43 protein-coding genes and 3 tRNA genes (1 of these 46 running past the window's edge) are annotated in these 57671 nt (G+C 70.8%); 34 read left to right on the forward strand and 12 right to left on the reverse strand.

The features are described 5' to 3' along the window. The first annotated feature begins 120 nt into the window (after positions 1–120). From ligA to gatA, 5 genes are all read left to right on the forward strand, one after another. A complete protein-coding gene (gene ligA, locus ADX84_RS05395; RefSeq protein WP_049568608.1) occupies positions 121–2274 on the forward strand; it encodes an NAD-dependent DNA ligase LigA in 2154 nt (717 codons plus the stop codon). A 258-nt stretch (positions 2275–2532) separates the two neighbouring features. Next, entirely contained in the window at positions 2533–4569 is a 2037-nt protein-coding gene (locus ADX84_RS05400) for a bifunctional diguanylate cyclase/phosphodiesterase (RefSeq protein WP_049568457.1), read from the forward strand. A 351-nt stretch (positions 4570–4920) separates the two neighbouring features. Then, complete coding sequence (locus ADX84_RS05405) at positions 4921–6147, forward strand: PQQ-binding-like beta-propeller repeat protein (protein ID WP_234003846.1); 1227 nt, start codon at positions 4921–4923, stop codon at positions 6145–6147. 80 nt (positions 6148–6227) lie between these two features. After that, positions 6228–6527 carry an Asp-tRNA(Asn)/Glu-tRNA(Gln) amidotransferase subunit GatC gene (gatC, locus tag ADX84_RS05410; RefSeq protein WP_017545799.1) on the forward strand — a complete coding sequence of 100 codons (300 nt, stop codon included), beginning with the start codon at positions 6228–6230 and terminating at the stop codon, positions 6525–6527. Continuing rightward, a complete protein-coding gene (gene gatA / locus ADX84_RS05415; protein ID WP_049568461.1) occupies positions 6528–8024 on the forward strand; it encodes an Asp-tRNA(Asn)/Glu-tRNA(Gln) amidotransferase subunit GatA in 1497 nt (498 codons plus the stop codon). 60 nt (positions 8025–8084) lie between these two features. Here the strand turns inward: gatA and ADX84_RS05420 are convergent, their stop codons facing one another. The 5 genes from ADX84_RS05420 to ADX84_RS05440 all read right to left on the reverse strand — a co-directional run bounded on the left by ADX84_RS05420 (position 8085) and on the right by ADX84_RS05440 (position 14909). Next, complete coding sequence (locus ADX84_RS05420) at positions 8085–8909, reverse strand: aminoglycoside 6-adenylyltransferase (protein ID WP_049568464.1); 825 nt, start codon at positions 8907–8909, stop codon at positions 8085–8087. Between the two features lie 166 nt (positions 8910–9075). Then, positions 9076–10248 (reverse strand): thioester domain-containing protein, encoded by a 1173-nt coding sequence (locus ADX84_RS05425; RefSeq protein ID WP_049568467.1) that lies wholly within the window; start codon positions 10246–10248, stop codon positions 9076–9078. Positions 10249–10543: 295 nt separating this feature from the next. After that, positions 10544–11776, reverse strand: a complete 1233-nt coding sequence (locus tag ADX84_RS05430; protein ID WP_234003847.1) for a thioester domain-containing protein — start codon at positions 11774–11776, stop codon at positions 10544–10546. 360 nt (positions 11777–12136) lie between these two features. Then, positions 12137–13336 (reverse strand): thioester domain-containing protein, encoded by a 1200-nt coding sequence (locus ADX84_RS05435; RefSeq protein WP_049568473.1) that lies wholly within the window; start codon positions 13334–13336, stop codon positions 12137–12139. 403 nt (positions 13337–13739) lie between these two features. After that, on the reverse strand, positions 13740–14909 hold the full coding sequence (locus ADX84_RS05440; protein WP_049568478.1) for a thioester domain-containing protein: 1170 nt from the start codon (positions 14907–14909) through the stop codon (positions 13740–13742). 248 nt (positions 14910–15157) lie between these two features. Between ADX84_RS05440 and gatB the strand changes: the two genes are divergently transcribed. From gatB to ADX84_RS05525, 17 genes are all read left to right on the forward strand, one after another. Then, positions 15158–16672, forward strand: coding sequence for an Asp-tRNA(Asn)/Glu-tRNA(Gln) amidotransferase subunit GatB (gene gatB, locus ADX84_RS05445; protein ID WP_049568480.1), 1515 nt, complete (start codon positions 15158–15160; stop codon positions 16670–16672). A gap of 457 nt (positions 16673–17129) precedes the next feature. Then, positions 17130–19835: a bifunctional diguanylate cyclase/phosphodiesterase gene (locus tag ADX84_RS05450; protein ID WP_049568484.1), complete on the forward strand. Its 2706-nt coding sequence runs from the start codon at positions 17130–17132 to the stop codon at positions 19833–19835. 403 nt (positions 19836–20238) lie between these two features. Continuing rightward, positions 20239–22014 carry an acetolactate synthase large subunit gene (locus ADX84_RS05455; protein WP_255352553.1) on the forward strand — a complete coding sequence of 592 codons (1776 nt, stop codon included), beginning with the start codon at positions 20239–20241 and terminating at the stop codon, positions 22012–22014. Positions 22015–22032: 18 nt separating this feature from the next. After that, on the forward strand, positions 22033–22557 hold the full coding sequence (ilvN, locus tag ADX84_RS05460) for an acetolactate synthase small subunit (RefSeq protein ID WP_017547239.1): 525 nt from the start codon (positions 22033–22035) through the stop codon (positions 22555–22557). A 113-nt stretch (positions 22558–22670) separates the two neighbouring features. After that, positions 22671–23666: a ketol-acid reductoisomerase gene (gene ilvC, locus ADX84_RS05465; RefSeq protein WP_199560618.1), complete on the forward strand. Its 996-nt coding sequence runs from the start codon at positions 22671–22673 to the stop codon at positions 23664–23666. A 220-nt stretch (positions 23667–23886) separates the two neighbouring features. After that, a complete protein-coding gene (gene serA / locus ADX84_RS05470) occupies positions 23887–25476 on the forward strand; it encodes a phosphoglycerate dehydrogenase (protein WP_049568494.1) in 1590 nt (529 codons plus the stop codon). A 332-nt stretch (positions 25477–25808) separates the two neighbouring features. Continuing rightward, the gene (locus ADX84_RS05475) at positions 25809–26186 is read left to right on the forward strand and encodes a hypothetical protein (protein ID WP_049568497.1); all 378 of its coding nucleotides are present in this window, start codon (positions 25809–25811) and stop codon (positions 26184–26186) included. Then, on the forward strand, positions 26183–28036 hold the full coding sequence (locus tag ADX84_RS05480; protein WP_082206305.1) for a glycosyltransferase family A protein: 1854 nt from the start codon (positions 26183–26185) through the stop codon (positions 28034–28036). The genes ADX84_RS05475 and ADX84_RS05480 overlap by 4 nt, the downstream gene beginning before the upstream one ends. Beyond that, positions 28033–29874, forward strand: a complete 1842-nt coding sequence (locus ADX84_RS05485) for a hypothetical protein (protein ID WP_053107251.1) — start codon at positions 28033–28035, stop codon at positions 29872–29874. Before ADX84_RS05480 ends, ADX84_RS05485 begins: the two co-directional genes overlap by 4 nt. After that, the gene (locus ADX84_RS27020) at positions 29871–31487 is read left to right on the forward strand and encodes a glycosyltransferase family A protein (RefSeq protein WP_049568499.1); all 1617 of its coding nucleotides are present in this window, start codon (positions 29871–29873) and stop codon (positions 31485–31487) included. The genes ADX84_RS05485 and ADX84_RS27020 overlap by 4 nt, the downstream gene beginning before the upstream one ends. Positions 31488–31503: 16 nt before the next feature. Beyond that, positions 31504–33120 (forward strand): glycosyltransferase family 2 protein, encoded by a 1617-nt coding sequence (locus ADX84_RS05495; RefSeq protein ID WP_049568501.1) that lies wholly within the window; start codon positions 31504–31506, stop codon positions 33118–33120. 639 nt (positions 33121–33759) lie between these two features. Then, positions 33760–34824, forward strand: coding sequence for a 3-isopropylmalate dehydrogenase (locus ADX84_RS05500; RefSeq protein WP_049568503.1), 1065 nt, complete (start codon positions 33760–33762; stop codon positions 34822–34824). Positions 34825–35028: 204 nt separating this feature from the next. After that, on the forward strand, positions 35029–36153 hold the full coding sequence (locus ADX84_RS05505; RefSeq protein ID WP_049568505.1) for a branched-chain amino acid aminotransferase: 1125 nt from the start codon (positions 35029–35031) through the stop codon (positions 36151–36153). Positions 36154–36492: 339 nt separating this feature from the next. Beyond that, entirely contained in the window at positions 36493–38103 is a 1611-nt protein-coding gene (gene cimA, locus ADX84_RS05510; RefSeq protein ID WP_049568507.1) for a citramalate synthase, read from the forward strand. Positions 38104–38495: 392 nt separating this feature from the next. Next, on the forward strand, positions 38496–39443 hold the full coding sequence (locus ADX84_RS05515) for a carbohydrate ABC transporter permease (protein ID WP_049568509.1): 948 nt from the start codon (positions 38496–38498) through the stop codon (positions 39441–39443). Beyond that, the gene (locus ADX84_RS05520; RefSeq protein WP_199776479.1) at positions 39440–40342 is read left to right on the forward strand and encodes a carbohydrate ABC transporter permease; all 903 of its coding nucleotides are present in this window, start codon (positions 39440–39442) and stop codon (positions 40340–40342) included. The genes ADX84_RS05515 and ADX84_RS05520 overlap by 4 nt, the downstream gene beginning before the upstream one ends. Positions 40343–40374: 32 nt before the next feature. Further along, positions 40375–41778, forward strand: a complete 1404-nt coding sequence (locus ADX84_RS05525; protein WP_049568512.1) for an ABC transporter substrate-binding protein — start codon at positions 40375–40377, stop codon at positions 41776–41778. A gap of 69 nt (positions 41779–41847) precedes the next feature. Here the strand turns inward: ADX84_RS05525 and ADX84_RS05530 are convergent, their stop codons facing one another. Beyond that, entirely contained in the window at positions 41848–42324 is a 477-nt protein-coding gene (locus tag ADX84_RS05530) for a Rieske (2Fe-2S) protein (protein ID WP_049568514.1), read from the reverse strand. Between the two features lie 460 nt (positions 42325–42784). Between ADX84_RS05530 and ADX84_RS05535 the strand changes: the two genes are divergently transcribed. Continuing rightward, complete coding sequence (locus tag ADX84_RS05535; protein ID WP_234003848.1) at positions 42785–43735, forward strand: triacylglycerol lipase; 951 nt, start codon at positions 42785–42787, stop codon at positions 43733–43735. Continuing rightward, the gene (locus ADX84_RS26575) at positions 43662–43964 is read left to right on the forward strand and encodes a hypothetical protein (protein WP_234003849.1); all 303 of its coding nucleotides are present in this window, start codon (positions 43662–43664) and stop codon (positions 43962–43964) included. The genes ADX84_RS05535 and ADX84_RS26575 overlap by 74 nt, the downstream gene beginning before the upstream one ends. 65 nt (positions 43965–44029) lie before the next feature. On the opposite strand, the gene ADX84_RS05540 is transcribed toward ADX84_RS26575, so the two are convergent. Next, positions 44030–44824: a DUF3152 domain-containing protein gene (locus ADX84_RS05540; RefSeq protein ID WP_049568516.1), complete on the reverse strand. Its 795-nt coding sequence runs from the start codon at positions 44822–44824 to the stop codon at positions 44030–44032. 412 nt (positions 44825–45236) lie between these two features. Here ADX84_RS05540 and ADX84_RS05545 point away from each other — a divergent pair, with 412 nt between their 5' ends. The 6 genes from ADX84_RS05545 (at position 45237) to ADX84_RS05570 (ending at position 49276) form a co-directional block, all read left to right on the forward strand. After that, positions 45237–46037 carry a fumarylacetoacetate hydrolase family protein gene (locus tag ADX84_RS05545; RefSeq protein WP_049568519.1) on the forward strand — a complete coding sequence of 267 codons (801 nt, stop codon included), beginning with the start codon at positions 45237–45239 and terminating at the stop codon, positions 46035–46037. A gap of 105 nt (positions 46038–46142) precedes the next feature. Next, positions 46143–47207 (forward strand): GDSL-type esterase/lipase family protein, encoded by a 1065-nt coding sequence (locus ADX84_RS05550; RefSeq protein WP_049568522.1) that lies wholly within the window; start codon positions 46143–46145, stop codon positions 47205–47207. Positions 47208–47295: 88 nt separating this feature from the next. Beyond that, a complete protein-coding gene (gene gltX / locus ADX84_RS05555; protein WP_082206306.1) occupies positions 47296–48744 on the forward strand; it encodes a glutamate--tRNA ligase in 1449 nt (482 codons plus the stop codon). 132 nt (positions 48745–48876) lie between these two features. After that, positions 48877–48948: transfer RNA gene (locus ADX84_RS05560), tRNA-Gln, on the forward strand. Between the two features lie 51 nt (positions 48949–48999). Beyond that, a tRNA-Glu gene (locus ADX84_RS05565) sits at positions 49000–49075 on the forward strand. 125 nt (positions 49076–49200) lie between these two features. After that, positions 49201–49276: transfer RNA gene (locus ADX84_RS05570), tRNA-Glu, on the forward strand. Positions 49277–49435: 159 nt separating this feature from the next. Here ADX84_RS05570 and ADX84_RS05575 read toward each other — a convergent pair. The 4 genes from ADX84_RS05575 to ADX84_RS05585 form a co-directional block, all read right to left on the reverse strand. Continuing rightward, positions 49436–50038 carry a TetR/AcrR family transcriptional regulator gene (locus ADX84_RS05575; RefSeq protein ID WP_049568527.1) on the reverse strand — a complete coding sequence of 201 codons (603 nt, stop codon included), beginning with the start codon at positions 50036–50038 and terminating at the stop codon, positions 49436–49438. 173 nt (positions 50039–50211) lie between these two features. Continuing rightward, positions 50212–50340: a hypothetical protein gene (locus ADX84_RS26950; protein ID WP_255352552.1), complete on the reverse strand. Its 129-nt coding sequence runs from the start codon at positions 50338–50340 to the stop codon at positions 50212–50214. 10 nt (positions 50341–50350) lie between these two features. Beyond that, positions 50351–52144: an SDR family oxidoreductase gene (locus ADX84_RS05580; RefSeq protein ID WP_234003850.1), complete on the reverse strand. Its 1794-nt coding sequence runs from the start codon at positions 52142–52144 to the stop codon at positions 50351–50353. Between the two features lie 268 nt (positions 52145–52412). Continuing rightward, positions 52413–53099, reverse strand: coding sequence for an IclR family transcriptional regulator (locus ADX84_RS05585; RefSeq protein ID WP_017545921.1), 687 nt, complete (start codon positions 53097–53099; stop codon positions 52413–52415). A gap of 179 nt (positions 53100–53278) precedes the next feature. Between ADX84_RS05585 and leuC the strand changes: the two genes are divergently transcribed. From leuC to ADX84_RS05600, 3 genes are all read left to right on the forward strand, one after another. Next, positions 53279–54685 (forward strand): 3-isopropylmalate dehydratase large subunit, encoded by a 1407-nt coding sequence (gene leuC, locus ADX84_RS05590; RefSeq protein WP_049568531.1) that lies wholly within the window; start codon positions 53279–53281, stop codon positions 54683–54685. Positions 54686–54713: 28 nt separating this feature from the next. Next, the gene (gene leuD, locus ADX84_RS05595) at positions 54714–55310 is read left to right on the forward strand and encodes a 3-isopropylmalate dehydratase small subunit (RefSeq protein ID WP_049568534.1); all 597 of its coding nucleotides are present in this window, start codon (positions 54714–54716) and stop codon (positions 55308–55310) included. Between the two features lie 349 nt (positions 55311–55659). Then, a complete protein-coding gene (locus ADX84_RS05600) occupies positions 55660–55941 on the forward strand; it encodes an HU family DNA-binding protein (RefSeq protein ID WP_014910144.1) in 282 nt (93 codons plus the stop codon). Positions 55942–55986: 45 nt separating this feature from the next. On the opposite strand, the gene cofC is transcribed toward ADX84_RS05600, so the two are convergent. Further along, positions 55987–56694: a 2-phospho-L-lactate guanylyltransferase gene (gene cofC, locus ADX84_RS05605; RefSeq protein ID WP_049568537.1), complete on the reverse strand. Its 708-nt coding sequence runs from the start codon at positions 56692–56694 to the stop codon at positions 55987–55989. Between the two features lie 238 nt (positions 56695–56932). Between cofC and ADX84_RS05610 the strand changes: the two genes are divergently transcribed. Further along, positions 56933–57671, forward strand: the 5' portion of a protein-coding gene (locus ADX84_RS05610; protein WP_049568541.1) for a 1-acyl-sn-glycerol-3-phosphate acyltransferase. 86 nt of this gene lie beyond the right edge of the window; 739 of the gene's 825 nt are visible here — the first part of the coding sequence; the start codon lies at positions 56933–56935; the stop codon falls past the right edge of the window.

Below are 57671 nucleotides of genomic sequence, written 5' to 3' on the forward strand. Positions count from 1 at the left end.
CTCCGGCGGAAGCTCAGGTGGTGTAGAAGAGACAGGCCCCGTGAGAGCGACAAGAAAGGCAGCAGTGGCGCGCCCGACAACACCACCGTCCCCGACGAGGTACGCGCCCGCCACGCCGAGCTGTGCCGTGAGCTGGACGACCACAGCTACCGGTACTACCTGGGCAACCCGATCGTCTCCGACGCCGAGTACGACCAGCTCATGCTCGAACTGCGCGGCATCGAGGAGCGCCACCCGATCCTCGTCAGCCAGGACTCGCCCACCCAGAAGGTCGGCGCGCCCATCAGCGTCGACTTCGCCGAGGTCGAGCACCTCGTCCGGATGGAGAGCCTGGGCAACGCCTTCGACTCCGAGGAGCTGTCCGCCTGGGCCGACCGCGCCTCCGCCGAGGTACCGGTCGACGCCTACCTGTGCGAACTCAAGATCGACGGCCTGGCGGTGGACCTCGTCTACGAGCGCGGACGCCTGATCCGGGCCGCGACCCGTGGCGACGGCCGGGTCGGCGAGGACATCACGCTCAACGTCCGCACCATCGGCGTGGTCCCCGAACAGCTCGACGAGAGCACCCGCCCCGCCCCCGAGCTGCTGGAGGTGCGCGGCGAGGTCTTCCTCCCGGTGGAGGACTTCGAGAAGCTCAACCAGCGCATCGCCCTCGACGGCAGCCACGCCCCGTTCGCCAACCCCCGCAACGCCGCCGCCGGTTCGCTGCGACAGAAGGATCCGAGGGTCACCGCGACCAGGCCGCTGTCGATGATCGTGCACGGCGTCGGCGCCTACACACCCGCCGAAGGGGGCGAGGGGACGGCCTTCACCAGCCAGTCGCAGGCCTACACCCTCCTCGGCGAGTGGGGGCTGCCGCTCAGCGACCGCTACAAGGTCGTGGGCACCATGGACGAGGTCCGCGAGTACGTCGCGCACTACCAGGAGCACCGGCACGATCCCGCCTACGAGATCGACGGCATCGTGGTCAAGGTGGACGACTTCTCCCTCCAGCGTCGGCTGGGCTCCACCAGTCGCGCGCCCCGGTGGGCGATCGCCTACAAGTACCCGCCGGAGGAGGTCACCACCAAGCTGGTGGACATCAAGGTGGGGGTGGGCCGCACCGGCCGCGTCACCCCGTACGGCGTGATGGAGCCGGTCCTGGTGGCCGGGTCCGAGGTCGAGTTCGCGACCCTGCACAACGCCCAGGAGGTGGCCCGCAAGGGCGTGCGCATCGGCGACACCATCGTCCTGCGCAAGGCGGGCGACGTCATCCCGGAGATCGTCGGCCCGGTGCTCGACCTGCGCGACGGCACCGAACGCGAGTTCGTCATGCCCGAGCGCTGCCCCGAGTGCGGCACCGAGCTCGGTCAGCAGAAGGAGGGCGACGTCGACCTGCGCTGCCCGAACGCCCGCTCCTGCCCGGGACAGCTGCGCGAGCGGGTGGCGTTCATCGCCGGACGACGTGCACTGGACATCGAGGCGCTGGGCTACGTCGCGGCCACCGCTCTCACGCAGCCGCTGGAGCCCGTCGAGCCCGCGCTCAGGGACGAGGGCGACCTGTTCGACCTCACCGTCGATCAGCTGCTGCCGATCCGCACGCACGTCCTGGACCCGGACACCACCGAGCCCAAGACCGATCCCAAGACCGGCGAACCCAAGGTGGTCTCCTTCTTCGCCAACATGAAGGGCGAGCCGAAGAAGACGGTCGAGAAGCTGTTCGAGCAGCTGGAGGAGGCCAAGGACAAGCCGCTGTGGCGGGTTCTGGTCTCCCTGTCCATCCGCCACGTGGGCCCGCGCGCCGCCGAGGACCTGGCCCGCCACTTCCGGTCCATGGACGCGATCCGCGCCGCCTCCGAGGAGGAACTGGCGTCGGTGGACGGGGTCGGCCCGACCATCGCCCGGTCCATCCACGAGTGGTTCGCCGTGGACTGGCACGCGGAGATCGTCCGAAAGTGGGCGGCCGCGGGTGTCCGTATGGAGGACGAGGGCCAGGAGCCGGGCTCCCGGGTCCTGGAGGGCGTCACCGTGGTGGTCACCGGTTCGCTGGAGGGCTTCACGAGGGACGGCGCCAAGGAGGCCGTCGCCGAGCGCGGCGGCCGGGCCACCGCCTCGGTCTCCAAGAAGACCGGTTTCGTGGTGGTGGGGGACGCGCCCGGTTCCAAGTACGACAAGGCCGTGAAGCTCGGAGTCCCGGTGCTCGACGAGGCCGGGTTCCGGGTCCTGCTGGAGGACGGCCCCGAGGCCGCCGGGAGTCTGCGGATCAACCCTGTGGAGGAGGCTCCGGAGGGGTAGGCTCCGCCGCACACCCCTGGTACGCGCCTGGCGCGCCCAGGCGCCGTTCCGGTGCCGTGGACCTGATCGCGAGCGCCCCTTCCGGGGCGCGGGCAGGGACCCGAGACGGGTCCCTGCCCTTTGTGGCTCGCGAATCTCTTCACGGATAGTTCATGTGATGCGACAGTTGGTGACGAAACCCCGTAAGCTGTGCGACAACACCACCGGATACGGACAGAGCCCTATCCGGGATAACGGTCATCAGTCACGAGGACACCGATGAAGGACCCCATCAGTACCCGGGACATCGGTCCCCGGGTCGGGACGCCGCTGTGGCTCTACATGGCGGCAGCCACCGCCGCGGGCGCGGCGCTGCTCGCAGTGTCCAGCGTCGAACTGGGCCTCGACCAGCTGATCAACCTGGCCAGGGAACCGCTGGTCTGGGTGCTGCTGTGCATGGTGATCCTCGGTGAGCTCAGACCCATCGCCATGCCCGGCCAGGCGCCGGGCAGCGGTGCGCCCACCTCACTGCCCTTCACGTTCGCGCTGGTCATCTTCTACGGGCTCCCCGTCGCCGCCCTCATCCAGTGCGTCGCCACCGTCGTCGCCGGGGTGGCCCGGGGCCACGCGCCCCACCGCACCGCCTTCAACGGCGCCCAGTACGTCCTCTCCCTCGGCGTGGCCGACGCCGTGCTGCGCCTGACGCTCCCCGAGATCGTCACCTCCCCCTGGGTGCCAGCCGGGGGTGAACTGGTCGGGGTCGCCCTCGCCGGTGCCGCCTCGTTCCTGGTCAACCGGGTCCTGGTGCTCTGCGCGGTGGCCATGCACGAACGCGTGCCCCTGCGCCAGGTGATGTTCAAGGGCCTGGGCCAGCAGGTGTACGTGAACGCGGTCCTGCTGAGCCTGTCGCCGCTCATCGTCATCGCGATGACCCACTCGGTGCTCTACGTGCCGCTGTTCGCCTTCCCCCTCGGAGCCCTCTACTCGAGCGCCTTGCTGTTGGTGAAGCGCGACCACCAGGCCAACCACGACGAACTCACCGGACTGGCCAACCGCAAGCTCCTCACCGTCCGCGCCCGCCGCGAGGTCGACCAGGCCCACCAGCGCGGCAACCGCGTCGGCCTGCTGCTGCTCGACCTGGACCGGTTCAAGGAGGTCAACGACACCCTCGGCCACCCGACCGGCGACCGCCTCCTCCAGACCCTCGCCCGACGGCTCATCCACAGCGTGCGCCCGAGCGACCTCGTGGCCCGTCTGGGCGGCGACGAGTTCGCCATCCTCCTCCCCCAGGTGCGCGACGCCGCCACCGCCCGTGAGGTGGCCCTGCGGCTCAAGGGCGCCCTGGCCGAACCCGTACGGCTGGACGGCATGGACTTCGACCTCCAGGTCAGCACCGGTATCGCCCTGTACCCGGACGACGCCCCCGACTTCGAGCTCCTCATGCAGCGAGCCGACGTCGCCATGTACGTGGCCAAGGCCGACCGCACCGGCGTGGAGAGCTACGACCCCGGCAAGGACCGCAACTCCACCGCCCGGCTGAGCATGTACAGCGAGCTGCGCCGAGGGCTGGCCGAGGGCGCGCTGGAGATGCACTACCAGCCCAAGGTGGACCTGGCCGACGAACGGCCCGTGGGCCTGGAGGCGCTGGCCCGGTGGCGGCACCCCGTCCGCGGCCTGCTCACCCCGGACGAGTTCATGCCGGTGGTCGAGCACTCCAACCTGTTCCGGGCCTTCACCGGGCAGGTCCTTGACATCACCCTGGCCCGGGCGGCCCTGTGGCGGAACCAGGGCCAGACCCTCCCCGTGGCGATCAACCTGGGCGTGCGCGAACTCCTGGACCCGGACCTGCCCGAGACCGTCGCCGCCGCCCTGCGCGAGCACGGTGTCCCGCCGAACCAGTTGGTCCTGGAGATCAGTGAGCGCACGCTCATCGAGGACCCCGACGCCGCCACGGCGGCCGTCGGACGCCTGCGCGTCCTTGGCGTGGGGCTGACGCTGGACGACTTCGGCACAGGCCACTTCACCCTCGCCCAACTGGCCGGTCTGCCACTGGACGAGGTGAAGATCCACGAGTCCTTCACCGCCCGCCTGGTGGACGGCACGGCCAACGGTCACACGGTGGTGCGCGGGGCGATCGCCCTGGTCCGCGCCCTGGGCATGAGAGCTGTCGCCGAGGGGGTGCAGTCGCGCGAACTGGCCGAGGCCGCGCGGGACACCGGCTGCCAGTCCGCGCAGGGGCACTACTTCGCCCGGCCGATGATCGCCCGCGACGTGATGACCTGGGTGGCCGCCCACGACACCGGCACCCCCGTCTGACGCCCACGTGACCCGGGTGGGCCACGCTCTTCGGCCTTGACCGAAGGTGGCCACGGGTTGGGGCTCCGCTGAAACCGCAGCCCAGAGGGAGGCCTGACCTTTCGGGCCGTCATCTGCCCGCAGAGGCGGGAAGTGACCCGCAGTGGTGCTGATAACGTGCTCACCGCCCCATTCCCGGCGCAGTGACGGAGGCACCTCCATGCCTGGACACGAACTGGGCGTCAACGTTCAGGACGCCGCTTTCGGTGCCACTTGAAACGGAGCCCAAGCCTTCCTGCAAGGATTCGGGGTTCCATCCTGTTCGCCCGCCCCTTCGCGCGATGCTTTGTGACGTTCTCCGGTCTCGTATTGATGGTTCCCATGGTCGGCTGCTCGGTGCTCGGGCCGGAGCACACTGCGCGGGAGCCCGGTGAGCCCCCGGAGTACCGGTCGTCCGTCACTGAGATCGCCTGGACCTGGGAGCCTCCTGGGGATCTTCGTGACGTCCGTCTCCGAGAAATGGACGAGGGCATCGCCGTACTTACTGCGGACGGGGTCCACGCCCTGTCGGGGGAGTCGGGCGAGGAGCTCTGGTCATACAGAGACCGGGGGCAGTCGTTGGTGAGTGAGGTGACGGACAGCGGAGAACATGTCGTTCTGTATGACAAGGACACGTCGCGCACCACGCTGATGGAGATGGCCACCGGACGTGTTGCTCACGAGTTCGAGTCCGATCTGTCCGGTGTCGAATACACACGTGAGCACGAGCCGTTCCATCTGGAATCCGCTCTGCGGGGCATCTCGGGGGAGACCTGGATCGTGCGTTGGGAGGATTCGGTCAGCTCCTACGAACTTTCCACGGGGGAGCCGCTGTGGTCCGTGCCGAACGTGCCGGATTGTTCCGACGCGGGTCAGGTGGACAGCCTGACGGTGCAGACGGACGTGGTGGTCGCGGCCACCACCTGCTTCGAACAACCCGAGGGCGAGGAGAGCGTGGCCTGGACGGTGGGGCAGGATTTCACCTCCGAGCTGGTCGGACTCTCGCCGGACACGGGTGAGGAGCTGTGGCGCGTGGAACACTCCATCGGCCGCATGCCCCACGAATCCCTGGAACGCACCATCAGCTCGCGTCCGGGAGGACTCGTGCACATCGATTTCCACTACCGAGGTATCGGGGACTCTCTCCTCGATATCAAGGACGGAGCGGCGATCCATCTGGACACGGGTGAACTCGTCTGGACCTCCCCGGACGGAACCGGGTTGGGCGTGTGGGACACCGAGACCGGTCAGTATCGGATCGAGGATCTCTCGGGGAACGTCGAACGGGTCCTGGAGCGCCAGGTCGTGCCCATGAAGGAGAACATGGTGGTCGAGGGTCACAGAGTGGGACTGGAGGAAGGTGTCCTCTACCTGGAGGACTGGATGGAGGATGCTTCCGATCCGGAGGGGTTCGCGCGTTTCGAGGGACTCGAGGACTCCGTAGTGCTGACCTGGGACGACGCGGTAGGCCTCTCGGTCATCAACGCGATCAGTGTTCCCGGGGCCGTGGCCGTTGCGTACGTGGCCGACGGTCAGGCGGGAGTCATGGGCCTCAGGTGAGGGAGAGCGGCACCGGGACCGGCGGCGGGACAATAGGATTGTCCTGATCACCCGTCCGCCGAAGAAACGGTTCTCACCTGATGACCGCCATCACCCGTGATGAGGTCGCGCACCTCGCCCGGTTGTCGCGGCTGGCGCTCGACGAGAGCGAGCTCGACACGCTCGCCGCCCAGCTCGGTGACATCCTCACCGCCGTGGCCAAGGTGCAGGAGGTCGCCCAGGGCGACATCCCGCCGAGCTCGCACGCCCTGCCGCTGACCAACGTCTACCGCCCCGACGAGGCCCGGACCGGCCTCACCCCCGAGCAGGCCCTGGCTGGCGCCCCCGCGGTGGAGAACCAGCGCTTCCGGGTGCCGCGCATCCTTGGGGAGGAAGAGTAGATGAGCGACGTCATCGGGCTCAGCGCCGCCGACCTCGGCGCGGCCATCAAGGCGGGTGAGGTCTCCGCGGAGGAGGCCACCACCGCCTACCTCGACCGCATCGAGTCGGTCGACGGCGACATCAACGCCTTCCTGCACGTGCGCCGGGAGACCGCGCTCTCCCAGGCCCGCGACGTGGACGCCAGGCGCTCCGCCGGAGCGGACCTCGGCCCCCTCGCGGGCGTGCCGGTCGCGCACAAGGACGTGTTCACCACCAAGGACATGCCCACCACGGCCGCGTCGAAGATCCTGGAGGGCTGGCAGCCCCCCTACGACGCCACCGTCACCGAGCGCCTGCGCGAGGCCGGTCTGGTCATCCTCGGCAAGACCAACATGGACGAGTTCGCCATGGGCTCCTCCACGGAGAACTCGGCCTACCAGATCACCCGCAACCCCTGGGACACCGACCGCATCCCCGGTGGTTCCTCGGGTGGTTCGTCGGCCGCGGTGGCCGCCTTCGAGGCGCCCCTGGCCACCGGCACCGACACCGGCGGCTCCATCCGCCAGCCCGCGGCCGTGTGCGGCCTGGTCGGCGGCAAGCCCACCTACGGCGGCTCCTCCCGGTACGGGATGATCGCCTTCGCCTCGTCCCTGGACACCCCGGGCCCGTTCGCGCGCAACGTGCTGGACGCCGCCCTGCTCCAGGAGGCCTTCTCCGGCCACGACCCGCGCGACTCCACCTCGATCGACGCCCCCGTGCCGCCCGTGGTCGACGCCGCCAGGATCGGTGACGTCGAGGGCCTGCGCGTCGGCGTGGTCAAGGAACTGGACAACGAGGGCTTCCAGCCCGGCGTGCGCCAGCGCTTCCGCGAGACCGTGGAACTGCTGGAGTCCCTGGGCGCCAAGGTCGTCGAGGTCTCCTGCCCGAGCTTCGACGCCGCCCTGTCGGCCTACTACCTCATCGCGCCCAGCGAGGCCTCCTCGAACCTGGCCCGCTTCGACGCCATGCGGTACGGCCTGCGGGTGGGCGACGACGGTACGCGCAGCGCCGAGGAGGTCATGTCGCTGACCCGCGCCCAGGGCTTCGGCCCGGAGGTCAAGCGCCGGATCATGCTGGGCACCTACGCCCTGTCCAGCGGCTACTACGACGCCTACTACGGCAGCGCCCAGCAGGTGCGCACGCTGATCAAGCGCGACTTCGACGCCGCCTTCGAGAACGTGGACGTGCTGGTCTCGCCGACCACCCCGACCACCGCGTTCCCGATCGGTGAGCGCGCCGAGGACCCCATGGCCATGTACCTGGCCGACCTGTGCACGATCCCGTCCAACCTGGCCGGGAACGCGTCGCTGTCGGTGCCGTGCGGCCTGGCCCCGGAGGACGACCTCCCGGTCGGCTTCCAGATCATGGCCCCGCCGCTGGCCGACGACCGCACCTACCGGGTCGCGGCCGCCGTCGAGCGCGCCCTGAACGAGCGGGACGGCGCGCTGATCGCGCGCAGCCCCTACGCGGTCTCCTAGACCTGACGCACGACGCCCTCCGTTCCCCACTGGGGAGCGGAGGGCGTTCGCGTTCGCTGGCTAGCCGATCAGCCTCGTGACGTCCTCGTGCAGATCCTCGGGAACGTCGACGCCCCACCGCTGCCCGGCCTCCCGCGCCAGTTCGCGGCTCCAGGCCCAGCTGTTCGCCAGCGCCCGGTGGACCTCCTCCGGGGCCGCCGTCCCGGTCGTCCCGGTGTGGCGCGCCACGTCCAGGGCGGGCAGGTCCGCCTCCAGGGCCCGGCTCGGGGTGAGCCAGTGCGCGGTGGAGCCGCGCAGCAGCCGCACCAGCTTGAGCTGGGGCGGGGAGACCATCGTGGCCAGTGCCGCGTGGGCGCGGGCGGTCTCACCGCGGGCCAGAACGTGGGCGGCCATGAGCGTCCAGTTGGCCAGCTCCCCCATGAGCTGTTCGGCGGTCGGGGCCGGGTCCGGCGGGACGAACCCGGCCAGCGGGCGCACGGCCTCGGTGAGTCGGCCGGTGCGGTCCACCAGCACGGCGGTGTCGGGATCGGGCAGGTGGATCATGCCCTTCCAGGTACCGATCTCCGCGATGGCGGACCCGGGCTCGAAGTGGAACTCGCCGCGCATGAGGTCGTCGAAGACCACCGCGAGGATGCCGAAGAGGTTGGTGTAGGCCAGCCGGAGCGGGGCGAGGCGGGACACGAACTCCCGGCCGTCGAGGGCCCCGGCGTGCTCGTCGGCGACGTACACGTAGGCGTCCAGGTCGGAGAGGGCGTCCGCCTCTCCCGTGCTCCAGGACCCGTAGAGCAGGACCGCCTCCACACGGGGGTCGGCCTCGGCGACCTCGCGCAGGCGCTCGACGCGCCGTTCCAGGGCGGTGGGCGGGGTTCGGTGGTGGTCGTGCACGGATACTCCGTCGTCTCGGGGTGTTCCGGGCAGCACGAAGGCACCGCCCGGGAGGGAACCGTTCGGGCGGCGGGCCCTGGTGGGGTACTCCGCCGTCCCTAGGAGGGACGGAGCTCGGTCACCGCGATCGCGCACATGGAGGGCATTCTAGTGCCGGGGCGTGTGGCTACTCGCCGGTCCCGGCCGCCCTGCGGCGTCTGATGAGGAGAAGGGCGCCACCACTGGCGACGGCGACCAGCGCTGCGGCTACCAGGGCGAACACGGCTCCGCCCGTGACGGCCAACCCGCCGCTCTCGGACACCGAGGCCCGGTCCGCGACCGGGGAGGGACTGGGCTCGTCGGTCGGCTCCACCACGGGCGGGGTGCCGCCCGCCGCGTCCCAGGCCACCGTGGCGACCTCGGAGACGACGATCTCGCTGTCCTGGGCCGTGATGAGCGTCTGCGTGGGCTCGTCGGGGTCCTCGCCCTTGAACAGGCGGCCGATCTCCACGGCGGCCGTGGTCTCCAGCACGAGGGTCGCCTCACCCGCCCCGGCGTCGGCCGGGACGGAGAAGGCCACGGTGTCGCCGCTGCTGACCTCGTCGACGACCCGGCCGCTCCCGGCGTCCACCAGTTCCACGCCGTCGGGCGCCTCCAGCCGCACGGGGATACCCTCGGCGCTGGTCTCGACGGTGAACGCGCCGATCTCCTCACCGGCCAGGCCGGACCCCTGCCCCGGGGTGACGGTGAGCGCGGAGGCCGGTTCGTTGGCCAGTTCCTCGGCGTCGCGGACGAGGTGGTCGTAGAGGTGGGTGACGTTGCCCGCGTTGACGTTGTCGTCGAGTTCGGGACTCTGCTCCACCCGCTCCAGGTGCAGGCCGTTGCTGTAGTGCCAGATGGCGGCCTGGGTGGCGGTGAGTGCCTCGGACTCGGTCAGGCGCGCCATTCCGGCTCGCTCCTCCAGCTCCCCGACCCCGACCACCGGGTAGGAGTTGCGCAGGATCCAGGTCACCCTGCCGGGCTCGGCGAAGTCGCCCTGCCCCGGGTAGTTCTCCCACTGGTCCTCGCGGTACCGGGCCTCCTCGACCAGCCCGGTACGGAAGTCGATGCAGTACGTGGTGAGCCTCTGGTCGCTGTCGTCCAGGCGCACGTCGAAGGTGGCCGTCGTGGTGAAGGGCTCGCCTCGCATGGTGACCGAGTGGCCGTGCTCGGCGACGCCCGTGTACTGGCCGCGCACGGACCCCTGGTAGGGCGCGGGATCGGCCGCCGCCGGGACCGCGAGCCCGAACACGAGCAGGGCGGTGGTCGCGGCGGCGAGGGCCGAACGCCCTGAGGGGGAGCGGAGGGACACGTGCGTCACTTCTCTTCCTGAGGTGTTCCGCCCGGGGCGACGGGAAACAGTGCGATTCAGGTGGTGAAGGAGGGCATTGGGGGGTGGTGCGTCCGTCCGCCGAGGTTTTCACGGTACCTCGAACCGCACAACGGAGTCCTTTGTATCTGGCCGACATCAGCCATGTGCGGGATCGCATGTAAACCATTCGGCGTAATGCGCGTGGTGGGGTCGAAAAAAGGACTTCCGTTTTGTTCACGCATGACAAAGGGCCCGCCCCGCGAGTGAATCGCGAGGCGGGCCCCTGTACGGGCGGAGCGGCTACCTAGACGTCCGTGCCGGCGGCGCTGCCGCTGCGGCGCTTACGGGCCAGGTAGAGGGCGCCGCCACCGGCACCCAGCGCTGCCACACCGGCGGCCACGAGGCCGAGCAGCGCGCCACCGGTGACGGGGAGGCTGGGCTCGTCGTCCTTGCCAGGGGCGGGCTTGTCGTCCTCGGAGGGAGCGTCGGTCGGGGTGGGCTTGGGCTCCGGCTCGTCGGTCGGCTCCGGGCTCGGGCTCGGGTTCGGCTCGGGCTCCTCGGACGGCTCCGGCTCCGGCGTCGGGGTGGGCTGGTCGGCCTCGGCCCACTCCGCGGAGGCGGCGGCGTTCACGGCGACGTCGCTGTCCTCGGCGGTGATCAGGGTCTGGGTCGCCTTGTTGGGGTTCTCGCCCTTGAACAGACGACCCTGCTTGATGGTGGCGTTGGCCTCCAGGCTGAAGGACGCCTCGCCCGCCTCGGCGTCCTCGGGGACCGCGAAGCCCACCTTGTCGCCGTTCTCGACGGTGGTGACGGCCTCGCCGGACTCCAGGTCGACCAGCTGGACGCCCTCGGGGGCGGTCAGGTCGACGGGGACGGTGGCCGCGTTGGTCGAGATCTCGAACTCGCCGACGGTCTCACCGGCCTTGCCGGCGGCGCTGTTCGGGTTCACGCTCAGGGTCGGCGCGGGCTCCTGGGGGAGCTCCTCGGCGTTGGAGACGAGGTAGTCGTAGATCGCCCTGACGTTGCCCTGACCGCGGGTGAGGGTGGCGCCGTTGCTGTAGTGCCAGATGGCGGCCTGGGTGGCGGCCAGCGCCTCCTTCTCGGTGACGCGGGCGGCGTTGGCGCCCTCGGCGGCCTCGGCCAGGTCCTTGGCGCTGACCGTCGGGTAGCCCTTCTGGAGGATCCAGTGCACCTTGCCGGGCTCGGCGAAGGAACCCTTGCCCGGGTAGTTCGCCCAGCTGTCCTCCTGGTACCAGGCGCTCGAGCGGATGCCCGTCTCGATGTCGATGCAGTAGGTGATCAGCTCGCTGCCGTCCTCGAGGCGGAGCTTGAAGAGGTTGGTGCCGATCGTGCCGGCGCTCATGGTGACGGTCTCACCGGACTGGTGGTTGCCCACGTACTGGGCGCGCACGGAGCCCTCGTAGGTCTCCACGGGCTCCGCGGCGGCCGGGGCGGCCAGGCCGAAGGTCAGCAGCGCCGCGGCCGAGACCGCGAGACCCGCGCGACCGGTGCTCCGGAGGTTGGGGGAGTGCTTCACGTCGTGTCCTGTCATGAGGTGCCGCGCCACACGGCCCTGGGGAGTGCGGCGGCGGGAGGAGGAGGAGAGCGCGTCCGGGAGGGGCCGGCGCGGCTTCGGGCTTCGAGAGAGCCCGGAGGCACACGAGAAGAGGTTTGTGCCTGTCCGATATTAGCGATCTGTCGGGGTACCTCCAAGCCGAACCGGAGGGAATTCTTGGCTCGACTGCCCTGAACTGCGGCTTCTCCGCAAAAGACGGAGGGCCCGCCCCCGTGATCTCTCACGCGGACGGGCCCTCGTGCGGCTCGTTCCCTTGCCGTGCCGTCTCCGGTGTCCGGATCGACGGTGCGGCCGGGGTCACCGACTCAGGGGAGTGAACCCTCAGGCGTCGGTGTCCTCACCGTTGGCCGCCTTGCGCTTGCGGCTCAGGTACAGGGCGGCGCCACCGGCACCCAGGGCGGCCACACCGGCCGCGACCAGACCCGTGAGCGCGCCACCGGTCACCGGGAGGGTCGGGCTGTCGTCCTCCTTGGGCGGGGTCGGCTTCTCCTCGGCCGGCTCGCTGGGCTTCTCAGCGGGCTCAGAGGGGGTCTCGCTGGGCGAGGGGGTCTCGCTCGGCTCGTCGGTCGGCGGGACCGGGGTCTCGCCCTTGGCCCAGGTCGCCGAGGCCGAGGCCGTGGCGTTGGTGGGCTCACCGTCGACGGTGATCAGCGTCTGGGTGGGCTTCTTCGGGTCCTTGCCCTGGAAGAGGCGCCCGGTCTCGACGGTGGAGGTGGCCTCCAGGCTGAAGGACGCCTCGCCCGCCTCGGCGTCCTCGGGGACCGCGAAGCCGACCTTGTCGCCGTTCTCGACGGTGGTGACGGCCTCGCCGGACTCCAGGTCGACCAGCTGGACGCCCTCGGGGGCGGTCAGGTCGACGGGGATCTCGGTGGCGTTGGTCTCGATGACGAACTCACCGATGGTCCCACCGGCGGTGCCCTCGGCGGAGGAGGGGGTGACGCTCAGCGCGGCGCCGGGCTCGCGCTCGGTCTCCTCGGCGTTCTCGACGAGGTACGCGTAGACCTTCTCGACGGCCTCGCTGTTGCCCTCGCTGAGGTCCATGTCGTTGCTGAAGTGCCAGATGGCGGCCTGGGTGCCCGCCAGCGCGTCACCGTTGCTCAGGCCCTCGACACCGGCCGCCTCGCCGAGCGCGGCGGCGTCGGTGCGGGGGTAGGAGTTCTGGAGGATCCACAGGACCTTGCCGGGCTGGGCGAAGGAGCCCTCGCCCGGGTAGTTGGCCCAGTCGTCCTCCTTGTACTCGGCGTCGCGGACGATGTTGGTGCGGAAGTCGATGCAGTACGTCGTGAGGACGCTGCCGTCGGTCAGCTCCAGGTTGAAGAGGCTGGGCCGGACCTCCTCGCCGTCCATGTGGACGTTCGGGCCGTTCTCGGCGTTGCCGGTGTACCGGCCTTCGAGGGAACCCTCGTAGGTCTCGACCTCGTCGGCGGCCGCGGGGGCGGCCAGACCGAGGGCGAGGAACGCCGCGGCGCTGGCGGCGAGGCCAGCGCGTCCGGCGGTGCGGGGGAGGGAGAAGTTACTCAAGTTGTGTCCCGGTGTCTTCTAGGGGTAACCGGATGGAATCCGCCCAGGTCGATGGGGAGCCGTGTGCGGAGGGCGCGGTCGCCACGGATGGCACCCTCGAAAGTGAGGGAGGGCCGCTGAGGTGCGCCCGGCGGGCGTCACACCATGTCGGGGGCAGGGGCGCGGTGGCCGTTCGGGGCCGGGCACGGTCTTTCCGGTTGGGGCTCGATGACGCGGGAACGGGCCGCGTGCGCCGTGGGAAAGCCGACCGCCCGCTTGATACTAGCGATCGGATTCACCACTTCCAACCCGCTCCGGAGAAAATGTGACCCATAACGGGTCGGAAAAAAATCCGGCGGGGAGAAGTCGCATTATGTTCCGGTGTTATGGAACGTGAGTTCGGAGAAGAGTGAGTTCCCGGTTCTCAGTCCCGTCGCTTTCTACCCAGAACCAGGATGAGCAGGCCGGACACGACCAGCGCCCCGGCGATGACCAGCAGGCCGGACAGCCACGTGCCGGTGAGGGCCAGACCGCCCTCGGCGTTCCGGTCCTGCGCCTCCGGGGTCGGTGTGTCCTCCACCACGGGCTCGGGCGAGGGCAGCTCACGGACCTCCGGGGCCTCGGGCTCGGCCGTCTCGGGCACGGGCTCCTCGGTGGTCTCGCCCCTGGGCTCCTCGCCCCGCCAGGTGAACGTCGCGCTGGTCGAACTCGTCGCCGAACCCGGCTCGGCGGTGATCAGCGGCTGCGTCCGCACCCCCTCGCGGCCGGTGAACAGCCGCCCCTCCTCCAGGGGCACATCGCTGCCGCGCACATGGAGGGTGACCACCCCGGCCGGGACGGACGGGTCGACGTCGAGGTAGACCTCGTCCCCGTCGTGGGCCTGTGAGATCTCCTCTCCCTCCGCATCGACCAGCCACGACGCCGGGGCGCCTCGCAGCGAGAGCCGCACCGGCCCCTCGCCCGCGCTGGACACCGTGAGGGGCCCCAGCGGTTCCTCCGGGGCGACCGCCTCGGTCTGGGCGGGGGAGACCTCAACGGAAGGGGAGGTGGTCCCGCCCCCGGCGTCCGCGCTGCCCTCCACCAGGTGCGCGTAGAGGGTCATGACGTCGGGGTGGTTGGTGTCCGGGTCCAGTTCCACCCCGTCCAGCACGTTCCAGAGGGCGGCCTGGGTCGCCGCGATCGCGTGCGTCTCCTCAAGGAACAGCACCCCGGAGACGGCGCCCAGTACGGGCAGGGGCACGTTCGGGTAGGAGTTGGAGACCACCCAGTTGGCCCGGTGAGCGGGGACCGAATCCCCAGGGGTTACGGTCCACTCCGGACGGTCAGCCCATGCCGACTCCACGTAGGCGGTGCGCGGCCGCACCTCCTCGTCCACGACCAGCGCGTAGGCGCGTACGGAGTCCTCGTCGGCCACGCGCAGACTGAACAGTGCCGTGTCCACTTCGTCGCCGTCCGTGAGCACGACGGGCAGGCCCGCGACCGGATCTCGGTCAAGACGGGAGAAGTCGTCGGCCGCCGCGGGGGCGGTGGTCAGGGTGCCGATCAGCGCGGAGGCGGAAAGCAGCGCGGCGCACCGCAGCAGGATGCCGGACATGCGCGGGCGCTCCTGTTGGGACATGCGGAAGGGGTCGAACGCCCCTACCGTCGAAATCGTTTTCCTGGGCAGTAAAGACTAACCGTCCGACACCCGTCACAGCGGGAGATCATCTCTACAGCGGCCCAATCGTGTGCTCGCCGTGACATCCGTCAGCCGCACCCCACTCGGGGACGGGACCGCCGGACCTCTCAGCCTCGGTAGGCTGAGCTGGAAGGTATGTCCTCTACTGAAACGGGTTTGCGGCGATGGCCCACGCGGTGACTCCCAGCTTTGAACAGGCGCTGAACACGTACGAACCCGTGCTCGGCCTGGAGACCCACATCGAGCTGGGTACCGCCTCGAAGATGTTCTGCCCCTGCCCCACCGCCTTCGGCGCCGAGCCCAACACCCAGGTGTGCCCGGTCTGCCTCGCGTTCCCCGGCTCCCTGCCGGTGGTCAACGAGAAGGCCGTCGAGGGCGCGATCCGGCTCGGTCTGGCGCTCGACTGCTCCATCGCCCCCTGGGGCCGGTTCGCGCGGAAGAACTACTTCTACCCGGACATGCCGAAGAACTACCAGATCTCGCAGTACGACGAGCCGATCTGCGTGGACGGGCACCTCGACGTCACGGTCGACACCCCCGAGGGGCCGCGCGTGTTCCGCGTGGAGATCGAGCGCGTCCACATGGAGGAGGACACCGGCAAGTCCTCGCACGTCGGTGGTTCCACCGGCCGCATCCACGGCGCCAGCCACTCCAACGTCGACTACAACCGCGCCGGTATCCCGCTCCTGGAGATCGTCACCAAGCCGATCACCGGCACCGGTGAGCTCGCCCCGCTGGTCGCCCGCGCCTACGCCGCCGAACTGCGCGACCTGGTCCGCTCGCTCGGCATCTCCGACGTCCGCATGGAGGAGGGCTCCATGCGCTGCGACGTCAACGTCTCCATCAACGAGCGCGGCGCCGACAAGTGGGGCACCCGCAGCGAGACCAAGAACGTCAACTCCCTGCGCTCCGTCGAGCGGGCCGTCCGCTCGGAGATCGAGCGCCAGGCCGGTGTCCTCGACGCCGGAGAGCGGGTCGTGCAGGAGACCCGCCACTTCCAGGAGCACCTCGGCCGCAGCACCTCCGGCCGCTCCAAGGAGGAGGCGCAGGACTACCGCTACTTCCCGGACCCCGACCTCGTCCCGGTTGCCCCATTCGAGGGGTGGATCGAGGAGCTGCGCGCCACCCTGCCCGAACTCCCCGCCGCCCAGCGCGCCCGGGTCACGTCCGAGTGGGACCTCTCCGACACCGAGCTGCGCGACCTGGTCAACGCCGACGCGATCGGCCTGGTCGAGGCGACCGTCACCGAGGGAGCCCCCTCGGCCGAGGCCCGCAAGCTGTGGCTGAACGAGCTCTCCCGCCGCGCCACCGAGCAGGAGGTCGAACTCTCCTCCCTGCCGATCACCCCCGCGCAGGTCGCCCGGGTCATCGCGCTCGTCGCCGAGGGCACGCTCACCAACAAGCTGGCACGCCAGGTCGTCGAGGGAGTCCTCGCGGGTGAGGGCGAACCCGACGCTGTGGTGGAGGCCCGTGGCCTGAAGGTCGTCAGCGACGACGGCGCGCTCGGCGCGGCCGTCGACGAGGCCATCGCCAGCAACCCCGACGCCGCCGACAAGGTGCGCGGGGGCAAGGTGGCCGCCGCCGGCGCCCTGGTCGGCGCCGTCATGAAGGCCACCCGGGGCCAGGCCGACGCGGGCCGTGCGCGGGAGCTCATCCTGGAGAGGCTCTCCGGCCAGTAGGGGCCGGGCGGACCGCCCGTCGGCGCCGGGGTGTGAGGCAGGGCTCCTCCGTTCGGCCCGGGTGGGCGGAACCGCCGTCGGTCCCGGTTCGTTGCCCGGTGCGTGAGCGGCGTCGGGGGGACTCGGTCCCCTCGGCGCCGCTGTCGCTTCCGGCAGGGGAACACCGGGGTGACGCTCACTCAGGGTGATGGTTCTGTCGTCATCTCTCGTCCGCTCCTCAATCGCTGTGTGACCTTGGTTGCGTAGGGTGTCCACGCACGGGGGTGAGTCCGGCTCGCCGGGTCCACCCCGCCGCCGTCCGTCCCGGTCCCGGTGGGAACCGGGCGGCAACCCGCGCGCGGCACGGCGCCGCGTCCTGATGCGAGTGATCACGAGGTGGGTGCTCCATGTTCGAGGAGAGAGCGCGACGGCGGCCGGGGGCCGCCCGGGTCGCCGCGCACCCGCTGGGAGGCTGGTGATGGGAACGAGGGCACGCCGCCTGGGACTGTTCGGGTTGGGCGCGCTTTTCCTGCTCTACCTCGCGGGGACCGTCGTCCCTTCGGGAGAGGCCACGCTGACCGCGTCCCTGGGACAGTGGCCCACCGCCGTGGTGGCCGGTGTCGCGGGGGGCTCCCTGCTCTACGCCTCGCGGCGCTGGGCACGGACCGGTGCGGACCGGGAGGCCCACGTGGACGGGGCGGACGGCCCGGCCGCGCTGCGCTTCCTCGGGCTGGCCGCGCTCGCCTGGTGCGCGGGTGGTCTCACTCACGCCATCACCCGCTCCTTCAGCGGAGCGTCGGTCCTCTCACTCACCCTGGGTGACCTCTTCGCGCTCGCCGCACTGCCACTCTTCGTGATCGGCTTCACGCGGTTCGCTCCCTGGCCGGGCGGCCTGCGCACGGCGGTGCGGCACATCACCGACAGCTACGTGTGCGCCGCCGCGGTCTTCTCCGTGGTGTGGATCCTGCTCTTCTCCCCGCTCTACGAGGAGCTGGGCGAGGGGGCGGGGTTCCTCGGGTTCGCGCTGGTCTACCCGGTCGCCGACATCGTGGTGCTGTGCCTGCTCATTCCGCTGGTGTTCATGTCGCCGCACAGCACCCGTCGCGCGGTGCTGGTGGCGATCGGCGCGCTGGTCGTCATCGCGGCCTCGGACATGGTCGGCGCGGTGACGCGCCTGACCGGCCCCCCGGTGGCGGGCGGCGTCGAACAGCCGGTGCGCTTCCTCGGGTTCGCCCTGCTGGGCGCGCTGCCCTGGTTGGTGGAGCACCGGCCGGGCGCCGCGCCCCGGAGGATCACTGGCCGGGGGCTCTACCGGTTCGCCCCGGAGATCGCCGCCGTGGGCTCGGTCTTCGTGGCCACGGTCGTGCTCACCGTCGCGGCGCTGCGCCTGCCGGACGTCGCCCCCGTGCTGCCGCTGGCGGCGGGGACGGCGGTACTGGTCCTGCTGCTGCGGGTCGTCGGGATGCTGGAGGAGAACTCCACGCTCGCCCGCATGGTCCGCAACCGCGAGGGGCACTTCAACGAACTGGCCCGCAACAGCGGCGACGTCATCCTCGTCCTGGACCGCGACGGCGGTGTCCACTACATGAGCCCGGGCACGGCGGAGGCGTTCGGCTACCGGCTGGACGACGTCCTGGCGGCTCCGGTGACCACGCTCATCCACCCGGAGGACCTGGCCCGGACCAAGGCCGTCACGAACCTGTTCAGCGAGCGGTCGAGCCAGGGGGTGCACCTGCGACTGCGGGTGCGCGCCGCGGACGGCACCTGGCGGCACACGTCCTCGACGATCTCCCTCTACGAGCAGCCGGGTGAGCCCGACCGCCTGCTGGTCACCACCAGCGACATCAGCGCCCAGGTCGCCCTCCAGGACGAGGTCGAGCACCTGACCTTCCACGACGGCGTCACGGGCCTGCCCAACCGCGCCTACCTGGAGGAGCGGGCCAGCGACGTCCTGGCGCACCGGGCGATCAGCGACGACCCCTCCGGGGACGTCGCGGTCATCTTCCTGGACCTGGACGGGTTCACGGCGGTCAACGACTCCGCCGGGCACGTGCGCGGCGACCACATGCTGGGACAGGCCGCCCGGCGCCTGCGCGGGGAGCTGAGCGCCAACGCCACGCTGGCCCGCTGGGGCGGGGACGAGTTCGCGGTCCTGGTGGAGGACGTGCCCAAGGCGCAGCGGGTCGTCGACCTCGCCGAGCGGCTGGGCAGGGTGATCGCCTCCGAGCCCTTCCAGGTGGCGGACCGGGACATCCTGCTGACCGCCAGCATCGGTGTGGCCTTCGCCGACGAGGCCACCGACAGCGGGGAGCTGCTGCGCAACGCCGACGTGGCGATGACCCGGGCCAAGGAGCGCGGCGCCGGGAACGTGGAGGTCTACGCCGCCCACATGCACGAGATGGTCGTGTCCCGGCTGGAGCTCCAGATCCGGTTGCGGCAGGCGCTGGCCAACGGCGAGTTCTTCCTGGAGTACCAACCGGTCGTCGACCTGGGCACGTCACAGGTGAACGCGGTGGAGGCGCTGGTGCGGTGGGACCGCGACGGCGAGGCGGTGGGCCCGGGCGAGTTCCTGGGCGCCGCCGAGGAGTCGGGTCTGATCGTGCCGCTCGGCGAGTGGATACTGCGAGAGGCCTGCGAGAAGGTCGCCGTGTGGCGGGTCTCCGACTGGGACATCGGCCTGTCCGTGAACCTGTCCGTGAAGCAGGTGCTGTCGCCGAGGTTCGTGGAGACGGTCGCGGGTGTGCTCGCCGAGACCGGTCTGCCCGCGGAGGTGCTGACCCTGGAGGTGGACGAGGAGGTCCTCCTCGACGACCGGGGCGACGCCGTGGCACGCCTTGGCGAACTCCGCGAGCTCGGGGTGCGCCTGGCCATCGACGACTACGGCATGGGCTACGCCTCGCTGGCGCACCTGCGCGAGCTGAGTGTGGACGCGATCAAGATCGACCCGTCGTTCATCGCGGACCTGGGGCGCGACGACACGGTCACCCTGCTCACGCACACGATCATCCAGCTCGGCCGCGACCTCGGCGTCCAGGTGGTCGCCGAGGGCATCGAGCGCCCCGAGCAGCTGGAGCAGCTGCGGGTGATGGGCTGCGACCACGGTCAGGGCTTCCTCGTCGCCCGCCCCATGCCCGCGAGCGGTGTGGAGTCCCTGGTGGGCGGGGAGGCAGGAGCCAACCTGTAGCCGCCCGAAATCGGGCGACCTGGGATGTTAAGTCCGACTTACGAATGATGTTTCGAGCTCCTGTCGCGTGTTCTGCGTTACACGCGACAGGGGCTTTCTCATTGTCCTCGCAGGTCAGGGCAGTGGTGCCGGTTCTCGCTCGGCCGCATTCTGACATTTCTGTCTCAGATAATGAGACAAACTTCAGTTCTGGTTGACGCGCGACCGTTCCGTCGGCCAATGTTGTCAACGTGCAGAACAACTCCCTGATTCTCGTACTTGGTCGGCGCGCAGCCCACTGAGTTTGCTCTGCTGCGCGCCACCCCTCGACCGCCACCCGGCGGTGGGGGTTTTTTTATTGCCGCACCAGGTCGAGAACCGGCAACCACCACCCCCAGAGCCGCAGCACCGCTCTGGACCCTCGCTGAAGGATCTTGAGATGACCGAGCAGATGACCGGCGCCCAATCGCTGATCAGGTCGCTGGAGCACGTCGGCGTTGACACTGTCTTCGGGATTCCCGGCGGCGCCATCCTCCCGGCCTACGACCCGCTCTACGACTCGGTGAAGGTGCGCCACATCCTGATGCGCCACGAGCAGGGCGCGGGGCACGCGGCCGAGGGCTACGCCTATGCCACCGGCCGACCCGGGGTGTGTATGGCCACCAGCGGGCCCGGGGCCACCAACCTCGTCACGCCACTGGCCGACGCCCACATGGACTCGGTCCCGATGGTCGCCATCACCGGGCAGGTCGCCGCCCCGATGATCGGCACCGACGCCTTCCAGGAAGCCGACATCTGCGGCATCACGATGCCGATCACCAAGCACAACTTCCTGGTCAAGGACGTTCGCGACATCCCCCGCACCATCGCCGAGGCCTTCCACATCGCCTCCAGCGGCCGCCCCGGCCCGGTGCTCGTCGACATCTCCAAGGACGCCCTCCAGAACAGCGCCGACTTCGTCTGGCCCGAGCGCCTGGACCTGCCCGGCTACCGCCCGGTCACCAAGCCCCACGGCAAGCAGGTCCGCGAGGCCGCCCGGCTGATCGCCGACGCCAAGCGCCCGGTCCTCTACGTGGGCGGTGGCGTCCTGCGCGCCGGGGCCTCCGCCGAACTGCGCGTCCTCGCCGAACTCACCGGCGTCCCCGTCGTCACCACGCTGATGGCCCGGGGCGTCTTCCCCGACAGCCACCCGCTGTACGTGGGCATGCCCGGCATGCACGGCGACGTCACCGCCGTCGGCGCCCTCCAGAAGGCCGACCTGATCGTCGCCCTCGGCGCCCGTTTCGACGACCGCGTCACCGGCCGCCTGGACAGCTTCGCGCCCGACGCGAAGATCGTCCACGCCGACATCGACCCGGCCGAGATCTCCAAGAACCGCCACGCGGACGTGCCCATCGTCGGTGACTGCCGCGAGGTCCTCGCCGACCTCGTCGTCGCCGTCCGCGCCGACCAGGAGAAGGGCCGCCAGGGCGACTACGAGGCCTGGTGGCACCGGCTCAAGCAGCTGCGCACCACCTACCCCAAGGGCTTCGACGCCCCCACCGACGGCAGCCTGTCACCCCAGGCGGTCATCCAGCGCCTGGGACAGGTCGTCGGCCCCGAGGCCACCTACGTCGCGGGCGTCGGTCAGCACCAGATGTGGGCCGCGCAGTTCATCGACTACGAGCGCCCGGGGGCCTTCGTCAACTCCGGCGGACTCGGCACCATGGGCTTCTCCGTCCCGGCCGCCCTGGGCGCGAAGGTCGGCGACCCGGACCGCGTGGTCTGGTCGGTGGACGGCGACGGCTGCTTCCAGATGACCAACCAGGAGCTGGCCACCTGCGCGATCGAGGGCATCCCGATCAAGGTCGCCGTGGTCAACAACGGCAACCTGGGCATGGTCCGCCAGTGGCAGACCCTGTACTACGAGGGCCGCTACTCCAACACCGACCTCCAGACCTCGCCGCTGGACGAGAAGGTCCGCATCCCGGACTTCGTCCGCCTGGCCGAGGCCTACGGCTGCGTGGGCCTGCGGTGCGAGCGCCCCGAGGACATCGACGCGACCATCGAGAAGGCGATGTCGATCAACGACCGTCCCGTGGTCGTCGACTTCACCGTCAACCACGACGCCATGGTCTGGCCCATGGTCGGCCCCGGCGTCAGCAACGACAACATCCAGTACGCGCGCGACATGGCGCCCAACTGGGAACACCAGGACTAGGAGTAGGGCCGAACCACCATGAGCCGTCACACGCTTTCCGTTCTGGTCGAGGACACCCCGGGCATCCTGGCCCGGGCCTCCGCCCTCTTCTCCCGTCGTGGGTTCAACATCGACTCGCTCAGTGTGAGCACCACTGAGTACACCGGACTGTCCCGGATGACGATCGCGGTCAACTGCGACCTCCACCCCTTGGAGCAGGTGACCAAACAGCTCAACAAGCTGGTCAACGTCGTCAAGATCGTGGAGATGGACACCACCGCGTCGGTGCAGCGCGAGCTGCTCCTGGTCAAGGTCAAGGCCGACGCGTCAAGCCGCACCCATGTGCTTCAGACGGCCGAGCTGTTCCGCGCGCACGTCGTGGACGTCAGCCCGGACGTCGTCGTCATCGAGGCCACCGGCGACCCCGAGAAGCTCGATGCCCTGGTCAGGAACCTGGAACCCTTCGGGATCCGGGAACTCGTGAAGTCAGGGCTGGTCGCCCTGGGACGGGGTCCCCGTTCGATCACCGACCGCTCCCTGAGGGCGGTCGACCGCAGCGCCTGAGCCGTCAACCGGCGAACAGGCACCCGGCGGAGCTCGAACTGAAAGGCTGTCCGGACACGGCCGGACGGCTCACCCCGCCCCCAAAGAACGTGAGAAACAAGGAGCAACCCCAAGTGGCAGCACAGATGTACTACGACGACGCCGCCGACCTCGCGCTCATCCAGAGCAAGAAGGTCGCCGTGATCGGTTACGGCAGCCAGGGCCACGCGCACGCGCTGTCGCTGCGGGACTCGGGCGTGGACGTCCGGGTCGGTCTGGCCGAGGGCTCCAAGAGCCGCGCCAAGGCCGAGGAGGAGGGCCTGCGGGTCGTCAGCCCCGCGGAGGCCACCCGCGAGGCCGACGTCATCATGATCCTGGTCCCGGACCACATCCACCGTGACCTGTACGCCCAGGAGATCGAGCCCAACCTGGAGGCGGGCAACGCCCTCTTCTTCGGGCACGGCTTCAGCATCCGCTACGGCCTGATCAAGGCCCCCGAGGGCGTCGACGTCGCCATGGTCGCCCCCAAGGGCCCGGGCCACCTGGTCCGCCGCCAGTACGAGGCCGGGCGCGGCGTGCCCTGCCTGGTCGCGGTCGAGAAGGACGCCAGCGGGCAGGCCTGGGACCTGGCGCTGTCGTGGGCCAAGGGCATCGGCGGCACCAAGGCCGGTGTCATCCGGACCACCTTCACCGAGGAGACCGAGACCGACCTCTTCGGTGAGCAGGCCGTCCTGTGCGGTGGCACCGAGGAGCTGGTCAAGGCCGGTTTCGCCACCCTGGTCGAGGCGGGCTACCAGCCGGAGATCGCCTACTTCGAGTGCCTGCACGAGCTCAAGCTGATCGTCGACCTCATGTACGAGGGCGGCATCTCCAAGATGAACTGGTCCGTCTCGGACAACGCCGAGTACGGCGGCTACACCCGCGGCCCGCGCCTCGTCACCGAGCAGACCCGCGAGGAGATGCGCAAGATCCTGGGCGAGATCCAGGACGGCACGTACGCCAAGGAGCTCATGGACGAGTTCGACGCCGGTCAGCCGACCTTCGGCAAGCGCCGTGAGGCCGAGCAGAACGAGCAGATCGAGAAGGTGGGCGCCGAACTGCGTCCGCTGATGAGCTGGCTCAAGGGGTAACAGCGCCTCTCGTAACTCGAAATCCCCACCGGGGGCGGGGCGGTCGCTCCGCCCCCGGTGGCGTTCGCGGGGGAGGGTGACTCTTCTTTCGTCGGCGGTTCCCCCATCCGCCCGACGGGCTTCCCTACCCCGCTAGTAGACTTTGGACCGGCCGTCACACCCGATTCGGGCAGCGCCTCCACCTGCGCGATCGGGTCGCACCACCCGAAAAGGAACAGTTGTGACCAAACCCGTCGTACTCGTCGCGGAAAAGCTTTCGCCTGCCGGAATCGCGCTTCTCGAGGAAGACTTCGAAGTACGCCATGTGGACGGTGCCGACCGGTCCCAGCTGCTTCCCGCCCTGTCCGGCGTCGACGCCCTGATCGTGCGCAGCGCCACGCAGGTCGACGCCGAGGCCGTCGCCGCGGCCAACCGCCTCCAGGTCGTCGCCCGCGCCGGTGTCGGCCTGGACAACGTGGACGTGGACGCCGCCACCAAGGCCGGCGTCCTGGTGGTCAACGCCCCCACCTCCAACATCATCAGCGCCGCCGAGCAGGCCATCAACCTGCTGCTCGCCAGCGCCCGCAACACCGCCCCCGCCCACAACGCGCTCATCAACGGTGAGTGGAAGCGGTCCAAGTACACGGGTGTGGAGCTCTACGAGAAGGTCGTCGGCGTGGTCGGCCTCGGCCGGATCGGCGCCCTGGTCGCCCAGCGCCTGCTGGCCTTCGGCACCCGGGTCATCGCCTTCGACCCCTTCGTGCAGCCCGCCCGCGCCGCCCAGATCGGCGTGGAGATGGTGACCCTGGACGAGCTGCTGGAGCGCTCGGACTTCATCACCATCCACCTGCCCAAGAACAAGGACACGGTGGGCCTGATCGGCGACGAGGCGCTGAGCAAGGTCAAGCCCTCCGTACGGGTCATCAACGCCGCGCGCGGCGGCATCCTCGACGAGGAGGCCCTGTACCGGGCGCTCAAGGACGGTCGCGTGGCCGGTGCGGGCATCGACGTGTTCGCCAAGGAGCCCACCACGGACAGCCCGCTGTTCGAGTTCGAGAACGTCGTGGTCGCCCCGCACCTGGGTGCGAGCACCGCCGAGGCGCAGGAGAAGGCGGGCACCCAGGTGGCCCGCTCGGTGAAGCTGGCGCTGTCCGGGGAGTTCGTTCCGGACGCGGTGAACGTGCAGGGCACCGGGGTCGCGGAGGAGATCAAGCCGGGTCTGCCGCTCACCGAGAAGCTCGGCCGGGTGTTCACCTCGCTGGCCGGGGCGCTCGCCGCGAGGATCGACGTCGAGGTGCGCGGTGAGATCGCCCAGCACGACGTCAAGGTCCTGGAGCTGGCCGCCCTCAAGGGCGTGTTCACCGACGTGGTCGAGGACACCGTGACCTTCGTGAACGCGCCGCTGCTCGCCAAGGAGCGCGGTGTCGAGGTCAACCTGGTCACCAGCGACGACAGCACCGACTGGCGCAACCTGATCTCCGTGCGCGGTGTGCTGGCGGACGGGACCCTGGTCTCGGTCTCGGGCACGCTGACCGGTCCCCGCCAGTCCGAGAAGCTGGTGGAGATCAACAACTACACGATGGAGATCGGCCTCGACGAGCACATGGTGTTCCTCTCCTACGAGGACCGCCCGGGCATCGTCGGCAAGGTCGGCGCGCTGCTCGGCGACGCCGAGGTCAACATCGCGGGCATGCAGGTCATCCGGGACCAGGAGGGCGGCAAGGCGCTGATCGCCCTGACCGTGGACTCCGCCGTGCCGGACGAGATCCTGACGTCGATCGCCGCGGAGATCGACGCCGAGATCGCCCGCCAGATCGACCTGGAGGACTGACCGGAACCGGTCAGTACGGGGGCCGTTCCGCCCCGGATGTCGACATCCGATATCCGTGCGGAACGGTCCCTTTTTCATGTCGCATGAATTTCCCATTTATGCCTCTATGAGGATTGATTTTGTCCTTTGTAATTCGATCCAAAGAGTGCGTCTGTGGTTGGCAAACATCGTGACACCCCCGCCAGCCTGGTTCTTCGTCTCCGTGGTGCGGATGTAAGCGTGGCCAAGGGTCGGCTGCGGGTGGTCATTCCTCGTCGGTCGGTTCTCGGGAAATCCGGTGTTCCGCGCGAATGGGGTTCGAATTGCGTTTTCTGCGGCGGCGTCTCGTTCTCATGTCCGTTCTTTCGGTGCTCGCGGTCTCCGCGGCACTCGGATCGCTGTTCTTCATGGGGTTGGTCGACCTCTGGTCGGCCGTGCAGATCACGGTCCTGGCCGGGCTCACCGGCCTGATCGCGCTGCTCGTGGTCCAGACACGGCGGACCGCCGCCCAGATCCGCCAGCTCCGTCGGGGCCTCGACCGGCAGGTGCGCGAGGTGGCCGAGATCGCGGGCGAGAACAGGGCCGAGATGTTCGGCCGTGCCGACGACCTGACCGACCGCCTGGACTCGGTGGCCGAGTCCGTGTCCGAGCTGCGCACGGAGATGAGCGGTCGGCTGTCCGAGGTACAGGTGATCAAGACCGCCCCCGTGCACAGCCGGGCGGTGTCGTGAGGGAAGGGGCCCTGACCGAGGCCCTCCGGGGGCGCGGGGCGGGGCGCCTGCTGCTGTGCCACATCGGTGAGGGAACCGACCCGGGCCCCGTCCGGCCCGGGGACGGGTTGGAGGTCGTCGACCTCCGGAAGGCGGACGGGCGCGAGTTCGACGGACCGGTCGAACGCGTCGTGGTCCTCGCGGCCACCACGGCGGACCTGCGTGCGGCGGTCCCGCTGAGCGCGGGACTGCCCTCGGCCGCCGACCTTCGGGTGGTGGTCGCCGCCTCGGCCCGGCACACCGGCCCGCCCATGCCCACCCCACCGGGCCTGGGGCAGTGGGAGGGCCTGCTCCACTTCCAGGTGGGCCGCCTGCAGGGCCGGGGGTGGTCGTGCTCGTTCGCGTTCACCGATCCGGTCGACTCGGGGGCGGTCCTGCGGGCGGTCGCGCAGGCGATGGTGGGTGGTCGGCGCGGCCAGGCCGCGCCGCGGAGGGAGGACCCGGACGTGGTTCCGGCCACGGGCCCCACCTGGGCCGTACTGGGACGTCCCGGCGCGCTGTCGGCCCGCCCGACGATCCGGGAGCTGTCGGTGGACGACGTTCCGGTGGTGGACGAGCGGGTGGTGAACCCGATGGGTTTCACCCGGGGCTCCACCTCCCGTGTGGGCCGGTTGGTCTCGCGTGGCGGGCGTTGGGTGCTGGTCGCCGGAAACGGTGTGCGTTGGCGGGTGCCGGAGGACGGCTCCGTCTCGGACGTGGACGTGGCGGGTCTGCGTGACCTGCGCGCGGTGCGTGTCGAGTGGGGTCGGCACAGCGGTCCGTTGGCGGCGGTCCGCGCGGTGGCGGGCCTGGCAGTCGCGGGGATTCCGCTGGTGAGCGGCCCGGTGCCCGGATGGGCGCGGTGCCTGGGCGCGGAACTCTCGGACCTGCTCACCTCCGTGGAGGAACGGTTGATGGTGGACCCGCAGGCGCGGGAGGAGCACAGTGTCCGGTTGCGGCGGGCGGCGTTGCGGGTGCACGGGGCGCACGGTCGGGCCCGTCTTCTCGCCGAGTCGCGGGGTCTGCCGATGCCGTTGGAGCCCTCGGTGTCGGTGGTGCTGTGCACGCGGCGACCGGAGATGGTGGGGTTCGCGCTGCGGCAGGTGGCCCGTCAACGGGGCGTGGAGGTGGAGGTCGTGCTCGCGCTGCACGGGTTCTCGGCGGACGTTCCGGGTGTGGCGGAGGCGGTCGCGGATTACCGGAGGGGCGGCCGTTCGCTCGTGGTCTGGGAGCCGCCGGAGGACCTCGTCTTCGGTTCGGTGCTGAACGGGGCGATCGCGAGGGCCAGCGGAACCCTGGTGGCGAAGATGGACGACGACGACTGGTACGGGCCGCAGCACCTGTCCGACCTGTTGGAGGCCCGCCGCTACTCCGGGGCCGACCTCGTCGGGAGCATCGTCTCCTTCGCGTACCTGGAATCCCTCGACCGCACGGTGCGCCTGGCGGGCAAGACCGACGCCCTGTGGCACAGGGCCGCCGGGGGCACCCTGATGACGGACCGCAGAACGCTGGAGGAGGCGGGCGGGTTCGCCCGGGTGTCGACCGCTGAGGACACGCACCTGCTGGTGGCGATCGAGCGGATGGGCGGCCGTGTCCACCGGGGGCACGGCTGCAACTACGTACTGCGGCGCAAGGCGGACGGCCACACCTGGGGCGTCGGCGCGGGCTACTTCCTGCGGCTGAGCAGCGAACGGCAGCTTCCGGGGTGGCGGCCCAGCGCCCTGCTGGAACCGGATCCGGAGGACCTGCCGACCACCGTCCTGGCCGGGACCTGGACGGATCTCGCCGAGTCGGAGGAGGAGCGGATCCGCTTCGCGGGGACGACCCGGTGATCGAGGCACTGTTGACCCGCGCGCGACGGGCGCACGGGGCGCGGACGGTCCTGATCGCCCACACGGGCCCGGGCGCGGCCGCGACCGCGGCGACGCTGGCCGGGGAGACCGGGGGCCGCCTCGTCGACCTGGGCCGGGGCGGAGGTGCCAGGGGCGGACGGACGAGGCCCCCGGTCGACCTGCTCGTACTCGTCGCCGTGACCGCCGCCGACCTGCGCGCCGCCGTCCCGCGGGCCGAGCGGCTGCCCGCCGCGACCGGGTTCGGTATCGCGGTCCGGGGCACGGCGCCGCGCCAGTCCCCGCCGATGCCCGCCCCGCCGGGGCTGGGGGAGTGGTCCGGTCTGCTGTACTCGCGGACACGACGACTGCCGGACCGGGGCTGGATGTGGGAGTTCTCCTTCGTCGACCCGGTCGAGGCGGCACTGGTGCTGGAGGCCGTCGCCCGGGGACTGGCGGGCAATCGGCGCGGGCCCGGCTGGGCCACGCCGACCAGTGCGGGGAACCGGTCGGCGACCGACCCGTCCTGGCTGCGCCTGGGCGGACGGGGGGCGGTGTCCCGGGCGGCCGGGGCCACCCGTCTCTCGGTGGACGACGTTCCGGCGGTGGACGAGCGGGTCGTGAACCCGACGGGTTTCACCCGGACCTCCACTCCGCGTGTGGGCCGGTTGGTCTCGCGCGGCGGGCGTTGGGTGCTGGTCGCCGGGAACGGTGTGCGTTGGCGGGTGCCGGAGGACGGCGCGGTGTCGGACGTGGACGTGGCGGGTCTGCGCGACCTGCGTGGGGTGCGGGTGGGGTGGGGTCGGCACAGCGGTCCGTTGGCGGCGGTGCGCGCGGTGGCCGGCCTGGCTGCCGCGGGGATCCCGCTCGTGGGTTCCCGCCCGCCGCTCTGGGCGCGTCCCCTGGGGGAGGAGCTGCACGCCCTGCTCGCGCACTCGCCCGAGGAGGAACTGGCCGACGAGCTCTTCCGCGAGGAGCACAGCGTCCGGTTGCGGCGGGCGGCGCTGCGGGTGCACGGGGCGCACGGTCGGGCCCGCCTCCTCGCCGAGTCGGGCGGTCCTCCGGTTCCGGCGGAGCCCTCGGTGTCGGTCGTGCTCTGCACGCGGCGACCGGAGATGGTGGGGTTCGCGCTGCGGCAGGTGGCCCGCCAGCGGGGCGTGGAGGTGCAGGTCGTGCTCGCGCTGCACGGGTTCGAGGTCGACGCTCCGGGGGTCGCGGCCGCGATCGCGGAGTACCGGAGGGGCGGCCGGTCCCTGCTGGTCTGGGAACCACCGGGCGACCTGGTCTTCGGTTCGGTGCTGAACGGGGCGGTGGCCCGGACCAGCGGAACCCTGGTGGCGAAGATGGACGACGACGACTGGTACGGGCCGGAGCACCTGTCGGACCTCGTGCTGGCGCGCCGCTACTCGGGCGCCGAACTGGTGGGATGCGCGGCCGAGTACCACCACCTGGAGCACCTCGGCCTGACCGTGCGGCGCCTGGTCCCGTCCGAGGCCTTCGCCGAACACGTCACCGGCGCCTCGATCCTCACCGACCGCACCACCCTGGAGGAGGTGGGCGGCTTCCGACCCCTGCCGGTCGACGAGGACGCCGGGCTCCTCGACGACGTGCGGGACGCGGGCGGTTCCACCTACCGGACCCACGGCCTGGGATGCGTCATCCGGCGCAGGGGAACCGGCCACACCTGGAGCGAGACCTCCGGCTACTTCCTGCGCGAACCCCTGCGCCAGTGGCGCGGCTGGCGTCCCAGCGCACTGCTGGAGTCCAGCCCGGAGGACGCCCCGGCACCGACGACCGAGACGACCACACCCGACTCTCCGACAACTGGGAGCGACCGATGACGCTTGTCCAGGGCGGTCCGGCGGAGGCGCCGTCGACGCCCCGTCCGTTCATCCGCCGCAACGACTACTCGGTGCTGGAACCGCCACCGCTGGGGGAGTGGGAGCCGGACCTGTCGGTGTGCGTGGTCGTCCCGACCTACGGCGGGCAGGAGAAGCTCGACCTGACCCTGGCGTCGATGGCCGCGCAGAGCTATCCGTCCGCTCTGACGGAGGTCGTGGTGGTGGACGACGGCAGTGATCCGGCGTTGCGGCTGCCGCCGATCCGCCCCGAGCACACCCGGATCGTGCCCAACGAGCCCGGCGGGTGGGCGCGCGGGCACGCGCTGAACACCGGCGCGGCCGCCACTGACGCGGACGTGCTGCTGTTCTTCGACGCGGACATGATCGCCTTCCGCGAGCACCTCGAGGCGCAGATGCGCTGGCACCACCTGGCCGACTACGTCGCGGTCACCGGTCATCTGCGCTGTGTCGAACACACACCCGGGACCCTGTTCCCGGCGGCCGTCCTCGACGCGGTCCGCCGGGGCGAACCCGAGGCGCTGGTGGCCGGTCCGGGTGAGGAACTGGTCTGGCTGCGGCGTGCCTACAAGCGCACGGACCTCCTGCGCGAGGTCGGCCACCAGGGCTTCCACTACTTCATCGGCGGGACCGGATCGGTGCGCCGAGCCTTCTTCGAGGAGTCGGGCGGGGCCGCGTCCGCGCTCGTCCTGGGAGAGGACACCCACCTCGGATACCGGTTCGCGCAGAACGGGGCGGTCTTCGTGCCCGAACTGGAGGCTGGTAGCTGGCACCTGGGACTCCCGCAGATGGAGGCCCGCCGGGAGGAGGGGGGCCGGTTCCGCCGCCCCTTCGTCGGATCCCGGCTCCCGCTCGCCGAAGAGCGACGGGCCCTGAGGGGACGCCAGTGGGAGGTGCCGCTGGTCGACGCGGTGGTCGAGACCGAAGGGGCGGGGTTCGACGAGGTGGCCCAGACGGTGGACGCGCTGCTGGCCGGTGACGTGGCCGACGTCCGGGTCACGTTGGTGGGGCGGTGGTCCCGAGTGACGCCGGGGCGGCACCGGGTCCTGGACGATCCGGACCTGGACGTGCGACTGCTCCACGAGCACTACCGGTGCGAACCGAGGGTGCGTCTGGCCGAGTCGGAGCCGGTGGTCGACCCCGACGTCCCCTTCGTGCTGCGGGCCGTCCCAGGGCAGCCCATGGCCCCGCACGCCCTGAACCACATGATCGGGCTGGCCGACGAGACCCACTCGGGGCTGGTGCGCGCCACGGGGCCCGGTGACGACCTGGGCGGCCCCCGGCTGGAACGCGTGGCGGCCCTGGCCCGCGCACGGCGGCTGCGGGTGGCGGAGGAGGACCTGGACGACCTGGTGGACCGGGTGGCCGGAGTGCACTGGATCGACGGCGACGCGGTGTTGTCCACGCAGGAGGAACCGTCGGAGGCACCCCCCGTGAAGGCGGTGGCGGAGCCCCCGGGGGACTGGCGGGAACGGTTGGAGCAGGCCCAGGCGCGGGCGGAGTCGGAGCGGGTCCGAGCCGAGCGGTTGGAGAGCCGGTTCCGCTGGTTGACCAGGAGCCGAACCGGTCGGCTCCTGTACCGGATCATCGGTTGAGGACGTGGGACGGGACATGGTGAACGAGGGCGTGCGCGGCGCGGGGACCGGTTCCGGAACCGCGCGAGGAGGGACCCGGGAGGGAAGGCCCCGGGTGGTCCGCAACGACTACTCGGTGCTGGAACCGCCGCCCCTGAGGGAGTGGGAGCCGGACCTGTCGGTGTGCGTGGTCGTCCCGGCGTACGGCGGGCAGGAGAAGCTCGACCTGGCGCTGGCCGCACTGAGCGCGCAGAGCTATCCGTCCGCCCTGACGGAGGTCGTGGTGGTGGACGACGGCAGCGAGCCCGCGCTGCGGCTGCCGACCGTGCGTCCCGAGCACACCCGGCTGGTCGTCGCGCCCGAGCACGGGTGGGGCCCCGGGCACGCGGTCGGCGTGGGGGTGGAGGCCACACGGGCGTCGGTCGTGATGCGGCTGGACGCGGACGTGGTGGTCGGCCGCGAGCACGTCGAGGCGCAGATGCGCTGGCACCACCTGGCCGACTACCTCGTCGTCATGGGCGGGGTCGAGTTCGGTGACCCCGACCCCGGGCTGACCCCCGCCGAGGTGTACGAACTCGTGCGCTCGGGGAGGCACGCGGACCTCACGGGCGCGGGCACGGACAGCATGGAGTGGATCACCGAGGTCCTGGAACGCACCGACGGGCTGCGTGACGCGGGGCACCGGGCCTGGCAGATCTTCACCGGGGCCACCGCCTCCCTGCCTCGCACGCTGTACTCGACCGCCGGAGGGTCGGCGGCCGACCTGGTGATGGGCGAGGACAGCGAACTCGGCTACCGGCTCTCCCAGCGGGGCGCGGTTTTCGTCCCCGAGCCCCTGGCCACCGGTCTGCACCTGGGGAGGCCGACGACGGAGGAGCGCGGGGCGGAGGCGGCGCGCTTCCGGCGGCCGTTCATGGAGAACCGGGTACCCCGGCTGAACTCGCGTCGTGTGGCACCCAAGCGGTCCTGGCAGGTGCCGTTCGTCGACGTGGAGATCGACACCGTGGGTCGCGCGTTCGAGGACGTCACCGCGACGGTGGACGCCCTGTTGGCCGGTGACGCGGTCGACGTCCGGGTCACGTTGGTGGGCCAGTGGTCCCGGGTGACACCGGGACGGCACGCCACGGTGGACGACCCGGCGCTGGACGTGCGCCTCGTCCACGAGCACTACCGGTGCGAACCGAGGGTGCGCCTGGCCGAGTCGGAGCCGGTGGCCGACCCCGACGTCCCCTTCCGGCTCCTGCTGTCGCCGGGCGTGCGTCCGAGGAGGCGGATGGTGCGGGCCCTGACCGCGGCCGCCGACCGGGAGGGCGCCGGGCTCGTCCTCGTGCGGGGCGCCGGTGGACGGACACGGTCCCTGCGCCTCGAGCGCACCGCGGCCTTCGCTCGCGCGCGGCACCTGGGTGTGGACGAGGCGGACCGGGACGCCGCCGTGGCCGAGTTGTGGGGTGTCCACGAGCTGGACCACACCGGGCTCCTGACGGTGGACGAGGAGGCGGGTGGCGGGCCGCCGAAGGACTGGCACCGGAAGATGCGCAAGGCGGAGAAGGCACAGGTCCGCTGGCGGACGGAGGCCGAGCGGTGGGAGCGCCGCGTCCGCGCGCTCACCCAGGGGCGTGGTGCGTGGCTCCTGCTCATGGGGATCCGGAGGTGAACAGGGGCAGCCGCTCGAACGGGCCGATCTCTTTCGTGCCGCTTTGACCATTGGAAACGCCGAAGCGTCTCACAGTGTGAGAATCTCTGGTCATATAGTTGGACATCCGATATTCTGACGTCCTAGGAGTCAGTGGTGTCGGCTCCACCGCCGCACACCACGGTCCAGCGCCATACTCCGCCCGGCGCCACCCTTGTCCGGGCGTCCTGACGCGGTCCTTCCGCGCCGGGTCGTGTCGGCGCCTCCGGCAGACGATCCCGCCGGGGCGAGCTCCTGTCCTTCTGTAGTGGACAACGTCGCCCACACCGCGCCCGTCCGGGGCCGATCCGGCCTCCGCCGCCATCGGGCCCAGGGGCGCACACCGTCGAACGCCAGCGGCCGAGCCGTACGCTCCCGCCGTCACGCAGAGCCTCCGGAGGATCACATGTACGACATGATCGAGTACCCGTCCACGCCCGACTCCGACGACGAGATCCACCGCGCCCTCCAGGACGCGATCAACCGTCGCGACTGAGCGGATCCGAGGTCGGGCGGCTGTACCGGTCACCTGGGCCGGTACAGTTGTCTCACCTACTGTTCCCTTGATCTCGCCAGGTGAGACAGCCGTGGTGGGGTCACGTCCGAGTTAGAGGCAGTCCAATGGCAGCTCGCACCCTGAAACTGGCCGTCATCCCCGGTGACGGGATCGGCTCCGAGGTGGTCGCCGAGGGTCTCAAGGTGCTGGAGGTCGCGGCCTCCCAGTACGACCTGGCCATCGACACCACCGAGTACGAGCTCGGAGCCAGGCTCTGGCACCGCACCGGCGAGACGCTGCCCGACTCGGTCGCCGCCGAGCTGCGCGAGCACGAGGCGATCTTCCTGGGGGCCGTCGGCGACCCGTCCGTCCCCAGCGGCGTCCTGGAGCGCGGCCTGCTGCTGCGCCTGCGCTTCGAGTTCGACCACTACGTCAACCTGCGCCCCGTGCGCCTCTACCCCGGGGTGGACAGCCCCCTGGCCGGTGTGGCCCCCGAGGACATCGACATGCTGGTCGTGCGTGAGGGCACCGAGGGCCCCTACGCGGGCGCCGGGGGTGTGCTGCGCAAGGGCACCCCGCACGAGATCGCCACCCAGGACAGCGTCAACACCCGCTTCGGCGTGGAGCGCCTGGTCCGCTTCGCCTTCGAGAAGGCCGCGGCCCGCCCCCGTCAGAAGCTGACCCTGGTGCACAAGGACAACGTCCTGACCTTCGCGGGCGAGCTGTGGCAGCGCACCGTCAGGGAGGTCGGGGCCGAGTACCCGCAGGTGTCCGTGGACTACTGCCACGTCGACGCCGCCGCGATGTACTTCGTCAACCAGCCCGGCCGCTTCGACGTGGTCGTCACCGACAACCTCTTCGGCGACATCATCACCGACATCGGCGCCGCCATCACCGGCGGCATCGGCCTGGCCGCGAGCGGCAACATCAACCCGGACAACACCTTCCCCAGCATGTTCGAGCCGGTCCACGGCTCCGCCCCGGACATCGCGGGCCAGGGCAAGGCCGACCCCACCGCCACCGTGCTCTCCGCCGCGACGATGCTGGACCACCTGGGCCTGCCCGAGGCCGCGGGCCGGATCGAGGCCGCGGTCTCCGCCGACCTCAAGACCCGCGCCCAGGACGGTGTGGTCCGCACCACCTCCCGCATCGGTGACGACCTCGCCGCGCGAGTAGCCGAGCAGGGCTGACACCACCGACGTCGGCCCTGCCACCTCTGAGGCGCGGCCGACGACGTACGAACCAACCGTGATCGTCAGCGGGCGCGCCGGAGACCCATCCGCGCGCCCGCTGTCCGTGTGACCCGACCTGGCACCGGGTGCGCTCTTCCGACACACTAGATCCCAGGTCGGCGGCGCTGCCGACCGGTTGCATCCGAGAGGACCACCGACGACATGGACAACAACACCACCACCACTGGGTTGACGTTCGACATCCAGCTCTCCGACCAGCGGAAGACCCCGCGGGAACGTGAGGAACTGCTGGAGAACCCCGGGTTCGGCCAGGTGTTCACCGACCACATGGTGAGCATCCGGTACACGGAGGGCAAGGGCTGGCACGACGCCAAGCTGGAGCCCTACGGTCCGCTGAGCCTGGACCCCGCCACGGCGGCACTGCACTACGCGCAGGAGATCTTCGAGGGGCTCAAGGCCTACCGCCACCCGAACGGCTCGCTGGCCTCGTTCCGCCCCGAGGCCAACGCCGCCCGCTTCAACAGAAGCGCCGCGCGCATGGCCATGCCGGAGCTGCCCGAGGAGCTCTTCCTCAAGTCCATCGAGCTGCTGCTTGAACACGACGGCGAGTGGGTCCCCTCCAAGGAGTACTTCAGCCTCTACCTGCGCCCCTTCATGGTCGCCACCGACGTGGGCCTGGGCGTCAACAACCCGTCGCGCAGCTACGTCTACCTGCTCATCGCGTCGCCGGTGGGTTCCTACTTCTCCGGTGGCGTCAAGCCGGTGACGGTGTGGCTGTCCAAGGACTTCACCCGCGCCGCCCCCGGCGGGACGGGCGCGGCGAAGTTCGCGGGCAACTACGCCGCGAGCTTCCTGGCCCAGGCGCAGGCCGTGGAGAAGGGCTGCGACCAGGTCGTGTGGCTCGACGCCCGCGAGCACCGCTGGGTGGAGGAGATGGGCGGCATGAACCTGTGGTTCGTGTTCGGCGAGGGCGAGAACGCCCGCCTGCGCACGCCCCCGCTGACCGGCACCCTGCTGCCCGGTATCACCCGTGAGTCGCTGCTCACCCTCGCCCCCGACCTCGGCATTGCCGCAGAGGAGGAGCCACTGTCCATCGAGGAGTGGAAGGCGGCCGCCGAGTCCGGTGAGATGACCGAGGTGTTCGCCTGTGGCACCGCCGCCGTGGTCACCCCGGTCGGCCACGTCAAGAGCGACGACGGTGAGTTCACCATCGGCGACGGCCAGCCCGGCCCTGTCACCATGCGCCTGCGTGAGGAGCTGGTGGGCCTCCAGACCGGCCTGCGCGAGGACCGGCACGGCTGGATCACCCGCTTCCAGGGGGCCTAGATCCCGGCGGGGGCCGTCACCGGACACCGGTGGCGGCTCCCGACACCTCACACGCGGCTCCGGAGTCACGAAAAGCGTCCGGTGTGTCCGATATGAGGATTATTCGTCTCGCTTGGTGAGACATATTGGCCCCGAGCTGCGACTCCGTCGGGTTCGTGTGGCACACTGGCGACATGCTGTCCCAGGTAGTCATTATTTTGGGGCGCGCTGGCTGACGACTTCCCGCCCAGACGCAGGGAAGAAACCGGACCCTGCCAGCGCGCTGACCTCTCGTGTCCACGAGGGGTCTTTTTTGTTGGCCGGGGCCGCCACACACAGCACCGACCGGGAGTTCCACCCATGAGGAACGACAGTTTCCACGTCTTCGACACCACGCTGCGCGACGGAGCCCAGCGCGAGGGGATCAACCTGCGGGTCTCCGACAAGCTGGCCATCGCGAAGCTGCTGGACGACTTCGGGGTCGCGTTCATCGAGGGCGGCTGGCCCGGCTCCAACCCCAAGGACACCGAGTTCTTCCAGCGGGCTTCACAAGAGCTGACGCTGGAACACGCGCGACTCACCGCGTTCGGCGCGACCCGCCGGGCCGGTGTCAGGGCCGCCGACGACCCACAGGTGGCCGCGCTGCGCGACAGCGGCGCGTCGGTCGTCACCCTTGTCGCCAAGAGTGACGACCGGCACGTCGAACGGGCCCTGCGCACGACCCTCGACGAGAACCTCGCCATGGTCGCCGACACCGTCTCGTACCTGCGCGAACACGGACAGCGCGTGTTCGTGGACTGCGAGCACTTCTTCGACGGCTACCACCACGACCCCGAGTACGCCCTCTCGGTGGTCCGCGCCGCCTCCGACGCCGGAGCCGACGTCGTCGTCCTGTGCGACACCAACGGCGGCATGCTCCCCAGTGACGTCACACGCGTGGTGACGGAGGTGCTGGAGGCCACCGGCGCCCGTCTGGGCATCCACGCCCAGGACGACACCGGCTGCGCGGTCGCCAACACCCTCGCCGCCGTGGACGCGGGTGCCACGCACGTCCAGTGCACCGCCAACGGCTACGGCGAGCGGGTGGGCAACGCCAACCTCTTCTCGGTGGTCGGTGCGCTCGGCCTCAAGCGCGGTATGGACGTCCTGCCCGAGGGCTGCCTGGCCGAGATGACCCGCGTGTCCACCGCCATCGCGGAGATCGTGAACCTGGCGCCCGACACCCACCAGCCCTACGTGGGGGTGTCGGCCTTCGCGCACAAGGCCGGGCTGCACGCCTCGGCGATCAAGGTCGACCCTGACCTCTACCAGCACACCGACCCCGAGCTGGTCGGCAACCGTATGCGCATGCTCGTCTCCGACATGGCCGGGCGCGCCTCCATCGAGCTCAAGGCGCGGGAGCTGGGCCTGGACCTGTCCGGGGACCGCGAACTGTCCGGCCGGGTCGTGGACCGCGTCAAGAGCCTCGAACTGTCCGGGTACAGCTTCGAGGCGGCCGACGCCTCCCTGGAGCTGCTGCTGCGCGAGGAGCTGGGTTCCCCCGTCCGGTACTTCGAGACCGAGTCCTGGCGGGTGCTCACCGAGCGCCGTCCGGCCGCGGGGGTCAGCCCGCTGTCCAACGAGTACGAGAGCCTCAGCGAGGCCACCGTCAAGCTCCGGGTCAAGGGTGAGCGGATCATCGCCACGGCCGAGGGCAACGGGCCGGTCAACGCCCTGGACCGGGCGCTGCGCAGTTCGATGGAGAACGTGTACACGGCCCTCGCCGGGCTGGAGCTGACCGACTACAAGGTCCGCATCCTGGAGGGGACCTCGGGCACCAACGCGATCACCCGCATCCTCGTCACCTTCAGCGACGGGACCGAGGAGTGGACGACCGTCGGCGTGGGTCCGAACGTCGTCGACGCCTCGTGGGTGGCGCTGGAGCAGGCCATCACCTACGGGTTGCTGCACCAGGGCTACCCCCGGAGCTGACGGCCGGGCCACCGCCTGGAGGGGCTTGCGTCACCGGCCGCACTGGGGCACTCCGTGCACCGGTCCGGTGTCGGGCCGGTGACGCGACTGTCACGGTCGAAATCCCGACGTCACACGACCGTCTGACCCGAAAGTCGAGGTCAGGCGGTCGCGTCTTACCTGAAGGTAAGACAGACCTGTCCTTGGGGTCATAGCCAGTGTGTCTTCGACCACTCGATACTGCGGACTTTGAAGATGTCCGAGATGTACGAGTGGTGATAGATGCCCGTCATAACCAATGTGCGCGCTTTCGTTGGCGCGCAGTTCGCCGTCCAGCGAACCGCAGGTCACCTGCGCCCTGAAGACTTCGAACCGTGTCCTCACCCACCATCCGACGGGACGGGGGGAACGGGGTGACCCATGGTTCGGTGACAGAACGCCGCGCCGCGTCGCCACCCTCCCCCAAGCCCTCGAACAAGCGCGCCCGCCCGGGCCGGGACGCGATACTCGCCTGGGGCTTCCTCGGCCCCTCCGTGGTGATCTTCGCGCTCTTCCTGGTCTATCCACTGGGCCGCACCGTCTACCTGTCGATGCACGGCAACGACATCATCGGCCAGCCCAACCGCTTCGTCGGTCTGAGCCACTTCGCCGAGATGGCCTCGCCCGAGTTCGGCCGGATCCTCCTCACCACCCTGGTGTTCACCCTCGGCGTCGTCGTCCCCGGTGTCGTGGGCGCCCTCGTGGTCGTCCTCCTCCTGGAGGGGGTGCTGCGGGCCCAGCGGTTCCTGCGCGGTGCCTTCGCACTCCCCTTCGCCTTCTCCGTGGCCAGCGCCTCGGTGATCTTCGCGGTCTTCTACAGCCCCGGGAACAGCGTCCTCAACGGCGTCCTGTACCGGATGGGCCTCGACCAGGTCCCGTGGCTGACCTCCCAGGAGATGGCCCTGTGGTCGGTCGCCCTCACCACGGTGTGGATGAACCTCGGATACGGAGTCCTCGTGCTCGCGGCCGGGGTCGGCTCCATCCCCAAGGAGGTCAACGAGGCCGCCCGTATCGACGGCGCCACCGGGCCGCGCCTGGCCTGGGACGTCACCATCCCGATGCTCGGCCCGCAGCTCTTCTTCCTGATCGTGATCTCCACGATCAACGCGCTCCAGAGCTTCGGGCAGATCCACATCCTGACCGCGGGCGGACCGGTCGGATCCACGACCACCCTCGTCTACTCCATCTACCAGGACGCCTTCGCCTACGGGACCAGCGACTTCGGCCGGGCCAGCGCCCAGGCGCTCGTGCTCCTCGTGGTGGTCCTGGTGTGCACCGTCGTCCAGTTCGGTGTCATCGAGCGGAAGGTGCACTACTCATGACCGGGCCCTCCGCGACGGCCACCGCCGACCAGCTCTCCCGGAGCGAGCCGGTCCGCGCCCGCGCGCGTCACCGGCACGGGATCGGGCACGTCGTCGGCCGCGTCCTGCTGTACCTCATGCTGGCGGCGCTGCTCATCCCGGTGCTGTTCCCCGTGTACTACGTGTTCGTGGGAACCCTCATGGAGTCGCGGGAGCTGTCCACGTTCCCGCCGCGCCTGCTGCCCACCGGTGTGAACTTCGAGAACATCCAGGGGGCGCTCGCCGCCGTCCCGCTCCTGCGCATGTACACGAACTCACTGGTCATGGCCGGGATCATCACGGTCTGCCAGCTCGTGACGTCGGCCCTGGCCGCGTACGCGTTCGTGTTCCTGCGGTTCCGGGGCAGCGCGGTCGTCTTCGCCCTGTTCCTGTCCACGCTGATGGTCCCGGCCGAGGCCACCTTCATCCCGAACTACCTCACCCTGACCGGGTGGGGCCTGGGCAACACCTACGCCGGTCTGGTCCTGCCCTTCCTGGCCTACGCCTTCGGCACCTTCCTGCTGCGCCAGAGCTTCAGGCAGTTCCCCCGGGAGCTGTACGACGCGGCCCGCATCGACGGCATGGGGCACCTCAGGTTCCTGTGGACGATCCTCATGCCGCTCAGCAAGCCGGCCCTGACCGCCGTCGGCATGTACGTGTTCATCACCAGCTGGAACATGTACTTCTGGCCGCTGATCATCACGCGCAGCACCGAGATGCAGACCCTCCAGATCGGTCTGAACAGCCTCAAGGCGGGCGAGGCGGCCAACCCCGGCCTCGTCCTGGCGGGTGCGGCCCTGTCCGTCATCCCCACCCTCGCCCTCGTGATCTTCGGACAGCGCTTCATCGTCCGGGGCCTCACCGCGGGCGCGGTCAAGTAGGCCCCGAGAACCCAGTGGAGAAGAAGAATCCCATGACACGTATCCCCCGACGTCGCGGCGTGAAGGCCGCGGCCCTGCTCGCCAGTCTCGGCCTGGCCCTCAGCGCGTGTTCCGGAGACGGAGGGGGCGGTGGCGGCAGTGACCTCACCGCGCCCGGGCCGGAGGTCCTGGACGACCTCGACGAGGCGGTCCAGGTCGAGTTCTGGCACAGCATGGACGCCACCAACGGCCAGGTGCTGGACGGGCTCATCGACGAGTTCAACGCCCAGAACGAGGGCCGGGTACAGGTCACCGGCTCCTTCCAGGGCCAGTACGACGAGGCCCTGGCCAGTCACCGTGCGGCGATCCAGCAGGGCGACACCGCCGAGATGATCATGATCTTCGACCTCGGTACGCAGTTCATGATCGACTCAGCGCAGACCGTCCCCGCGCAGTCCTTCCTCGACGAGGACGACTACGACACCTCCTCGATCGAGGACGCGCTCCTGAACTACTTCACCGTCGGCGGGGAGCTGAGGTCGTTCCCCTTCAACAACTCGACCCCGCTGATGTACGTCAACCGGGACGCGTTCGAGGAGGCCGGACTCGACCCGGACTCGCCGCCCACCGACCTCGCCGGCATCCGTGAGGCCGCCGAGGAGCTCACCGTCCGGGACGACGACGGCACCGTGATCCAGTACGGCTTCGGCGCCTCCGTGTACGGGTGGTTCATCGAGCAGTTCATGGCGCGCGCCGCCACCCCGTACTGCGACGCCTCCAACGGCCGTGACGGCCGCGCCAGCGAGGTGCTCTTCGACGACCCGAAGATCGTGGAGCTCGTCGAGTGGTGGGACCAGATGATCGAGGACGAACTGGCGGTCCAGATCGGTCGCAACACCGACGACGGACAGGCCGCGTTCACCTCGGGCCGCGCCGCGATGACGCTGGAGTCCACCGGTTCCCTGGGCGGCTTCATCGAGCAGTCCGACTTCGAGGTCGGCGCCGGTTACTTCCCGCTGATCGGCGCGGACGACCCGGGCGGTTCGGTCATCGGCGGTGCCTCGCTGTGGATCAACGGTGAGGGCCACACCCCCGAGGAGATCCGCGGGTCCTGGGAGTTCGTCCAGTTCCTGCTCACCCCGGAGTCGCAGTCGGTCTGGCACGCGGGAACCGGATACCTGGCGGTCAACACCGAGGGCTACGACGGTCCCGAGGCCTCCGAGCGCGCCGAGGAGTTCCCGCAGTTCTCCGTGGCCGCCAACCAGCTGGCGGACTCGGTGATCAACGAGAACACGGCGGGCTGCATGATGGGCGTGATGTCCGAGGCCCGTGTCGCCGCCGAGGAGGGTTGGGAGACCGCCCTGACCAGTGGGACCCCCGCCGAGGAGGCCATGGCCGACGCCGCCGCGAGCCTGTCCCGCACGATCGAGGAGTACAACGCCTCGGTCGAGGACTGACGTGATCCGGTGAACCGGTGACCGGGGGGCCGCGGTGGTGCCACCACCGCGGCCCCCGCCGTTCCCGGCTCAGGCCAGCAGGATGGAGTCCCCGTCGACCCTGATCCGGACCTCCTCCAGCGGGCTCTGGGCCGGACCCTCGGTCGGGGAGCCGTCCTCGATGGAGAAGCGGCTGCCGTGGCAGGGGCACTGGATCTGCCCGTCGACGACCTGGTCGACCGGGCAACCCTCGTGCGTGCAGGCGGTGGAGAACGCGCGGAAGGTGCCCTCCTCGGGCTGGGTCACGACCACCTCGTGTTCGCTGAGGATGGCGCCCTCGCCCACGGGGATCTCGTCGGTGGTGGCGATCGGGGCGTCGAGGCCGTCCTGGTCCGTGTCGTCCGGACCCTGTTCGTCGTAGCCGCCGCCACCCCCGCCGCCGCCCTCGCCCCCCCCACAGGCGGTCACCACCCCGACGACGGCGCCACCGCCCGCGACCCCGAACACGGAGCGTCTGGTCACCTCGGGCAGGACGGTCTCGGGACGGGCTGCGCGGCAGTCACACATACGGCCTCACTCTCTCGCCCGACGCGGCGCGGGCGGACCCCGCACGGGGCGCGGGCCCCCTCGCGGGCGACGAACGGCCCCGGTCGGTGGGGCCACCCCCATCGAACACGGTGCGGGCCCTCCGTGTCCGGGAAATCCGCCGAGTGTCCCGGTGCCGATCGACGCGTGGCGCGGTGGCGGGCCGATCGTCGGCCCGCACACGCGGCGCCACCGCAATCCCGGTTCCGACCAGGCCGGTACCGCGTCCGCAGAACGGCTGAAGCGGGGGCGAAGCGGACCACATCGGGGTCGTTCGGGGGCCACCCGGTTCCGGAGGGCGATCGGCTGGACAGGATGCGGTTGCCCGCGTTACCGAGCATCCGCCCCCCGTAGAAACTGCGGAAGGCCCTCCCGGACCCCTGGAGGGCCGGTGCGCGGGCGACCCTCAGGCGTTCGCGCCTCCTCACCGAAAGCGGCCGTGATGACCGACCAGCAACAGCCCGTCGTGGAACCCTTCGGTTTCCTCGCTCCGACCCCGCCCGCCCTTGAGCCGGCGCCCACCCCGGACGACACCTGGGAAATCCCGGGAGGCACGGCCTGGGTGTACCTGAGCGACCCCGGCGCGGGCCTGCGCCGACCGGTGATCCTCTCCGACGGCTTCGAGAGCGGCCCCAGTGACCTCGACCGCCTCTGGGGCGGTCTGGAGCGCGGGGACTACGCCTTCATCACCGAACTGCGCCGACGCGGCCACGACCTGGTCCTGGTCGGCTACGACGACCGCAGCGCGTCGATCCTGCGCAACGCGGAGACCGTCACCCAGGTCGTCTTCCGCGCCATCGGCGAGCGGAGGGGCGACGCCCCGCTCGCCGTCGGCGGCTTCAGCATGGGTGGGCTGGTGACCCGGTACGCGCTGGCCAAGATGGAGTCGGACGGCATCGACCACCAGACCGCGCTCTACCTGTCGTTCGACAGCCCGCACCGCGGGGCGTGGGTGCCGGTCGGGCTCCAGGCGTTCGCGCACTTCCTCAAGGCCACCCCCGCGCTGTCCCGGCAGATCAACAGCGCCGCCGCCCGGCAGTTGCTGTGGCGCCACGTCGAGAGCGTCGACGCCGAACCGGTCGAGGACGCCCTGCGCACCGAGCCTGGCAGAGCTGGCGAGGGTCGGTTCGTGGCCGCAGCGCCCGCGCAGGATCGGTGTGGCCAACGGCACCGGGAACGGCGTGGGTCCCGGTGTGCCGCCCGACGAGGACGCCGTCACGGTCAGCGGAGGCTGGTTCTCGGGGACGGTCCTGCGTACCCAGGCCGCAGGGGACAAGCGACTCGTCGCCCGGCTCAAGGGCCTGCTGTCCGAGGCGGAGGTGCGCACCACGGGCATCCCCGCGCTCGACGGGGCGCCGGGCGGCACCCTGGAGACCTTCGGGATCGCCGGTGACCGCCTCAAACTCACCGGGAGCACGGACATCGCCGTCCGTTCGGTCTGCTTCGTCCCCTCGGTCAGCGCGGTCGCCATCGCGGACCTGGACGATCCGTACACGGAGGTCGACGCGCTCGACCCCTACACGAGCGAACTCGACGAGTTCAAGCTGGCGCAGACCAACGAACCGCACTCGCACATGAGCGAGGCCCTGGGTTCGTGGATCCTGGACCGCCTGCCCCAGTAGGACGCCGTGAGGTCAGGGTCCCGGTCGGCACTCGTGTGACGAAGGCGTCCGGCCGGGGCACCTGGCTAGGGGTACACCCACCCGTTGGCCTCGCAGCCCTGGAGGCCCAGTGTCTGCTGCTGCATGACCGGGGCGGGCTCCCCCTCCCCGGGGCAGTCCACGTGTCCGTGGCCCAGGGTGTGGCCCACCTCGTGGTTGATCAGGTAGATCCGGTAGGTCTCCAGGTCGTCGTCGAAGTCGTCGACGCCGGACACCCAGCGGTTCTGGTTGATGATGGCGCGGTTGCCGTTGGCGCAGGACACGTACCCGTTGGTGTTCAGCGGCGCGCACATGCGGTCGACCGTGTCCGGCGCGGCCAACAGCACCCGGATGTCCGCGTCGTCGCCGTCCACCCGCTGGAGGGACCGGTCACCGTCATTGCCCCAGCTGCGGGGGTCGCCGAGGATCTCCTCGACGGCCTCCACGAAGTCCGCGTTCCGGCCGGGCAGGCCCTTCTCCACCTCCACGGCGAAGGTGGTGAGCGGGCCGTCGCCCATGACGTCGCCCTCGCCCTTCATCACCTTGACGTCCCCGTCCGCGGTGTCGACCTCCTCCACCACCGAGCGCAGCAGGAGCGGGAGGTCGTCCTCGTCGGTCGGCGACGCGCTGGGGGAGGCGTCCGTCCCGCCGGAGGTGGTCCCGGCCGCGGAGTCCTCGGAGCCGGGGTGGTCGCGGGTGCTGTCGTCGGGCACCCCGTCGCCCACGGGGCCGGTCGCGGAGGTCTCCTCGGGGGAGCCGAGGTCCGAGCCGGGCTCGGGCACGCTGACCATCAGCACGGCGGACGCACCCGAGACCAGGCACAGGCCGAGGGCCAGTCCCATGGGGTATCGGCGGCGTCGGCGGTGCTTGGCTCGGGGAGCGGAAGCGGGCACGAGGCTCAACCTCTCGACAGTGGACGGTGGTACCGCCGGGACTCCGGCGGGGCGAGGTGCGGACCGCCACGCGCACTGGTGGTATCGCCGACCTCCGGGACGACGGTTCCCGGGGTTCGGACAACGCATCCAGCATGCCAGAGTTCGTCCCCACAGAGGGCCAGGCGCCGTGCCGGGAAGGGTGGGTGTGTCACGCCTTCGGACCTTTGTCGGCGCCGCATCGTGAACAACTCGTCACTCTGGGTGCGCAGGTGAGGTCGACGCCGAGCCCGCACACCCGGACGTACCGGGCACGGTCGCGCCGGGCGCCGCTACGCTGCAAGCGGCAAGAACGAGCAACAGGGCTGCTGGGAGGCATCAGGTGCGTATCGCACGGTTCGCGGCCGGTGACGAGGTCGGGTTCGGCCTGGTCGAGACGGACACGGACAGCGGAGAGGAGTTCGTCGCCCGGCTGACGGGGCATCCGCTGCTGGGGGACATCAAGCTGACGGGTGAGCGGGCGAGGCTCTCCGACGTGCGCCTGCTGTCGCCGGTCCTGCCCACCAAGGTGGTGTGCATCGGCAAGAACTACGCCGACCACGTCGCGGAGATGAAGGAGGTCACGGGGGAGTCCACCGACGAACCGGTGGTCTTCCTGAAGCCGTCCACGGCCGTCACCGGGCCGTACGACCCTGTGTTCTACCCCTCGGTCTCGGAGTGGGTCAGCTATGAGGGTGAGCTGGCCATCGTCATCTCGCGGCCCTGCCGGGAGGTGCCGCGTGAGCGCGCCAAGGACGTCATCTTCGGGTACACGGTGGCCAACGACGTCACCGCCCGCGACCTCCAGAAGACCGACAAGCAGTGGACGCGGGCCAAGGGCTTCGACTCCTTCTGCCCGATCGGGCCGTGGATCACCACCGGCCTGAGCATCGAGGAGGCGGAGGACCTCGCGGTCACCACGACCGTGGACGGAGAGGTCCGCCAGGATGGACGGACGTCACAGTTCATCCACGACATCGCGGGCATCATCTCCTACGTCACCTCCTTCATGACGCTGCTCCCGGGCGACGTCGTCCTGACCGGAACTCCCGCGGGGGTGGGACCGGTCGAGGTCGGCCAGGAGGTCTCCGTCACCGTGGAGCGCCTGGGAACCATCACCAACAGGGTGGTCACCCGGGACTGAGCCCCGGGGGCGGACCCCGTCCCGACGCACCCGTGCGCGGGGGTCCGCCCCCGCGCACGGGCCCCGGCGGCGCACGCCGACCCACCGAGCGGAAGGTCCGAACCCATGGCACCCCGACTGGCACCACGACCCGGTCTCGGACGTCCCGCGAAGCTCGCGGGGGTCCTCACCCTGCTCCTGGCACTGGTGGGCTCCGGCCTGTGGCTGGCCACCCGGTTCGCTCCGGGGGACCCCGACCCCACCGACGACCGCGACCCGGGGGCGTGGATGGAGGAGCGGTCGCGGGTGCGCGTGATGCTCGCCGGGGACTCCATGACCCACGGCGCAGGCGGGGACCGGACCTGGCGCTTCCACCTGTGGAACCACCTCGACCCGCACGTGGAGAACCTGGACTTCGTCGGCCCGTACTCGGATCCCGCCACACCGGAGCAGATCATCCCGCCGGAGCTCTTCGGCGGTAACGAGGACGCCGAGCGGGACGCCCAAGGGGAGGACGAACCCGGTGGTGGGCAGGGGGGCCTCCTCGGAAGCCCCGAGGAGCGGCGGGCGGACCGTCCGGTCGAGGGCCCGGCACCCTCGGAGGGCCTCGACCCCTCCGAGTTCCCGGACTTCCCGGACCCCTCCGACGCCCCGGACGGCCGCACCTACCGCGACCCCGACTTCGACCAGGACCACAACGCCCGCTGGGGGCGCACCCTGGCCGACGCCCTCACCACCATCGGGGTCGACGTCGCCACCCACCAGCCGGACGTGCTCTGCGTTCTGATCGGCATCAACGACCTGCTCCACCCGATCACCGCCGAGGAGATGGAGCAGCGGCTGCGCGCCTACGTCCAGGCGGCCCGCGAGTCCAACCCCCGGATCCGCGTCCTGTTCGCCGAGGCGCCGCCGATCACGCTGGCCGAGAAGGACCAGGGCTTCGCCCTGCGCGTGTACGTCTACAACGAACTGGTCCGCTCCGTGGCCGCCGACATGGCCACAGAGGAGTCCCCGGTGGCCAGCTTCGACCTCGCGGGGGCCGAGGCCTGGGACCCCCACACCGACACCTACGACGGCACCCACCCCAACGACGGCGGTGAGATGAAGATCGCCGCCGGTTTCGCCGACGCCCTCTCCCGCGAGTTCGGCCTGGGCCCGGCCCACGCCCGCCCGCTGCCGATCCACCCCTGAACCCGCCCCAGGGCCGGGGTGTTCCGGGCCCGGCCCCCTCTCCGAGACTTCCCACAGGTCATCCCGGGCCACCGATATCCTCGGAACCGTGACTGAGACTCCGATTCGTACCCGCTTCGCCCCGTCCCCCACGGGCATGTTCCACGTCGGCGGCGCGCGCTCCGCCCTGTTCAACTGGGCGCTGGCCCAGCAGCAGCCGGAGGGCCGCATGGTCCTGCGCATCGAGGACACCGACGCCGCCCGCAACCGTCCCGAGTGGACCGACGGCATCATCCGCGCGATGTCCTGGATCGGCATCGACGCGAGCGACCCGCACTTCGAGGGGCCCTACTTCCAGTCGGCCTACGTCGAGAAACACCGCGAGACCGCGCAGGAGCTGTACCGCTCCGGCCGCGCCTACTACTGCGACTGCACCCGCGAACAGGTGCAGGAACGCCGCGACAACCCGAACCTGGGCTACGACGGCTTCTGCCGCGACCGCGGCCTGGAGCCGGGCCCGGGCCGGGCGCTGCGCTTCCGCGTTCCCGAGGGCGGCCCCACGGTCGTGCGCGACCAGATCCGCGGCGACGTGGAGTTCGACCACGCCGCCATCGAGGACTTCGTGATCGCCCGCGCCGACGGCTCCCCGCTGTTCGTGCTCGCCAACGTGCTCGACGACGTCGAGATGCGGATCACACACGTCATCCGCGGTGAGGAGCACCTGTCCAACACCCCCAAGCAGCAGCTGCTGTGGGAGGCGCTGGACCTCACCCCGCCCGTGTGGGCGCACCTGCCCGTCATCGTCAACGAGCAGCGCAAGAAGCTGTCCAAGCGCCGCGACAAGGTCGCCCTGGAGTCCTACCAGGAGGAGGGCTACCTGGCGGAGGCGATGGTCAACTACCTGATGCTGCTGGGCTGGGCGCCGGGTGAGGACCGCGAGATCATGCCGTGGTCGGAGATGATGCCGCTCTTCCGCGTCCAGGACGTCAACAGCTCCAGCGCGTTCTTCGACGAGAAGAAGCTGCGCGCGTTCAACGGCGAGTACATCCGCGCGCTGAGCGTCGAGGAGTTCGCCGAGCGCTGCCAGCCCTGGCTCACCGGCGAGGGCACCCCCTGGGACGCGGCCGACTACGACCCCGAGGTCTTCGCCGCCGTGGCTCCGCTGGCCCAGAGCCGCGTGGCCGTGCTCAGCGAGATCGTCCCCAACGTGGACTTCCTGTTCCTGAAGGAGCCCGCCGAGGACGAGAAGAGCTGGAGGAAGGCGATGAAGCCGGGCGTCGGCAAGGAGATGGTGGAGGCCGCGCTGGCGCGCTACGCCGACCCCGGGCTGGAGTGGACGGCCGACGCCCTCAAGACCGCCACCGAGGAGACCGGGGCGACGCTCGGCCTGAAGCTCGGCAAGGCCCAGGCCCCGGTGCGCGTGGCCGTCACGGGACGGACGGTGGGCCTGCCGCTGTTCGAGTCCCTTGAACTGCTGGGCCGCGAGCGGGTCCAGTCGCGCCTCGAGACGGCGCTGGAGCGCCTGCGCGCCGAGGAGAAGGACACCGTCGACAACTGATCGGCACGGGGTGGCCGGGGACACCGCCGGCCGCCCCGTATTCGGTTCGCGAGCACTCCGAATGTCCGCTAGAGTTGAACACGTCGCCGAGGGGGACAGGGAAGCGAAAGCTACCGGGTCCTCCCAAAGCATTGGCCTATGGTGTAATCGGCAGCACGACTGATTCTGGTTCAGTTAGTCTAGGTTCGAGTCCTGGTAGGCCAGCGCAGGACCACGGTCATCCGTGGTCGGCACGGGTCTTATGACCCAAGGTGCGCCCCCGTCGTCTAGTGGCCTAGGACGCCGCCCTCTCAAGGCGGTAACGGCGGTTCGAATCCGCTCGGGGGTACCAACGGCAGGAACTCTCCACCTGGTGGAGCGCTTCCTGTTGGGCCGGTGCTTGTCACCGGTGTCCGGTTCGCGTGGGTATCGTATCCTTACGGTTCATGCGGACCAGCGGTCATCGCGATCGCGTAGGCCCCCGTCGTCTAGTGGCCTAGGACGCCGCCCTCTCAAGGCGGTAACGGCGGTTCGAATCCGCTCGGGGGTACCACGGAGAAGGCTCCATCCACTGGATGGGGCCTTCCGTCGTTTCCGCGGGTGTCGCCCCGGTGGTCACGCGCGCGTCGGCGGTGGGATCGGCGGCCGAACAGCCGAACGACACCGTCACCGTTCCTGGGATCGCAGAGCTGGGCGGGTGCCGGGCGGAGGCTCAGCCGGTGTGGGCCGCGAGGAACTCCCGTTCCTCCTGGGGACCGCCCGCGGTGAGCAGCATGGCCGTCAGCTGGTCGAGGAGCCAGTCCGCGAGCTCGTCACGGGTCATCTGCCGCTCCCGCAGCCAGGACATCACCGCGGTCTCCACCGCGGACACCCAGCAGCGCAGGGCCAGCAGCAGCCGGGGCGAGGGCTCGGTGACGCCGACCCGTTCCAGGATCAGGGTCCGCACCCCGTCCCGGACCTGCTCGATCTGGGCCTCGGTCTCCTCCGTGGAGATCACCGAACCCCCGTTGAGCAGGGCGGCGTAGGACGGGGCGTAGGAGTCCGCGAAGTCGACGAAGGTGCGCAGGGCCACCCGCAGCTGCTCGGCCGGAGGAAGGTCGTCGGGCGGGGCCAGCCGAGACATGAGCTCGGAGATGGCCTGTTCGAGCGCGGCCCGGCGCAGCTCGGCCATGTTGGGGAAGTAGCGGTAGACCAGGGCCCGGGAGACGTCCGCCGCCTCGGCGACCTCCTCGGGGGTGACGTCGCCGGGCGGGCGCCGCGCGAACACGCGCAGCGCCGTCCGGATCAGGTCCGCCCGGCGTTCGTGCGGCGCCATGCGGCGTGGCCGCCGCCCGGTACCCGGTCCGTCGACCGGGACCGCCGGACCCGTCACCCGCGCCTGGTGACGGCCGGCCCTGTGGGACACCACCGCTGTCGTCACCTCCCGCGCCCTCGGGCCCCTCCCCGTCGTCGGGGCACCCTTCCGAAAATACCGCTCCTCGGAACCGCTCACAGGTCCAGCACGAGCCGGTCCGGCTCGTCCACGCCGGACTCTGCGGGTGTGGTGGGTACGAGGGCGTCGTCACCGCTCATGGTCGGCCTCCGTGACGGGTCGGGGGTCGGAGAGAGGACTGGCATGGGGGACGGCTCAGATCGGCGGGGCCACACGGGCGTACCCGCGGACGGCGGCCGGGGCGATCCGGGACAGGGCCAGCCCGATGTGCGCCTCGCTGGTGACCGGGACGATCTCGGGGTCGGACTCGACGGCGTCGGCGATCCTCCGGGCAGCCCTCTGCGGGGTGTAGCCGCGCAGCCGGTACAGCCGGTTGAGCCGGTCCTTGGTGCGGGAGACCTCGCCGAGGCCGGACACACGGGCGCTGGAGACGATCCCGGTGTCGATCAGGCCCGGGCAGACCGCGGTGACGGACACCCCCCGGCCCGAGAGTTCGCCGCGCAGGGAGCGGCTGAGCGCCAGGACCGCGGCCTTGGTGGCCGAGTAGGCGCCGTACAGGCGTGAGGGCAGGTAGGAGGCAGCGGAGGCCGTGTTGACGATCCGGCCGCCGCCCCCGCCCTCCACCATCATGGGGGCGAAGGCGCGGACCCCGTTGATCACGCCCCACAGGTTGACGTCCACGACCCGTTCGAGGTCCTCGCTGGTCGCCTCCAGGAAGGGGCCGGCCACGCCGATCCCGGCGTTGTTCACGACCATGTCGGGCACCCCGTACTCCTCGCGCACCCACGAGGCGAGTGCGTCCATGGCGGCGGCGTCGGTGACGTCCACGCGCCGGGCGCCGGAGCCGGGAGTGACCACGGAGCAGAGCGCGGCGGTCCGCTCGGCGGCGGGCCCGTCGACGTCGACGGCGACGATCCGCGCGCCGCGTTCGGCCAGCTCGAAGGCGAGACAGCGTCCGATACCGCTGCCCGCCCCGGTGATCACGGCGATCTGCCCGGCGAACGCCCCGCTGTGGCGGCGGGCCTTCCGGGTGGTGCGGTCGCGGACCGGCCGCGGTGCCCCGGACTCGATCTCCGCCACGAACGCGCGGACGCGGCGGGCCACGGGCGCGGGGCGGGAGCGCAGCGACCAGTGTCCGCCGTGGAAGCGGTGGAAGCGGAAGTCGTCCGCCCAACGCCCGGCGTTGGACTGGACCTGGTCGACCATGAACGCGTCGTGAGTGGGGGCCAGCGCCTGCACCGGCACGCTGGTGCGGCGCTCGGAGGGCCGGGTGAAGCGGCGGAGCATGTTGGCGCGGTACAGGGACAACCCGTTGAGGTAGTCGCGGGTGGAGCGCCGGGCGGGCACGCGGGGGCCGCCGCCGACGCGTTCCAGAGCGGCCAGGGCCAGGCCGCCGATCCCGCTGAGCCAGGCGGCCTCGGGCAGTCCGGGTGTGCTGAAGAACCCGATGTAGCTGGAGCGGACGGCCTGGCGCAGCACGGTCCGGACCCCGTCGGGGGCCTTCCGGAGCCAGTGGCCCGCGTGGTCGAGGTCGGGGCCGGAGATCGACGTGAAGGACGCGAAGCGGTGTGCGTGGGCGGGCTCGGTGACGGCGTGCCAGGTCTGGATGGAGCCCCAGTCGTGGGCGAGCAGGTGGACGGGGCTCTCGGGGCTGACGGCGTCGACGACGGTGCGCAGGTCGTCGGCGAGCTGGCCCAGAAGGTAGCCGGATCGGTCGTCGGGGGCGGTGGAGCGCCCGGCGCCCCTGACGTCGTAGGTGACGACGTGGTGGTCCACGGCGAGGTCGGCCACGAGGGCGTCCCAGACGGTGGCGTTGTCGGGGTAGCCGTGGACCAGCACGAGGGTGGGTCCGGCCGGGTCCCCTGCGGAGTAGACGGCCAGGCGCTGGCCGTCGGTGGCGGTGACGTGGTGGGCGAGCCGTCGCGGTTCATGGAAGGCGTCGAGCCGGGCTAGGGAGGCTGTGTCCCCGGTCACGTTCTTGTGAGACATTCCGTCATGTTAGACAGCGTGTCAATAGGAGTCCAGGGGTGGGGCCGGTGCTGCGCTGTGTCGTGGCGCTGGCCCCACGGGGCCGCGAGACCGGCGCGGGCGCGGCGTGCGTTGCGTGGGAGGTGAGGGGGAGGGGTGGGAACGACGGCGGCCGCGCCCGCCGGGGGTCGGCGTACGCGGCCACGGTGCGTTCCTGGGGTGCGGGGGAGGGTGCCGGGCGGGGCCCGGTCCGGGATGGAGAGATGCGCGGAGGGTGTCCGGAAGGCCGTTAGTGCGAGCCCTCGTAGGTGTGCAGCGACTCGCTGATCTTCTCGGCGGCGGACACCACGGCCTGCGAGTGGATACGGCCGGGGGACCGGGTCAGGCGCTCTATGGGGCCGGAGACCGACACCGCCGCGATCACGCGACCACCGGGTCCGGACACCGGAGCGGAGACCGAGGCCACGCCCTGCTCGCGCTCGGCGACGCTCTGGGCCCAGCGGCGGCGCCGCACCTGGGCGAGGCTGGCGGCGGTGAAGCGGGCCCCCACGAGTGAGCGGCGGATGCGATCGGAGTCCTCCCAGGCCAGCAGGACCTGGGCGGCCGAACCGGCGTTCATGGGCAGTTCGCTGCCGACGGGGACGGTGTCGCGCAGGCCGCTGCTGCGTTCGGAGGCGGCCACGCACACGCGCAGGTCGCCCTGGCGGCGGTAGAGCTGGGCGCTCTCGCCGGTCAGGTCGCGCAGCTGGACCAGGACCGGTGCGGCGACGGCGAGCAGGCGGTCCTCGCCGGTGGCGATCGACAGCTCTCCCAGGCGCGGCCCGAGCACGAACCTGCCCTGGCTGTCCCTGGTGACCATGCGGTGCCGTTCCAGGGCGACGGCGAGACGGTGGGCGGTGGGGCGGGCCAGACCGGTGATCTGGACCAGCTGGGCCAGCGACGCGGGCCCCGACTCCAAAGCGTCGAGGACGGACATCGTCTTGTCCAGGACACCGACACCGCTGGATGAGCTAGAGTTGTCCATGGCTTGATATTGCCGTCTCGAAATATGGAATGCAAGTCGGCCGCACATCCGTGCGCGAGGCCAGCGGCCCTGGCGAAGCACCCCGTGACGAGGCGAGCACGAGACGCGACACACGAGAGGGGCGATCGCCCATGGCACGCACGATGGCCGAGAAGGTCTGGGAGGAGCACGTCGTCCGGCGTGCCGACGGCGAGCCGGACCTGCTCTACATCGACCTCCACCTCGTCCACGAGGTGACCAGTCCGCAGGCCTTCGAGGGTCTGCGCCTGGCGGGTCGAGGCGTGCGCCGCCCGGACCTGACCATCGCGACCGAGGACCACAACGTCCCGACGATGGACCTCCTGGCCCCCATCGCCGATCCGGTCTCCCGCAAGCAGGTCGAGACCCTGCGCAAGAACTGCTCCGACTTCGGCGTGCGCCTGCACCCCATGGGCGACATCGACCAGGGCGTCGTGCACGTGGTCGGTCCCCAGCTCGGTCTCACCCAGCCGGGTATGACCGTGGTCTGCGGCGACAGCCACACCAGCACCCACGGCGCCTTCGGTGCCCTGGCCTTCGGTATCGGCACCAGCCAGGTCGAACACGTCCTGGCCACCCAGACCCTGCCGATGCAGCCCTTCAGGACGATGGCGGTCACCGTCAACGGCACGCTCCGGCCCGGGGTGTCCGCCAAGGACATCATCCTCGCCGTGATCGCGAAGATCGGCACCGGCGGCGGTCAGGGCTACGTCATCGAGTACCGGGGCGAGGCCATCGAGGCCCTGTCCATGGAAGCGCGCATGACGGTGTGCAACATGTCCATCGAGGCGGGCGCCCGCGCCGGGATGATCGCCCCGGACCAGACCACCTTCGACTACGTCCAGGGCCGCCCGCACGCGCCCCAGGGCGCGGACTTCGACGCCGCCGTCGAGCACTGGAAGAGCCTGCGCACCGACGAGGGCGCGGAGTTCGACGCCGAGGTGGTCCTGGACGCCGACGAGCTCAGCCCGTTCGTCACCTGGGGCACCAACCCCGGTCAGGGCGTGCCGCTGGACGCCGAGGTGCCCGACCCCGCGTCCTACGAGGACCCCTCCGCGCGCGCCTCCGCCGAGAAGGCCCTGAAGTACATGGACCTCAGGGCCGGGACGCCGATGCGCGAGGTGAGCGTGGACACGGTCTTCCTCGGCTCGTGCACGAACGGCCGGATCGAGGACCTGCGCGCGGCCGCCGAGATCGTGCGCGGACGCAGGGTCGCCGACGGCGTCCGGATGCTCGTCGTGCCCGGCTCCATGCGGGTCAAGGAGCAGGCCAACGAGGAGGGCCTGGGGCAGGTCTTCCTGGACGCGGGCGCCGAGTGGCGCGAGGCGGGCTGCTCGATGTGCCTGGGTATGAACCCGGACCAGCTCAAGCCCGGTGAGCGCAGCGCCTCCACCTCCAACCGCAACTTCGAGGGGCGCCAGGGCCGGGGCGGGCGCACCCACCTCGTGTCGCCGCAGGTCGCCGCCGCCACCGCGGTGCGCGGCACCCTGTCCTCGCCCGCCGACCTGGACCCGCAGTAGTCCCCGACCCCGTCAGGAGAGTCCTCCCATGGAGAAGTTCGACGTCCACACCGGTCGGGCCGTCCCGCTGCGCGCCAGCAACGTCGACACCGACCAGATCATCCCCGCCGTCTACCTCAAGCGGGTCAGCCGCACGGGGTTCGAGGACGGCCTGTTCGCCGAGTGGCGCAAGTCCGACCCGGACTTCGTGCTCAACCGCCCCGAGTACGAGGGTGCGTCCGTCCTGGTGACCGGGCCGGACTTCGGTACCGGCTCCTCCCGTGAGCACGCCGTGTGGGCGCTCCAGGACCACGGCTTCAAGACCGTGCTGTCCTCCCGCTTCGCGGACATCTTCCGGGGCAACTCGCTCAAGGGCGGCCTGCTGACCGTCCTGCTGCCGCAGGAGGTCATCGACCGGCTGTGGGCGGCCATCGAGGCCGACCCCGCCACCGAGGTCACGGTGGACCTGGTGGCGCGTGAGGTGCGCGCCCCGGGGGCGGACGTGCGGGAGCCGTTCGAGCTCGACGACTACACCCGCTGGCGTCTGCTGGAGGGTCTGGACGACATCGCCCTGACCCTCCGACACACGGACGAGATCGGTGAGTTCGAGACCACTCGGGAGCCTTGGAAGCCCGTCACGCTCTAGTTCCGGAACGCCTCTCCGACACGGGATCGGGGGTCGCTGTGACTCAGCGCACCCCCGGTCCCGAATAATTTTACCTTTACTTGACGTGAGCGTTCGCTTACGGTCTTTGTGTCCTTAAGCGCGGCGCGTCCGGAGCCCGGAATCCGGTTATACGTAGGCTTTTGAGGCCCACAGAAGGGGGCAAAAGGGGCTGGTTCACCACCCCCTCCCCTTGCCCAACATCCGTCGCGGAGGGTGACCTCGCAGGTCGGAAGGGCCCCGACACGCCTTGCCCGTGGGCGTTTGTATTTGTGTAAGGGCCTCTGCTTCCCCTAATTTCGTGCGAGCAAGGGGGAACCGGAGGAACCTTATGAACAAGCGTGACCTGATCGACGCGATCTCCGACCGTCTCGGAGACAAGAAGACCGCGACCGAAGCGGTCAACGCTGTGCTTGAGACCATTCAGGCCACCGTGGCGTCGGGCGACAAGGTCGCCATCACGGGCTTCGGCGTTTTCGAGAAGTCCGAGCGTGCGGCTCGTACCGCCCGCAACCCCGCCACTGGCGCCACGATCAACGTCCCCGCGAGCTTCGTTCCGAAGTTCCGCGCTGGCGCTGACTTCAAGGCGCTCGTCAACGGCGACAAGAAGTAGCCTCGCCGCCGTCAGGCGGAGAGGGCGTACCCGCCCGGGTTCCCGTCAGGGGACCCGGGCGGACTGCTGTCCGGGGTGCGGACCGCCGTCCTCAGGACCGTGCCGCCGCCGGGCCGCGTCGGGGGAGACCACCGGCGCGAGGTCCAGCAGGGCGCGGGTGCGGGGGCCCACACCCATCGCGGAGGCGGCCGCCAGGTCCTCGGGGGTGTCCACGTCCCGCCGGACCGACTCCACTCCCGGGACGGACAGTTCCCGGGCCCCACCGGCCAGGTGGCGCGCGCGTGAGGCCCCTTCGAAGGCCGGGGCCAGCGGTCTGCCGGGCGCCGCGGCGAGCAGGGTGGTCCCCACACCGGGTGTGTCAGCCAGGAACGAACGTTCGTGGTCGGAGGCGGCAGCCAGGACCCGCTCCAACTCCTCCGCGCGCAGCGCGGGCAGGTCGGCGGAGAGAGCGCACACACCGAACCCCGGCAGCTTCCCGGCCGCGACCCGCGCACCGTGCTCCAGGGCGGGGTTCAGGCCCCCGCCCGGCTCACCGCCGACCACCACCGCGCCCAGCTCCGACAGCTCGGCGCGCGCACGGGGGTCCTCGGTCACCGCGAAGACCGCCGCCGTCGCCGCGCACGTCCGCGCGGCGGCCACCGTGTCGCAGGCGATCGCGAGCGCCAACTCCTCCCGCCGCTCCCCGGCGGCACGGGCCAGTCGTGTCTTGGCCATGCCGAGGTGCTTGACTGGGACGATCAGGGACCAGCGCACCCCGGCGCGCGGGGCCCCGTCGCGCTCTCCAAAGCCGGTCACGGTTCCCCCGGGACGTTGATGCGGCCACGACAGTGACGAGGGTAGGCCTTCGGGGTACGGCGCGGCGCGGGCGCCCTGGGCGTGTCCGTCCGGGCCGGAAACGGCGTAACCCGGAACTTCGGTACACGTCCTAGACTGAGTCGGTTGAGCTTCCGTGGTCCGGACCGGGCCGGGAGCGAGAAGTGAGGAGTCCCCCGTGGCCAAGCAACGAGAATCGCGATGGGTCAAGTGGGTCGTGTCCCGCATCGTCCGGTTCGTCCTGTGGTTCGTGACCAAGCCCGAGTGGAAGGGCACCGAGCACGTGCCCGCGCAGGGCGGCGTGATCATCGCCGCGAACCACCTGTCGGTGACCGACCCCCTGACGGTCGCGCACTTCCTCTACATCGGTGCCCGGCGCTGGCCGACCTTCACGATGAAGGACGGGGTCATGAAGATTCCCGTGGTCCGCTCGGTGGCCAGGAGCACCGGCCAGATCCCGATCAAGCGCGGCAGCGCCGACGCGGTCAAGGCACTGGGCGAGGCCGAGAAGGCGCTGGTCCAGGACGGCTCGTCGGTGATCTTCTACCCGGAGGGCACCTGCACCCGCGACCCCGAACTCTGGCCGATGACCGCCAGGAACGGCGTGGCCCGGCTGGCCCTGACCACCGGGGTCCCGGTCATCCCCGTCGCGCACTGGGGCGAGCAGAACATCCTTCCCTACGGTGAGAAGAAGCCGCGCCTGCTGCCCCCGCGCAAGCGCATCCAGTTCCACGCCGGTCCGGCGGTGGACCTGTCCGCCTTCCAGGACCAGCCCCTCACCGCGACCGTCCTGGACGGCGCCACCCGGGCGATCATGGCCGACATCACCGCGCTCCAGGCCGAGATCCGCGGCGAACAGCCGCCCGCCGAGCCCTTCGACTTCCGCAGGGCCCGCCAGCAGGAGGCCGAGGCCCGGC

The organism is Nocardiopsis sp. SBT366 (genome assembly GCF_001083815.1).
GTDB lineage: Bacteria > Actinomycetota > Actinomycetes > Streptosporangiales > Streptosporangiaceae > Nocardiopsis > Nocardiopsis prasina.

Coding starts and splice junctions, on each gene's coding strand:
- gatB (WP_049568480.1), top strand. CDS start 15,158: ATGGCCCACGCGGTGACTCCCAGCTTTGAACAGGCGCTGAACACGTAC.
- ADX84_RS05520 (WP_199776479.1), top strand. CDS start 39,440: ATGACCGGGCCCTCCGCGACGGCCACCGCCGACCAGCTCTCCCGGAGC.
- ADX84_RS05530 (WP_049568514.1), bottom strand. CDS start 42,324: ATGTGTGACTGCCGCGCAGCCCGTCCCGAGACCGTCCTGCCCGAGGTG.
- ADX84_RS05505 (WP_049568505.1), top strand. CDS start 35,029: ATGGACAACAACACCACCACCACTGGGTTGACGTTCGACATCCAGCTC.
- ADX84_RS05575 (WP_049568527.1), bottom strand. CDS start 50,038: ATGGCGCCGCACGAACGCCGGGCGGACCTGATCCGGACGGCGCTGCGC.
- ADX84_RS05580 (WP_234003850.1), bottom strand. CDS start 52,144: ATGTCTCACAAGAACGTGACCGGGGACACAGCCTCCCTAGCCCGGCTC.
- ADX84_RS05500 (WP_049568503.1), top strand. CDS start 33,760: ATGGCAGCTCGCACCCTGAAACTGGCCGTCATCCCCGGTGACGGGATC.
- ADX84_RS05405 (WP_234003846.1), top strand. CDS start 4,921: ATGGTTCCCATGGTCGGCTGCTCGGTGCTCGGGCCGGAGCACACTGCG.
- ADX84_RS05540 (WP_049568516.1), bottom strand. CDS start 44,824: ATGGGACTGGCCCTCGGCCTGTGCCTGGTCTCGGGTGCGTCCGCCGTG.
- ADX84_RS05525 (WP_049568512.1), top strand. CDS start 40,375: ATGACACGTATCCCCCGACGTCGCGGCGTGAAGGCCGCGGCCCTGCTC.
- ilvN (WP_017547239.1), top strand. CDS start 22,033: ATGAGCCGTCACACGCTTTCCGTTCTGGTCGAGGACACCCCGGGCATC.
- ADX84_RS05450 (WP_049568484.1), top strand. CDS start 17,130: ATGGGAACGAGGGCACGCCGCCTGGGACTGTTCGGGTTGGGCGCGCTT.
- ADX84_RS05475 (WP_049568497.1), top strand. CDS start 25,809: ATGTCCGTTCTTTCGGTGCTCGCGGTCTCCGCGGCACTCGGATCGCTG.
- ADX84_RS05440 (WP_049568478.1), bottom strand. CDS start 14,909: ATGTCCGGCATCCTGCTGCGGTGCGCCGCGCTGCTTTCCGCCTCCGCG.
- ADX84_RS05535 (WP_234003848.1), top strand. CDS start 42,785: ATGACCGACCAGCAACAGCCCGTCGTGGAACCCTTCGGTTTCCTCGCT.
- ADX84_RS26950 (WP_255352552.1), bottom strand. CDS start 50,340: ATGCCAGTCCTCTCTCCGACCCCCGACCCGTCACGGAGGCCGACCATG.
- ADX84_RS05585 (WP_017545921.1), bottom strand. CDS start 53,099: ATGTCCGTCCTCGACGCTTTGGAGTCGGGGCCCGCGTCGCTGGCCCAG.
- gatC (WP_017545799.1), top strand. CDS start 6,228: ATGACCGCCATCACCCGTGATGAGGTCGCGCACCTCGCCCGGTTGTCG.
- cimA (WP_049568507.1), top strand. CDS start 36,493: ATGAGGAACGACAGTTTCCACGTCTTCGACACCACGCTGCGCGACGGA.
- ADX84_RS05495 (WP_049568501.1), top strand. CDS start 31,504: ATGGTGAACGAGGGCGTGCGCGGCGCGGGGACCGGTTCCGGAACCGCG.
- leuC (WP_049568531.1), top strand. CDS start 53,279: ATGGCACGCACGATGGCCGAGAAGGTCTGGGAGGAGCACGTCGTCCGG.
- ADX84_RS05400 (WP_049568457.1), top strand. CDS start 2,533: ATGAAGGACCCCATCAGTACCCGGGACATCGGTCCCCGGGTCGGGACG.
- leuD (WP_049568534.1), top strand. CDS start 54,714: ATGGAGAAGTTCGACGTCCACACCGGTCGGGCCGTCCCGCTGCGCGCC.
- ADX84_RS05600 (WP_014910144.1), top strand. CDS start 55,660: ATGAACAAGCGTGACCTGATCGACGCGATCTCCGACCGTCTCGGAGAC.
- ADX84_RS27020 (WP_049568499.1), top strand. CDS start 29,871: ATGACGCTTGTCCAGGGCGGTCCGGCGGAGGCGCCGTCGACGCCCCGT.
- gatA (WP_049568461.1), top strand. CDS start 6,528: ATGAGCGACGTCATCGGGCTCAGCGCCGCCGACCTCGGCGCGGCCATC.
- ADX84_RS05550 (WP_049568522.1), top strand. CDS start 46,143: ATGGCACCCCGACTGGCACCACGACCCGGTCTCGGACGTCCCGCGAAG.